Here is a 45,449-nt window from a genome sequence, read left to right on the forward strand (position 1 = left end):
CACCTGCGTGCCTGAAGCGATGGGGTTCGGTGCACCGAATGCCTCTTCGAAGAAGTCAAGCTGGTGTGCAACCGTGCTCTTGGAGATGGTTCCCCACGGGTGAGTCTGAGCCGGCGTGTAGACAACGCGCAGAGCCTGCTCGCCGTCAACGGTGTCGGTGTAGTACTCGCTGTCTTCACGCGTGTCGGAGATCGTATCCGGAGCGGCCCCAAAGTGCAGGAACGACTGAGCGTTCGGAGTGCCGATGTAGTCGCGCGGCGGGGTCAGAACTGCACCCTCTGGGCTGTAGCTGCGGAAGAAGAACTCGTCGTACTGGTCAGCGACGATTCCCACATCGCGGGCACCGTACAGGTTGAAGTGCGCGTTCTCGTTCTCTGCATCGGTGTAGACAGCGTCATTGTCGACCAGCAGCACTGCCGCGATGAGTTGCTTATCAGCAGCGTTATCGATAAACATCGAGAAGTTTGCTGCTCGAGCACCATTCGAGTGACCGCTGACACCAATCTGGTCGGTGTCGACGTAGGGGAAGTCGGCGACGAGCTTTACAGCGTCGTACATTCCGGTTCCACCCAGCGTCACGTTGTCGGTGAGCAGTGGTGATGAGTTGCCGTGACCGTACATGTCGATCGAAACAACAACATAGCCACGACGAGCAAGCTCAACATAGTTGGCGTCTTGCATCTCGCGGTTGTTCCACCAGCCGTGGCTAACCACGATCGCGGGAACCTTGTTGTCCGCTGTTGCCGTGTCTGGTTTGAAGAGCAGTGCGCTCATCATCTGGCCAGACGAGGTTTCCCAGCGCATGTCCTTGACGGTGATGGAGCCTGCTCCGGTTTGAACTATGGACGCACCAATTGACGCGACCAACATCATGACTAATGAGAGAACGAGCCAAAAGCTGTTCCTCTTTACTAACGAGGTTTTCATTGATTCCCTACCCCTTCGTGGGTATCGATTGCTGTGTACTGCTGGGCGAGACTGACAGCGCGCCCGTCATGGGTTTTGTCAGGCAGATTAGGTCTCCACGTCCTCATCAACCCAGCCCATGGTCTTGGTTACCGCTTTTTTCCAGTTGCGGTAAAGCTGATCTCTTTCGAGGCGAGCCATCTGCGGCGTCCACCTCTTGTCTTCATTCCAGGTCGCAATGACATCGTGTTCGCTCTCCCAGTACCCGATCGCAATCCCGGCGGCGAATGCTGCGCCGAGTGCGGTGGTTTCGGTGATGCGGGGGCGGATGACATCCACACCCAACTGGTCGGCCTGAAATTGCATGAGAAGTTCGTTTGCCACCATGCCGCCGTCAACGCGCAGTTCGGCGAGATCGACGCCGGCATCCGCGTTCATCGCGTCCATGACCTCACGCGTTTGGTATGCGGTGGCTTCGAGCGCGGCGCGAGCGATGTGGTTCTTGGTGACGTAGCGGGTGAGCCCGAGAAGGGCTCCCCGAGCATCCGGTCGCCAGTATGGAGCGAAGAGTCCGGAGAAGGCAGGCACAAAGTAGGCGCCACCGTTGTCTTCTACTTCGAGGGCAAGGCGTTCGATGTCGGGTGCGTCAGCGAACATGCCGAGGTTGTCGCGCAACCACTGAACGAGAGAACCGGTTACCGCGATGGATCCTTCGAGTGCGTAGATGGGGGCCGCATCGCCGATCTTGTAGCAGACCGTCGTAATGAGACCGTTGTTGCTGTGCACGCGCTTGGACCCGGTGTTCAGCAGCAAGAAGTTGCCGGTGCCGTAGGTGTTCTTGGCCATGCCCTCGTTGAAGCAGGCCTGCCCAAAGGTGGCCGCCTGCTGGTCGCCGAGGATTCCCGCAATCGGCACCCCCGGCAGCGAACCGTGATCGCGGCAGTGGCCGAAGATCTCGCTGGATGAACGAATCTCGGGCAGCATCGATATCGGGATGCCCATGTCGGCAGCAATATCTTCGCGCCACTGCAGAGTGTCGAGATCCATCAACATGGTGCGGGATGCGTTGGTCACGTCGGTCGCATGGATTCCCCCGTCGATACCGCCGGTGAGGTTCCACAGCAGCCAGGTGTCGATGGTTCCGAATAGCAGTTCTCCGCGGTCGGCAGCCTCTTGGGCGCCGTCAATGTAGCGGAGAATCCAGGTGACCTTTGGCCCGGCAAAGTAGGGAGCGAGAGGCAGGCCCGTGATGGCCTTGTACTTTTCGAGCCCTTCAGCGCCAGCAAGTTCGTTGACGATGTGCTGGGTGCGGGTGTCTTGCCAGACGATCGCATTCGTCACGGGTTTGCCGGTGAGTTTGTTCCACACCACCGTGGTTTCACGCTGGTTGGTGATCCCCACTGCGGCGATATCTTGGTAGGTGAGGTTGGCGCGAGCAAGCGAGAGGCCAACCGTCTCGCGAACGTTGTTCCAGATCTCCATGGGGTCGTGCTCGACCCAGCCTGCGCGCGGAAAAATCTGCTCGTGCTCGAGCTGCCCGTTCGAGATGATGCGCGCGTCATGGTCAAAGATGATCGAGCGTGAGCTCGTCGTTCCTTGGTCAATTGACAAAATGTACTGTGTCATCTGCGGCGTATCTCCATTGATAATCAACGTGCGTTCGGGTGCGCGGTTGGTTCGTTCTGGTGCGGTTGCGGGTGCTGTTACGGGTGCTGTGGTTGTTGGGGTTCGTGCGCGGCAGGCGTTACGAGCGGCACGATCTGAGGTGCTGCTTCGCGAACGTCAGACGCGCTTTCGTCGTCGCGAGTTTGCGACGCTGCTGCTACGGCATCCGCCATCTGGTGGTACACCGCAACCTCATGGGCCGTGATCTGCTCGTTCCAGCCGAGCAATGTTGCGGCGATTTCGGCGACCTCAGGGACTGCGGCCATCCCTTCGTTGAGGTACTCGTAGTTCATGCGGGTGCGGCGAACCATGAGGTCTTCGAGGTGCAGCGCTCCTTCATGCGTGATCGCGTAGGCGATCTCGGCACGGAGGTAGGCGGATGCTTCGGCGAGCGGCTGCGACAGTGTCGGGTCAGCGTCGGAGATTGCTGCGATCTCTGAGATCTTGGCGCCATAGCGATGCAGCAGGTGATCGATCATCTGCTCGCTCCAACCAAAGCGCTGGCTCAGAGCCCGCGTGTTGTCGCGTGCCTCGTCGAGGCCCTCGGCGCCGAGCAGCGCGACGGATGCCGTGGTCGACGGATTCGCCTTAGCTGCCTCCTTGCCGAGGGCAAAGTCGACGGCATCCTTGGCCATGACGCGGTAGGTGGTGAACTTGCCACCGGCGATGACGGTCAAGCCGGGGATGGGCGAGGCGACGGTGTGCTCCCGCGATACCTTCGCGGAGTTGGTGCCCTCCATCGTGCCGGGCTGCAGCAGCGGGCGAAGTCCAGCCCAGGTGCCGATCACATCGGAGCGATCGATGGGGTTAGCGAGCACGGCGTTTGCTTCGGAGATGACGTAGTCAATGTCATCCGCCGTCGCTGCGGGGTTGAGCAGGTTCTCTTTCCACGGAGTATCGGTGGTGCCGATAACCCAGTAGCGTGACCACGGAATAACGAACAGCACGCTCTTGGAGGTCTGCAGGATGAGCCCGGCTTCACCCTTGATGCGTTCACGCGGAACAACAATGTGGATGCCCTTAGATGCGAGAACTTTCAGCCCGCCACTTTCGTGTGCGAGCGCCTGAGTCTCGCCCGTCCAGACGCCGGTAGAGTTGATCACTGCTTTGGCTCGCACCGGGAAAGTCGTGCCCGTTTCGAGGTCGACGAGCACTGCGCCATTGACGACACCGTTCTCATCCTTGGTGATTTCGACAACCTGTGTGCGGCTAGCGGCATGTGCTCCATGAGCGTGTGCCGTGCGGACAACGCTCACGACGTAGCGTGCATCGTCAACGTTGGCGTCCCAGTACTCGATCGCGCCGACGGCTGCATCGTGTGCGAGACCGGGGAAGCGCACAGCGAGTTGTTTGCGCGACAGGTGGCGGTGCCACGGAACGCTGCGCTTGCCCTTGACGCTCTTCGTGGTGACCGTGGCGAGGAAGTCGTAGAGCGCGATTCCGGCACCGACAAAGGCGCGTTCCCACACGTGGCGACGAAGCGGGTAGAGGAAGGGAAGCGGGCGTACGAGGTGCGGCGCGACATTGTTCAGCAGCAGGTCACGCTCGGTGAGCGCCTCGTGCACGAGCTTGAAGTCGAGCATCTGCAGGTAGCGCAGTCCACCGTGGATCAACTTGCTTGCACGGCTGGATGAGCCAGCTGCCCAGTCTTGGGCCTCAACAACGACCGTGTCGAGACCGCGTGTGACGGCATCTAGGGCGATTCCGGCACCGGTAATTCCGCCACCGATGACAAGAACGTCAAGCTCACGACCCGGCTGCGTGCTGTCGACGAGATGCTGAATAGCGCTGTCGCGGGTTTCTCGTGTGAGGGACTGATCAATCATGAAAGCTGTGTTTCTTTCTGATGGTGGCTTCCGCCAGCGGCGGCTGTGAATCTTCTGAGACGATCCACTGCTGAGCAGCGTATTACGCTAGAAGGGGCCAATGACAAACTGAGCAGCACATCTGCACGAACGTGCAAGGATGGACTACATGGAACGCGAAGAAGCAATGCTGTCTGCATCGTCGATGTACTACCTGCAGGACATCAAGATGGAGACCATTGCCAACCACCTCCACATGTCGCGATCGAGCGTCTCTCGCTTGCTTCGCGACGCCCGCGAAAGTGGTCTCGTTGAGATCACCCTGCGGCCCACTCCAACGCGAGGCCCAGGGCTCGCCAAGAAAATAGAGGCGTGCTTCGGCATCGAGACCCATGTTGTACCGGTTGCAGACCTTGCCGACGAGGCAGAACGCCTCGATCACGTAGCCAGAGCAACCGCCAAAATCGTGACCGGATGGTTCGATTCCGACATGATTATGGGTGTCGCTTGGGGTACCACTTTGGCTGCAATCGCGCGCCACTTAGGCAAGAAGCCCACCCGCGGGAGTGCCATCGTCCAGCTCAACGGTGCCGCCAATGTGCGCACCTCAGGAGTCGAGTACGCGGGCAATCTCATCGCCCGATTCGGGGAAGCATTCGATGCCCAAGTGCACCTTTTCCCTGTTCCCGCATTCTTCGACTTCGCCGAAACCCGCAACGCAATGTGGTCAGAAAGGTCAATTGTGCGTGTGCTCGAGTACCAGCGCCGAGCAGATATCGCCCTGTTTTCAATCGGTGCGATCGCGGGCGAAGTGCCCAGCCACGTCTACTCGGCGGGCTATTTGGAAACCAGCGACATCCAAACCCTCGACAAGGAGGGAATCGTCGGCGACGTGTGCACCATCTTCTTGCGCGAAGACGGCACGTACGAAGACCTCTCCATGAACGCACGTGCAACGGGGCCAACCCCGGAAGAATTGCGTTCAATCCCCCGCCGCATCTGCGGAGTTGCAGGCGATAACAAGGTTGTACCTCTGTTAGCAGCACTGCGCGCCGGGGCCATTACCGACCTCGTCGTCGACGAGCAGACCGCGACGAAGCTTGTTGAGCACGTAATGCAGCTCAAGGATGGCGCTGCCTCAGCCGAGGAGATCGCCCTCCAAACAGACCACAGCGAACCGCTCGTGAGCAGCAGCTAACAGTTCGAGCCGGCTGCTAGTTCACAATGTGCATAGCGCGAGCGGCATCCGTAATACTGCCCGTCAGTGACGGATAAACGGAGAAGGCGCGAGCGAGCTGGTCGACCGTGAGCCGGTGCTCCACCGCGAGCGTGACAGACATAACAAGCTCTGAGGCATTGGGAGCCACGATGACTCCACCGATCACTGTGCCAGAGCCGGTGCGAGCGAACAGTTTCACGAAACCGTCCTTGATGCCCATCATCTTGGCGCGAGGGTTCGAGGCGAGCGGCAGCTTGTAGATGTTGCCCTGCGCGAGCCCATCTTCGATCTGCTTTTGAGACCAGCCGACCGTAGCGATTTGAGGCTGGGTGAAGATGTTGGATGCCACGTTGCGCAGTTCGATCGGCGTGACGCCATCGCCCATCGCGTGGAACACCGCAGTGCGGCCCTGCATGGCGGCGACAGATGCCAGCGGGAAAAAGTCTGAACAGTCACCGGCCGCGTAGATCGACGGCATCGAGGTGCGTGCGACACGGTTGACGCGGATGTGACCAGAATCGGTCAGCTGCACGCCGGCCTCTTCGAGTCCCAGATTTTCAGTGTTCGGGAGCGAGCCGACGGCCATGAGACAGTGGGAGCCTTCGACGGTGGTGCCATCCTGCAGCGTCGCAACGACACCGTCTTTCGTGGTCTCTACGGATTCAGCCCGTGACTTGGAAAGCACGGTCATACCGTTGCGCTTGAAAACATCTTCAATCACGCGGGCGGCGTCTTCGTCTTCACCAGGAAGCACGCGGTCTCGCGAGGAGATCAGGGTAACTTTGGCGCCAAGCGCGGAATACGCGGAGGCGAACTCGGCACCAGTGACACCAGAACCAACCACAATGAGGTGCTCGGGGGTTTCTTTGAGCGTGTAGAGCTGAGTCCACGTGAGGATGCGCTTGCCGTCGGGCATCGCTGAGTCGAGCAAGCGCGGTCGCGCACCAACCGAAACGATCACAGTGTCGGCATCGACCTCGTCGAAGTCGGTGCTGGTTTTGCCATTGCCCGTGGAGACGACGAGGCGCTGGGGTCCGTCGAGACGCCCTTCGCCCTCGATAACGCGCACGCCAGCCTTGATGAGCTGCGACTTCATGTCGTCGGATTGCTGCTGCGCCAACCGCATGAGACGCGCATTGACGGCGGCAAGGTTCACCGTGATCTCGGGGCGCACCACGCGACCAGAATCGCCACGCGAGTAGAACTGCACGCCCAGATCGGCCGCATCCCGAATCGCATTCGTCGCCTCGGCCGTCGCGATAAGTGTCTTTGACGGAACCACATCGGTGAGAACGGCCGCACCGCCAACGCCAGCGCGTTCAACGAGCGTCACGTCCGCGCCCAGTTGCGCTCCCGCAAGGGCTGCTTCGTAGCCGCCAGGGCCACCGCCGAGTATTGCAATTCGTTGGGTGCGCTCGAACTCATAGGCCATGCGCCAATTCTCTCGCGCTTCTGCCCCAGCGACAAACCGCCGCATCACACGGGCGCTCTGCTCAGATTCGCGCCGAACGCAAAGGCGTGTTGCAAGCCCCACGGTTTAGAGTGGATGCCATGTCACAGTCGCCTATCTCAAACCCCCTCGACGACCCCAACGCAGACCCATTCGCGGTCGCGCACGAAGCTGCTGCAGCAATCGCAGCAGCGACAGGAGTCGAGAAGCACGACATTGCCCTGACCCTCGGTAGTGGGTGGGGAAAGGCCGCCGACCTGATCGGTGAAACCACCGCAACAATTCCGGCATCCGACATCCCCGGATTCTCCAAGCCAGCGCTCGAAGGCCACGTGGGTACCCTCCGTTCTGTGCTGCTGCCAAGCGGCAAACGCGCTCTCGTCATTGGCGCGCGCACCCACTATTACGAGAACCACGGCGTTCGTCGGGTAGTTCACTCAGTGCGCACCGCCGCCGCCACCGGCGCAAAGACCATGATCCTCACTAACGGTGCCGGTGGCATCAAAGAGACCTGGAAGCCCGGCACCCCCGTGTTGATCAGCGACCACCTCAACCTCACCGCCGATTCTCCTCTCGAGGGCGCGACTTTCATTGATCTCACCGATCTCTACAGCAAGCGGCTGCGGGAGATCGCTAGGTCAATCGACCCGAGCCTCGATGAGGGCGTGTACACGCAGTTCCGTGGGCCCCACTACGAAACCCCAGCCGAAGTGCAGATGGCCAAGACCATGGGTGGCCACATCGTGGGAATGTCCACCGCCCTCGAAGCGATCGCCGCGCGCCAGGCAGGAATGGAAATCTTGGGAATGTCTCTTATCACCAACCTTGCTGCCGGCATCCAGTCCACTCCCCTCAGCCACGAAGAAGTTATTCAGGCCGGCAAAGACGCTGAAGTTCAGATCAGTGGCCTCCTCGCACAGATTGTGACCGCACTATGAGCACCGACGCACTCATTGCCGCCGCCAACGCGTGGCTCGAACAGGACCCAGATGCTGTCACGCACACCGAACTTGAAGCGCTGATTGCGGATGCCAGCAAGGGCGACGAGACAGCAATCGCCGGTCTTCATCACCGCTTTGATACGCGGCTCGCGTTCGGCACTGCCGGGTTGCGCGGCGAGTTGGGTGCCGGCCCCAACCGCATGAACCGGGTTTTGGTCACTCAGGCAGCTGCGGGGCTTGCTGCTTACTTGTTGACGCACGAGATTAGCCCGAGCATTGTGATTGGCTACGACGGCCGCATCAACTCTGAGGTTTTTGCCCGCGACACCGCCACGATCATGGCCGGGGCTGGTGTTCGTGCGATTCTGTTGCCTCGCCTGCTGCCAACACCCGTGCTCGCTTTCGCGGTGCGTCACCTCAACGTCAGCGCTGGCGTGATGGTGACCGCCAGCCACAATCCGGCCAACGACAACGGCTATAAGGTATACCTCGGCGGGGACAACCACGGCTCGCAGATTGTGCCGCCCGTTGACGGTGAGATTGCGCACGCAATCGATGTTGTCGCTAAGGGTTCTATCACTGAGTTGCCGCGCTCCACCGACTTTGTCACGACCGATGACGGCGTTGTTGACGAGTACATTGCGCGCACCGCTGCTCTCGGCAAGCCAGTAGCTGATGTCATCTACACGTACACGGCAATGCATGGCGTCGGTTGGGAAACCAGCAAGGCCGTGTTCGCTACGGCCGGACTCACTGCCCCCGTTCTCATCGAAGAGCAGGCTCACCCCGACGCTGCATTTCCCACGGTTGCCTTCCCTAACCCCGAAGAGCCTGGCGCGATGGATCTCAGCTATGCCAAAGCTCGCGAAGTGGGAGCCGATGTGGCGATCGCCCACGATCCAGATGCCGACCGCCTCGCTGTCGCTATTGTCGGGCGTGACGGTGAATGGCGTCGACTGAGCGGAAACGAGGTGGGAATTCTGCTCGGCTGGCGCGCAGCAGAACGCGCCAACGGAGTGGGGGTGCTTGCGGCATCCATCGTCTCAGCTCCCGCACTGCGCGCCATCGCGGCCGACTACGGCATGACCTATCGGGACACACTCACGGGCTTCAAGTGGATTTCACGCATCGATGGCCTCACGTTCGGCTATGAAGAAGCCCTCGGCTACCTCGTTGACCCTGACAAAGTTCGAGACAAGGACGGCATTTCCGCTTCGGTAGATTTCTTGTCGCTTGTTGCCGAGCTGAAGACTCAGGGCAAGACAGTTCTCGACCGACTCGATGAGTTCACGGCACGTTTCGGAGCCTTCGCCTCACGGCAAGTGTCGTTGCGGTTCGACAAGGTCTCTGAGATCGGCGAGATGATGGCTAAGGTGCGCGCCAATGCTCCCACCGAGGTTGGCGGTTACCGTGTGAGCGCGTTCACTGACTTCTCGTCTGGGGTCGACGGCTTTATCCCGAGCGACATCCTGCGTATGGACTTCGACGGCGGTGCCCGTGTCATAGTTCGCCCCAGCGGCACAGAGCCCAAGCTCAAGTTCTATGTGGATGCCTCAAGCACGACAGGCGAAGGCGCCGAGCGGCAGGCTGCCGCAGAGGCCGTCGCCACTCAGCTTGAGACTGGCATGCGGGAGCTCTTGGTCTAAGCCTGTAGCGCGCTGAGGGCGTCCGAGGGTTCTACCTGAGGGCGTCCTCTAGTTTTCGCTTGAGTTCTGACGTGTCAAAGAGGTTCACGATCACGATTACGTCGGCGTTCGTCTTGCCGATTGCTTCCACGAACTCTTGGGTAGTGAGAATGATTTGCGCGTCGGCAGCTACGGTGCGCACTGAGCTCACATCGGCGGCGACAACGGATGCTTCGAGGTCGAGTGCTCGCAGTGCGCGTTCCGCGTTGACTTTGAGCACTCCGGAGCTGCCGATTCCGGCACCGCAAATGGTCACAATCTTCATGACGGAATGACTCCCATAATTTGCTGAACTTCTGCTGCCGAGGTTGCTTCGGCAAGTTGGTCGATTGCCGAAGAGTCGTTGAAAATGTTTGCTACTGCGGCAACGGCAGCCAGATGCGCCCCCGCTTCAGAAATCGCGAGTCCCAGCACGACCCGGACGGGGTCGTTGTGGGCGTGACCGAAGCGAACTGGTTCTTTGAGGGTCACGATTGAGAGCCCGTCAGCGATGACTTGCGGGCCTGGTCGAGCGTGCGCCAGGGCGAGCCCTGGGGCGATCACTACGTAGGGCCCGTGGTCTTCGATCATCCGAATCATCTCAGCGGCGTAGCCGGGTTTGGCGGCGCCGGAGCGGGCGAGAGCTGCGCCGGAGAGCGCAACGGCGGCACGCCAATCGGCCGCAAAAGCGTCAATGTCGATCGCGGATTCGGGAAGGGGAGGTAGCGACATCGCTATGCTCTTTCGAAACCGGTGCTGATGGCCTCGGACAGGTCTTCGCGCTCTTCGATCGGCAAAAAGGCAGCCGCGGCAGCGTTGATCTGGAATACCTCGAGATCGGTGAGGTCGTAGCCGAACGCTTCACTGAGTAAGAAGAGTTCGCGGCTGAGAGTCGTGGCACTCATGAGACGGTTGTCGGTGTTAACGGTGACGCGGAATCCGAGCTGGTACAGCAGGTCGAAGGGATGGTCGACTAGCTCGTCACCCCACTGCTCGATCGCACCAGTCTGCAAGTTGGATGACGGGCTCAGCTCGAGGGCAATCTCGCGGTCCTTGACCCACTGGGCAAGGTCACCGAGCGAAACGTAAGTGTTTTCGTCGTCTTCGCGCGCGATCGTGATGTCTTCGGCAAGGCGCACGCCGTGCCCCAGTCGCAGTGCACGACCGTCAAAGAGCGCGCTGCGGATGCTGTCGAGGCCGTCCGCTTCGCCGGCGTGAACTGTGGTGGGCAGAAAACTGTGGGCGAGCAGATCGAACGCACCGCGCATGCGGCTGGCGGGGAATCCTGCCTCGGGTCCGGCGATGTCGAAGCCGAGCACTCCGCGATCGCGGTGGCGAAGCGCCAGCTCGGCGATTTCAGTGCCACGATCAGTCTGACGCATCGAGCTCAAGAGTTGACCGACGCGGATACTGCGGCCGCTCGAGCGAACCGTATCGACGCCTTCTTCGAGGCCTTCTTGCACCGCGGCGACAGCCTGATCAAGGTCAAGCCCCTGCTGAAGGTGCTGCTCGGGCGCCCACCGGATCTCGCCATAGATGACACCGTCATCGGCAAGGTCGTGCACGAATTCGCGAGCGACTCGCTGCAGGTTTTCTTTTGACTGCATCACAGCAATGGTGACGTCGAAAGTCTTGAGATAGTCGACGAGCGAACCAGAGTCGGCCTGATCAGCGAACCAGCTGGTGAGTTTCGCGGCGTCGGTTTCGGGAAGTTCATAACCGATCTCGTCGGCGAGCTCCACGATAGTTTGGGGCCGCAATCCGCCGTCGAGGTGATCGTGCAGGGAGACTTTGGGTAGCGCGGTAATGCTTGCGCCGCCTCCGGGCATCAGAAACTTCTCAACAGCGGCGTTCATACCCACAAATCTACCGTGCCAATCTCTGAAAGCCCCCTGTGGTATTGCTGGATGACGTTAAGATTCTGTAAATGCTCCGCCGTGAAGCAGATTAGAGATTTCTTTCGCGGCAGCGGTGGCAAGTTCTTGCACCCGTTCGACATCCACTTCGCTGAACGTGCTCGCCACATACGGCACCGTCAACGCTGCGACCACCGCGCCGTCTGCACTCAGCACAGGAGCGACAATGTCAGTGATTCCCGGGTGCAAGGTTTCCACACCTACGACGGAGCGATCTAGGCCTTGACCTCGCCCCGCGAGCACTGCGCCCGTCGCCGTTGTCGCGATGTCGAAGGCAGCACCGACTCGCACCCGAAACCCGAAGTCTGCGGGCGACTCAACCTGAGCAAGCACCCGCACCTCTGTGCCATCAAGAGCGGCCAGATTGCACGACTGGAGCGCTTGTTCGGCAAGCCTCTGCATGATCGGCAGCGCGAGACTCACGAGGCCACGAAGCGGTGGATGCCGGTGCGCGAGCTCGAATAATTTCATCGCAAGCCCATACAACCCTGATTGCTTATCGCGGAGCACATAGCCGCGTCGCTCCAGCGTCGACAGGACTCGAAAGATCTGACCGATGCTGCGCCCCGTGGCCCCTGCGATCTCCGACTGGCTCAGCGGGCCGGAGCTCTCGGCGAGCAGTTCAAGTATGTCGAGCCCCTTATCGAGGGCAGGCGCGGTGTACTCGGTAGTCGCTGTCATTAGCGGTCAGCCTTCATAGCGGCGAGCATCCGGCGAGCAGCGTCACGGTTAATGCTGTCGGGAACGGGCTGCGCGCCTGGCTCGAGCGTGGCAGCCGACGTTGCAATGCGCTCAAGGGAGAGCGCCTGGAGCAAGAATCCAAGATCCATCGACTCGATCGAGTTACCTTTGGGCTCGCGACCGGCGAGATTGACCATGCGGCCATCTGCCAAGAGCGTAACGTGGCGATTTCCCGGAAGGTCGATACGCTCGATGGCAGTGTCGATCACGGTGCTATCAATCGCGAGGTCGCGCAGTGCAAGCACATCGATTTCCCAGTCAAAGTGACCGCAGTTAACGAGCATGGCGCCGTCTGCCACAACGTCAAAGAATTCGGTGCCCAGGATCTGCGGATGCCCGGTGGCGGTGATGAAGACTTCGCCCCACTCGGCCAAGTCGAACATATTCGCCACGCGGTAGCCGTCAAGCGCAGCCTCAAGAGCCTTGATCTCATCCACCTCTACCACGGCCACTTTGCCGCCGAGCGCGCGAAGGTAGTGGGCGACACCGCGGCCGCACCAGCCGTAGCCAGCGACAACAAATCGTCGTCCCGACACCATGAGATTGGTGATGCGCATGAAGCTTTCGACAACAGACTGACCCGCGGCATGCTTGTTTTCGTTAATCACCGTCAGCGGGTTCTCGTCAATAACGATCACGGGGAACGTCACGTGATCCGCTAATTCTGCTCGCAGTCGGTAACTGCCCGAGCTTGTTTCTTCGGTTCCGCCGACGATGTGATCCACTGGGCCGAGCTCTGCGAGCCTGGCCACTAGGCCTGCTCCGTTGTCGAGCAGGATGTCTGGCTTGGCCTCGACCACGCCCCACACGTGTGCATCGTGTTGTCCCTCATTGTCATCGCGGGCGCCGAAGATTGTCATGCCCTGATCGCGCAGGTACGCAGCAATGTCGTCTTGTGTTGAACCGTGATTGCCGGTCGCGACGATCTCTGCTCCACCGGCTACAAGAGTTTCGAGCAGCACGGCTGTCTTGGGTTCAATGTGCATCGACATGCCGATGCGATGCCCCGCGAAGGGTTGTGTCACCGCGAACTGTTCGCGCACTCCAGCCAAGAGCGTCATTCGGGATCGAACCCAGGCGAGGCGGGTTGCGGCACTGGATACTAGTTCACTGCTCATGACGCCACTCTACATATATGAATGTGATTTTCATATATGGTTCTGACTATGGCTGAGAAAATTATCCTCGACTGCGACCCCGGGCACGATGACGCAATTGCCCTTCTCCTCGCACACGGCAATCCCGACATCGAACTGCTCGGTGTTACCACCGTGATGGGCAACCAAACCATCGAGAAGGTGACCCGCAACGCTCTGGCCATCGCCCGTGTCGCCGGCATCACCGATGTTCCCTTCGCCCGCGGAGCACACCGACCCCTCGTTCGCCAGATCGAAGTCGCCGAGTCTATTCACGGCGAATCCGGCCTCGACGGACCAGTGCTTCCCGAGCCCACTATCGAGTTGGATGCTCGGCACGCTGTCGACTTCATTATCGACACCGTCATGGCGCACGAGCCCGGCACCGTAACCCTCGTACCGACCGGCGCCCTGACGAACATCGCCCTCGCTGTGCGCAAAGAGCCCCGCATCACCGAACGCGTCAAGCAAGTCGTGCTCATGGGCGGCGGCGTCAACGTCGGCAACTGGAGCGCCACGAGCGAGTTCAATATCGTGATCGACCCCGAAGCCGCTCATATTGTCTTCAACGAGTGCTGGCCGCTGACGATGGTCGGTCTCGACCTCACCCATGAGGCTCTTGCTACTGACGAAGTTGCGGCATCAATCGCGGCCGTTGGCACAGGCCCGGCGCGCTTCGTCGGTGAGCTGCTCGAGTTCTTCGGCGAGACCTACCGCGAGGCTCAGGGCTTCGATCATCCCCCCGTGCACGACCCCTGTGCTGTGGCATTCGTCATCGATCCGAGCGTCATGCAGGTCGTGAAGGTGCCGTTGGATGTCGAACTAACCGGAACACTCACTCTCGGAATGACCGTGGCTGATTTTCGCGCGCCAGCCCCCGCTGACTGCACAACTCAAGTTGCTCGCAACCTCGACCACCCCAAGTTTTGGGGAATGGTCGTCGACGCGCTTGAGCGCATCGGAGATCCGCAGCTCTAAGCGCGCGATCCGCAGCTCGTGGGCCGCAGGTTCGGTCGCACGGGCTAAGCGCTGGTGAGCTGGCGGGCGCGACGCTTTCGCGCCCCCAGATCGACGACGCCTATCAGCATAGCGATCGAGAAGAACAGGGTTGTCGCGAGCATTCCGGTGCCGTACGCGTGGTGGTAGAGATCGATGTTGCTTTCGCTACTGTTTCGCTCGTTGTACAGGGCGGAGTAGAACAGTGAGAGAGCTACAGCGGTTCCGATCGCTGTGCCAATCCGTTGGCCGAGCTGACCGACTGAGCCGGCCAGACCGCCCTCCATCGGCGGGATGTCGTGCAACGTGAGCGTCTGGTTGGGCGAGATAACGAGTCCTCCGCCGGTGCCGCCGATCAGCAACGCTGCAGCCATGACGAACGGAGTGATCTCGGGCGGCGTGAGGATCGCTGCGGCCATGAGCACGCCAAGTCCAAGCAACAGAATCGCGAGGCCTACGACCACGAGCGAACGCCCGTAGTGTTCAACCAAGATTCCTCCACGCCACGAGCCGAGAGCGCTCGTCAGCGCGAAGCCAATTGTCACCATTCCGGCGAAGACCGGTTCGAGCCCCAGCCCGAGCTGAAGGTAGAGGGTTGTCATTAGGAACATGGCTGGCATCGCCGCAAAGTAGGCGGTAGCGAGCATTGTTCCATTGCGGAATGAGCTGATACGGAAGAGTTTCAGCGGCACGAGCGGCGCGCGACCGCCTGCGGCGTAGCGGCGCTCCCAGGAAACGAAAGCCGCGGCAGCGAGCACAAAAAGCACCAGCAACCACCAGCGGTTGGAATCATCCGTTGGCGCGCCGGTGGTGAAGAGGAACGGCCACATAAGTGCGAGCACGGTGACACCAAAAATTGCGATGCCGACCGGGTCGAGATCTAGGCGCGCATAGGACGACTTGGAAGTTGCCGGCAAAATGCGCCACGCCAAAATTAGGGCGATGATGCCGAGGGGAACGTTCATCCAGAAGATGTAGCGCCACCCGTCTTCAGCGCCGCCGACGGCGATCATGAGCCCGCCGAGTGTTGGTCCGAATGCGGTAGCGATACCAATCATCGCCCCGAACAAACCAAAGGCGCGGCCGCGCTCAGGGCCACGGAAGAGCTGCTGAATCAAGCCAATGACCTGAGGCATCTGGATGCCAGCGGCCACGCCCTGCAACAGACGAAACACCAACAGCATTTCTGCATTCGGCGCAAGAGCACACGCGATGCTCGCGAGCGTGAAGAGGGTCAGACCGACCAAGAAGAGAGCTTTGCGAGAACGTTGATCGCCGAGTCTGCCCGCAGGAACCAAGACCAGCCCGAAGGTCAGAACATAACCAGAGACGATGAGTTGCAGCTGCGTTGAGCTTGCGCCGAGCGCATCCTCAATAGACGGCAGTGCAACGTTGATCTTCGAGAGGTCGAGAATCGTGATCGCTGCGACCACAACGCACACCCAAAAGGCACGCCATTTTGTCGCGTGGTCAATCTCCGCGTCACCGGGGGAAGTCTGTGAAGTTCTTGCGTCGCTCCGTGCCGCATCGGCACTGGCGGCGGTCTCATCCGCTGTCGTCATTTGGTCAACTGTACGTCAGCGAATGACCCCCTCGGTTCAGCTATGACCCCGTCGGCTTCAGCCTCAGTGCAGTCACCGCTAGTCGATGCGCCCGGCAATCAGCGGGCCGCCATCGTTCACCGCGTCGCCATCATCACCGATGCGATATGCGCCCTCAAGCGATTCAAGTGCGCGTTCGAAACGTGCCGGTTCGTCGGCGTGCATCGTGAATAGCGGCTCCCCCTTGCGAACCGTGTCACCGGGCTTCGCGTGCAGGTCGATACCTGCTGCGTGCTGAACGGGATCCTGTTTGCGAGCACGACCAGCACCCAAACGCCAGGCGGCAACACCGAACGGTAGAGCTGCTTGTTCGACGAGAACACCATCGCGGTCTGCCGTGACGACGTGACTTTCTTTGGGCTGCAGCAGTGCGGCATCCGGGTCTCCACCCTGAGCCTGAATCATGCCGCGCCAGGCATCCATTGCCTGACCGTTGTCGAGAGCTGCCTCTACATCGGCATCTTCGCGGCCAACCTGTGCGAGCATTTCACGAGCGAGAGCGATCGTGAGCTCACGAACATCAGCGGGGCCGCCGCCGGCAAGCACCTCGACGGATTCGCGCACTTCGTTGGCGTTTCCAATGGTGAGGCCCAAGGGAACGTTCATGTTCGTCAGCAGCGCGACAGTCTTAACCCCCGCGTCCTTGCCCAGACGAACCATCGTTTCCGCGAGCTCTCGGCTGCGAGCAGCATCCTTCATGAATGCGCCAGAACCGAACTTCACATCGAGCACGAGAGCCGACGTTCCTTCAGCGATCTTTTTGCTCATGATCGAGGATGCGATCAGCGGAATAGCTTCGACGGTTCCGGTGATGTCGCGCAGGGCATACAACTTCTTGTCGGCCGGAGCGAGACCAGAACCGGCAGCACAAATCACTCCGCCGACGCCGCGCAGTTGTGCGTAAAATTCTTCGTTGGTGAGATCGGCACGCCAGCCAGGGATGCTCTCGAGCTTGTCGAGAGTACCGCCAGTGTGGCCGAGGCCACGGCCAGAAAGCTGCGGCACAGCAACGCCGAAAGAGGCAACTAGGGGTGCGAGCGGAAGGGTGATCTTGTCGCCGACGCCTCCAGTCGAGTGCTTGTCGGTGGTCGGCTTTCCGAGGCCCTCAAAGCTGAGAGTTTCACCGCTGGCGATCATTGCCAGAGTGAGGTCACGAATCTCTTCGCGCTCCATGCCATTGATGAAGATGGCCATTGTCATGGCAGCCATCTGCTCGTCGCCGACGTACCCGCGAGTGTAAGCATCCACGAGCCAGTTGATCTGGTCAGTACTCAGAACACCTTTGTCACGCTTGGTGTGGATGAGGTCGACGGCATCGAACTGCTCGATGCCTGTTGCTGCTGCACTGTTATTCACTGCGGTACTCCTCAAGGGTGCGTGGCCCGAACGCGTCGGGAATCACTTCGTCAATCGTTTTGATGCCAGACACCGTTTCGAGCAGCATGCCTTCGGCTGAGTGCTCGAACAGCAGTTGGCGGCAGCGGCCGCACGGCATGAGGGCGTTGCCCCTGCCGTCGACACACGTGAACGCAACAAGCTTGCCGCCACCGGTCATGTGCAGCGCAGACACCATGGTGCACTCTGCGCAGAGGGTGAGGCCGTAGGAAGCATTCTCGACATTCGCGCCCGAAATTATCCGGCCGTCGTCCACAATCGCGGCGACTCCAACCGGAAACTTCGAATAGGGAACGTAGGCGTGACTCAGGGCATCCGTGGCGACGAGCCTCAGCGCATCCCAGTCAATTGATTGCGGCTCGATCGTCATAGCGTTACCCCTTTATGTACGGTGTTCCGGATGCTGCTGGCGGCCTCGACTTTCCGACCAGACCGGCTACGGCAATGATCGTCACGACGTAAGGCAGCATGAGCATGAACTCGCTCGGCACCGGTGAACCAACAACGCTCAACGCGTTCTGCAGGTTGCTGGCGAACCCGAACAGGAGCGCCGCAAGCGTTGCCTTGATCGGATCCCAGCGGCCGAAGATCACGGCGGCGAGAGCGATAAAGCCGGCACCAGCGGTGACGTCTTTACCAAACTGCCCCGTCTGACTCAGCGTGATGAATGCTCCACCGAGTCCGGCGATCGCACCGGCAAGAGCGACGTTCCAGAAACGCGTGAGCTTCACGTTGATGCCGACGGTGTCAGCAGCCTTGGGGTGCTCGCCTACGGCACGCAGGCGGAGCCCCCAGCGGGTGCGGTAGAGCGCAAACGCAACGGCGGCCACGATGATGTACAGCAGGTAGACGATGACGGTCTGCTTGAAGAACACCGGTCCGATGATCGGGATGCCGCTCAAGATCGGAATCGACACCGCCGAGAAGCCCTCAGGGTTGTTCAGCCGCTCGGGGCTCTCGACGAGCCACTGTGAGTAGAGGAACCCGGTTAGCCCCGACACCAACACGTTAATAACAACACCAACGATGATCTGGTTCACGAGGTATCTGATTGAAAACACAGACAGCAAGAACGACACGAGCATTCCGGCTACGGCCGCAGCAAACAGTCCGGCGAATGGTGATGCCGTGATTGTGCCCACGACTGCCGCGACGAAAGCACCGGCGAGCAACTGGGCTTCGATCGCGATGTTCACGACACCAGCGCGCTCAGAGATCACCCCACCGAGCGCACCGAAGATAAGCGGCACGGCCAAGACGAGTGAGCCTGCGAGGAGTTCAGGAACTCGCAACGTTTCGTCAGCAGCGGCCCAGGTGAGGAAACCAGTCAGAGCAAAGAGCGCGCCAAAAGCCGGAACCCAGGTCGGCACCTTGCGGTCTTGCGAAATCATGAACGCAGATCCCACAGCGATGAGCGCCATCAGAATCGTGACGATGACACCAGTCGCCAGTGCAGGCAGCTGAATTATTGGCAAGCGGAAAAGATCAGTGCCCGTCGACAGGTCGAACCCGGTCGGTGCGTCCTCAGCAAAGCCGATGAACAGCACGCCCGAAATGAGCGATACAATCGCGAAGGCGACCGGCATCTTCCAACTGCGGCGGTCAATTTTGGACCCCGAATGGCCCTTACTTTCAGAAGTTTTGATGAAAGTCATTAGCTGACCACCTTCTTTGCGCGAGCGCCGGGTTGCGGCAAACGGAATACAGCGCGCACGAGCGGCGGAGCTGCTATAAACAGAACGATGAGTGACTGAACAACCAGAACGATGTCGATCGGAATGCTCTGCGAGGCCTGCATGGTGAATCCACCGGCCTTGAACGCTCCGAACAGGATGCCTGCAGCAAACGTGCCCCACGGGGTCGAACGGCCCAAGAGCGCAACGGTAATGGCGTCGAAGCCGATACCGGCATCCACACCAGAGGTGAATCCGCTAGTGGTAGTTCCGAGAACTTCGGTGCTCGCAGCAAGACCTGCGTAGCCGCCGGCGATCAGCATGACGTAGACGTAGAGACGCTCTACCTTGATGCCGGCTACGCGAGCAGCGTGCGGGTTGAGGCCCACAGCCCGGAACTTGAAACCGAGGCTCGAGCGCTCAATCAACCACCAGGCCAACACCGTTCCTGCAATCACAACGATGAAGCCCCAGTGCAGCTTGAAGGCGTCGCCGAAAAGAGGAGGCAACACGGCGCTGTCTGCTGCCGGCGGGGTCTTCGGGTTGTTGGAACCAGGGTTCTTCAGCAGATCCGTGCGCAGCAGGAAGCTGATCAGGTAGTAGGCGACGTAGTTGAGCATGATCGTCACGATCACCTCGTGCGCGCCAGTGCGAGCCTTCAATAGACCCGCGATCGCGCCCCACAGGGCACCACCGATGATTCCCATGATGACGGCAACGACAACGTGGATGACGATGGGCAGGTCCCAAGCGAAACTGGCGTAGCCCGCAAATGCGGCACCGACGATGATCTGACCACGGCCACCGATGTTGAACAGGCCAACGCGGAAGGCTATAGCCACTCCCAGCCCAGCAGCAATCAGCGGCGTCGCGAAGACGAGCGTTTGCGTCAGCGGCTTGATCGCCGACAGGAAGTCGTCACGTCGGAAGTCATAGACCGAACCCTGGAACAGGGCTAGGTAAGCGCCACCAACTGCGCTGCCGATGGCCGCGAACAGGTCCCAGGGGCGAGCGAAGAAGTATCCGGCCGCATCCTGCACATCAGAGTCGGTCAGCGCAATGAGCACACCACCGATCAGAATCGCCAGAACAACAGCGAGTACCGAGAGCAGCGCGTTGCCAGAGGTAATCTCGCGGAACGCATTCGTCCACCGCACGGTGTCCTGGTTTGTCTCCGAGTTCTCAGCGCTTTCCGTCAACGCCGCCTCTTCGGGCTTCTGGTCTTCGGGCTTTTGGTCTTCAGGCTTCTGGGGTGTTGGCTCGCTCATGCTGCCTCCTCCGTAATACGTTCGCCGGCCATCATGAGACCGAGCTGTTCGCGCGGGGTATCCGCAGGAACGATTCCAACAATCTGACCCTTGTACATAACCGCGATGCGGTCAGCAAGGGATACAACTTCATCGAGCTCGGTTGAGACCACGATCACGGGAACACCGCGATCACGCACGCCAACAATCTGCTCGTGAACAAACTCAATCGAGCCGACATCGAGACCTCGCGTGGGCTGCGAGGCAACCAGTAACGACAATTCGCGGCTCAGCTCGCGCGCAAGCACAACCTTCTGCTGGTTGCCACCAGACAACTGTGAGACACTCTCCTGAATACTTTGGGCCCGGATGTCGAATGACTCAAGCTTCTCGGTCGCAAACTCATTGAGAACAGTGGTCTGCAGTGTGCCGCGCCTAACGAAAGGAGCCCCATCGCTGCGGTCAAGCATGAGGTTTTCGGCGATACTGAAACCGCCAACAAGACCATCTAGCGTGCGGTCTTCCGGCACGTAGCCGACGCCCTCATCAAGGATCTGACGGGCGTTGAGCCCGAGCAATTCTTTGCCGTTCAACGTTATCGAACCGGATGCTCGATCCTGCATCCCCAACAACGCCTCGGCGAGCTCGGTCTGCCCGTTGCCCTGCACCCCGGCAATAGCGAGAATCTCTCCACCTTGCACTGTGACGCTCAGTTCTCTCACGGCACGGTGACCGAATTCATCTGCAATCGACAGATTGTCGATGATGAGAGCGTTGTCAGTGAGCTTGGCTGGGGCCTTGTCAATCGTGAGGTCAACCGCGCGACCGACCATGAGCGAAGCAAGTTCTTCTTTATCTGCGTTGGGATCGGCCTCACCAACAACCTTGCCTAGGCGGATGACCGTGATGCGGTCTGCAACTTCGCGCACCTCACGCAGCTTGTGCGTGATGAAAACAATGGACGTGCCCTCCGACTTGAGTTGGCGCATGATGGCCATGAACTCGTTAGTCTCTTGGGGCGTCAGTACAGCAGTGGGCTCATCGAAAACGAGCACCTTTGCTTCACGCGAGAGCGCCTTTACGATCTCCACACGCTGCTGAACACCGACGGGCAGGTCTTCGACACGCGCATCGGGGTCGAGGTCGAAACCAAAGCGAGCCGAGATGTCTCGCACGAGCGTGCGTGCTGCTTCCAGATTCAGCAGCCCCGGGCCGTAGACCTCTTCGTGGCCGAGGGCAACGTTCTCAGCCACGGTAAACACAGGAATCAACATGAAGTGTTGGTGAACCATGCCAATACCGGAGCGCATCGCGTCGCCCGGGCCCGCGAAGTGACGGACCTCGTCGTCGATGAGAATCTCGCCCTCTTCCGCCTGATACAGGCCGTAGAGCACGTTCATCAAGGTTGACTTGCCCGCGCCGTTCTCGCCGAGGAGGCTGTGAATCTCGCCCTCTTCGATTATGAGATCAATATGATCATTCGCGACTAGGTCACCAAAGCGCTTCGTAATACCTCGCAGCTCAAGTTTCACAATCTCTCCTCAGTGCTGTTTCGGCGCCATCGCCGTCGTCGGGTTTCACAAGAATAGCCTCAGAAGACTAGTCCAAAACGAAGGGGGCTGACCCTCAGGTCAACCCCCTCAGTTCTCTCTAACTAGTTCAGGTACGACTTCACGGCGATGTCGCCGGAGATGATGCCGTCCTTTACAGCGACGAGCTCTGCCTCGAGGCCGCCATCAACCTTCGACTCGAAGTCGTGGAACGGCGCAATGCCGACTCCACCGTTTTCGAGCGTTCCCACGTAAGGCGTGGTGTCGAGCGATCCGCCCGATGCTTCAGTCACAACTTCCGAAACAGCAACCTTGATCTGCTTGAGGATCGAGGTGAGGAACAAGTCCGCTGCTGCGGTCTCGGTCTCGGTAAGGTCAGCGTCTACACCGATCAAGGCGATGTCCTTGCCGGAATCGCGGATTGCCTCAACCGCGCTCTGGAAGATCGGGCCACCGACGGGAAGCAGTACGTCTGCACCCTGGTCGATCAGGTTCTGAGCTGCTGAACGCGAGTCGGTTCCGGGAGCGAAGCTACCGATGAACGTTCCGTCCTGTGCTGCAACATCCCAACCGCGGACCGTGACATCTGCACCCTTTTCGGAGTTGTAGTAGTCAACACCCTGAGCCGCGCCATCCATGAAGATTGAAACGGTGGGGAAGTTCATTCCGCCATAGGTTCCAACAACACCTGTCGAGGAGTAGCTTGCTGCGGCGTAACCTGCGAGGAACGCAGCACCGGCGGTGTCGAACAGAATCGGCTTGATGTTGTCGGCATCGGTGGTGCCGTCGAAGTCGTTGTCGGCCGCGTCGTCAACGATTGCGAAGTTGACGTCGGGGTTTGCCAGAGCGAACTCAACGGTAGCTGCAGAAAGGTTGAATCCGACCGTAACGATCAGGTCGCAACCTTCAGCAATAAGGCTCTCGATGTTGGGTGCGTAGTCTGCATCGCTGGTTGACTCAACGGTGAGGAACTCGACGCCGAGGTCATTCGCTGCAGTCTCAATACCTTCGTAGCCCAGCTGGTTGAACGACTTATCGTCGAACCCGCCCGAGTCGGAAACCATGCAGGGAAGGAAGTCGAGTGTTTCGCCCGAGCCTGCGTCGGTCTCTTCGGGTGCAGCTGCGCAACCGGCGAGTACGAGTGCGCTCGTTGCAACGAGCGCCATGCCGCTGAGTGCGCGGCCGTGAGTGCTGATTCTCAAGGTGTCCTCCAAGATGCTGTTCGACAGAAATTGTCGAAAGATAGTGCCCCTACGCTACCCAATAATCAAGAAAATGATTGTGCGAATATGAGCGCTGAAGCCGAATGGTTACAAACGCGAAATCTCGCCGTCACAAGACGTCGTTCCGGCCAGATATTTTTAGAGCATCCACCACAGATTTGACGCGCTGAGCGTTCGCCGTTGTCGTAACCAGCAAAGCGTCGGGAGTATCCACTACGACAATGTCGTTTACCCCAATTAGGGAAATAAGCCGGTCAGTCTGGCTAATCACCACTCCGGTCGACTTATCGGCCAGCACTCGGGCATTTTCACCGAGGATCGCGAGGTCAGATTTGCGCCCACCAGAGTGCAACTTGGCAATCGACGCAAAGTCGCCAACGTCATCCCAATCAAAGTCACCGGGAACGACAACAAGGCGACCCTCTGCGGCAGCGGGTTCGGCAACGGTGTAGTCAATCGCGATCTTCGCGAGGTGGGGCCAGACACGATCGACGACGGCGCCGCGCTCTGGGGTGTCCCACACTTCGGCAAGTTCAGTCAGGCCTGCGAGCAATTCAGGCTCGGCTTTGCCTAGCTGTTCAAGAAGTACGTCGGCACGGGAGATGAACATCCCACCATTCCAGAGATAGCCGCCACTGGCTACGTAGGACTGAGCGGTCTCGAAGTCGGGCTTCTCAACGAAGGAGTTAACTGAGACAGCGCTCGGAGCACCCTCAACCTCAATCGCACCACCACAGTGGATGTAACCAAACCCGATTGCAGGCTCTGACGGCGTAATGCCGATGGCCGCAATGTAACCGGCGTTGGCCACGGCGATCGACTCCCGCACACTGCGGTGGAATCCGCGGATGTCGCGAATCACATGGTCAGCAGCAAACGACCCGATGACGACGTTGGGGTCGCGCTTGAGCAGAATCGCGGCGGCAAGCCCAATCGCGGCAGACGAGTCTTTCGGCTCGCTTTCGAGCACAACATTGGGGTCGCTCAGTTCGGGAAGCTGCTTTTCGACGGCAGCACGATGAGCACGCCCGGTGACAACCATGATGCGGTCGGGGCCAGACAGCGGGGCGAGACGATCCCAGGTGTCTCGAAGCAGGGTTTGGCCTGACCCGGTGAGGTCGTGCAAAAACTTGGGGGCATCTGCCCGCGATAGCGGCCACAGGCGCGATCCAATTCCACCGGCAGGAATCACGCTGTAGAAGTTGTCGAACGGGGCCTGAAGTTGGCTCATGCCTCCACCTTAGACTTCAGCACCCGTTAACTCCCCCGTTATCCGCACCTCCTAACGTGAGCCTCACGACAACCGATTGAGGTGCTGAATTTGCGGGTCGCCATTGTTAGCGAAAGCTTTCTCCCCACTGTCAATGGCGTCACCAATAGTGTGCGCAAGGTGCTCGATTATTTGAGCACCGAAGGCCACGAAGCAATCGTGATCTGCCCCTCCGCTGGTGCGCCCACGACGTATGCGGGCTTCACCGTCCACTCCGTGCCTGCGCTGGCGTATCGCCAATTTCCGGTGGGGCTACCCAACCCTCAAGTGCACAAACTGATTTCTGATTTTCGACCGGACGTCGTTCATGCCGCCGCACCCTTCCTACTTGGGGCGCAAGCCATCGCATCCGCCAACCGGCTTGGCATTGCCACCGTTGCGATCTTTCAGACGGATGTCGCCGGCTACGCCCGCCGCAATCACCTAGGCCCGGCAACAAAACTGGCGTGGCGCATCGTGCGCTGGATCCACGACGGAGCAGAACTCACTCTCGCTCCCTCAAGCACGGCGATGGCCGATCTGCGCGCCATTGGAATCACCAGGTTGGAGCGCTGGGGTCGTGGTGTTGACCTCACTATGTATCACCCGGGAAAGAAACTGAGCCCGGCTGCGGCAAAGTTGCGCAAGCGACTTGCCCCCACCGGTGAAGTGGTGATCGGTTACGTCGGCCGCATCGCCCCCGAAAAACAGGTGGAGCGCTTGCGAGCGCTTCACGGCCTGAACGGAGTGCGCGTGGCCATCGTGGGTGACGGCCCATCTGTTTCTTCCGTTAAGAGGGAGCTTGCCGGCATCCCCGTCACGTGGTTGGGCAAATTGGGTGGCGAAGAGCTGGCTGCTGCCTATGCGGCGTTCGATGTCTTTGTGCACACCGGAACCGAAGAAACCTTTGGCCAGACGCTTCAGGAAGCTCACGCGGCGGGGCTGCCCGTCGTAGCTCCTCGCGCCGGCGGACCAATTGATCTCGTTGATCACGGCACGAACGGTTTTCTCTTTGAGGCAAACAACGAGAGTCAGCTTCGCGCGTTTGTTGAGGCTCTCACGATTGATCCTGAGCTTCGCGCGCGCATGGGTGAGGCCGGGCGCCGCACCGTTCTCGGCAAATCGTGGGAAGGCATCTGTGCGCAGCTAGTCGAGCACTATCAGTCGACAATTGCGGCCGGAGCGGTAGATACCAGTGGTGTCAGCGCACAAGTGTCGAAAGAAGCTGCATACGAGCCGACACCGGCTCGTTAACTTTAGCGAAAATCGCGAAAAGGTCTCGGAATTCTTGCTGTTAAGGGTGCAGTGGGAAGCGGGGGCCTCCTAGCGGGAATAGACTGGGTGGGTCCGCTATGCGGACAATCATCGGTCGCGGTGGACGCGACCCCACACCGCAAGGAGGGTCCTCGTGCCAGAGAAGTCGGCGAGCAACCTAGTGGCGGAGCCGAAGTCTCCGTCTAAGATTCGCTCCCCCAGGAGACCTGCTGGCACCCTGTATCGGGGCAACGAGGGCATGTGGTCGTGGGTGCTGCACCGTATTACTGGTGTCGCCATCTACTTCTTCCTACTTGTGCACATTCTTGACACCGCACTCGTGAGGGTGAGCCCTGAGGCGTACAACGTGGTCATTGAGACCTACAAGACGCCGTTGATGGGCCTTGGCGAGATCGCCCTGGTTGCGGCAATCGCATTCCATGCCTTCAATGGCCTGCGGATCATCCTGATCGACTTCTGGGCATTCGGTGCCAAGCACCAGCGCGCCATGTTCTGGGTTGTCATCGGTCTCTGGGTGGTTCTGCTCGCCGGATTCATCCCCCGCCAGCTAATGCACGTCTTCGGAGGTTGAGCATGAGTGTCATCGAAGCCCCCCGCACTCCTACCCGTGGCCGCCGTACCGGCGGAATCAACTGGGAAAAATGGGGATGGATCTACATGCGCGCCTCTGGCGTTGTACTCATCGTTCTCATCTTCGGTCACCTCTTCGTCAATCTTGTTGCCGGTGAAGGCGTCAAGGCCATCGACTTCGCGTTCGTCGGCGGAAAGCTTTCGGACCCGTTCTGGATGATCTGGGACGGCCTCATGCTGTGGCTCGCGCTGATCCACGGCGGCAACGGAATGCGCACGCTCGTCAACGACTACGCAACCAACCCGAAGGTGCGCAAAGTTCTACTGATCGGTATCGCCGCATCCACGGCAATTCTGATCCTTTTGGGAACCCTGGTGATCACCACCTTCGATCCCTGCCCAGCCGGAGCTGACCCAGCTCTGCTCGCCAGCATCTGTGAGGGACGCTAATTGTCTACGATTAACACCGGCGATATCGCCGACGGAACCATCATCGATGGAGTCCACTACCACCAGTTCGACATCGTGATCGTTGGCGCCGGAGGCGCTGGCATGCGTGCCGCTATTGAAGCCGGCCCGCACGCCAAGACCGCAGTGATCTCCAAGCTGTACCCCACGCGCTCGCACACCGGTGCGGCACAGGGCGGCATGGCTGCGGCGCTCGCCAACGTCGAGGACGACAACTGGGAATGGCACACTTACGACACCGTCAAGGGCGGCGACTACCTGGTTGATCAGGATGCGGCGGAGATCCTCGCCAAAGAGGCCATCGACGCCGTGGTTGACCTGGAAAACATGGGCCTTCCGTTCAACCGAACCGAAGACGGCAAGATCGACCAGCGTCGCTTCGGCGGTCACACTCGCGAGCACGGCAAAGCTCCTGTTCGCCGCGCCTGCTACGCCGCTGACCGCACCGGTCACATGATTCTTCAGACCCTGTACCAAAACTGCGTGCGACTCGGAATCAATTTCTTCAACGAGTTCTACGTGCTCGACCTCATCATGACCGAGGTCGACGGCGTTGAAGAGCCCGCAGGCGTTGTGGCCTACGAACTCTCCACCGGTGACCTTCACGTGTTCCAGTCGAAGGCGACCATCTTCGCTACCGGTGGATTCGGAAAGATCTTCAAGACGACATCCAACGCCCACACCCTCACCGGTGACGGCGTTGGAATCATCTGGCGCAAAGGCTTGCCGCTCGAAGACATGGAGTTCTTCCAGTTCCACCCCACCGGGTTGGCTGGCCTCGGCATCCTGCTCTCTGAAGCGGCTCGAGGCGAAGGTGCGATCCTGCGCAACGCCGAGGGCGAGCGCTTCATGGAGCGTTACACGCCAACGCTCAAGGACCTCGCGCCGCGTGACATCGTTGCGCGTTCGATGGCCACCGAGATTCGTGAAGGCCGCGGAGCTGGTCCTGACAAGGATTACCTGTTCCTCGACATCACCCACCTTGAGCCTGCCGTGATCGACGAGAAGCTGCCAGATATCACCGAGTTCGCTCGAACCTACCTCGGCGTTGAGCCGTACACCGAACCCGTTCCTGTGCTGCCCACCGCGCACTACGCCATGGGCGGCATCCCCACCAACGTGCAAGCCGAAGTGTTGCGCAACAACACGGATGTCGTCAAAGGCCTCTACGCGGCCGGCGAGTGCGCGTGCGTGTCTGTTCACGGCTCCAACCGTTTGGGCACCAACTCGCTTCTCGACATCAACGTCTTCGGAAAGCGCGCCGGAAAGGCCGCCATCGAATACGTGAAGACGGCCGAATTCGTGCCGCTGCCCGAGAACCCTGCTGGCGGCGTCAAGAACATCCTCGACATGGTTCGTGCCGGCGATGGCACCGAACGTATTGCCGCTATCCGTAAAGAGCTGCAGGTCTCGATGGACCGCAACGCACAAATCTTCCGCACTGATGAGAGCCTCGAAGAGGTCACCAACCTCATCCAGAGCCTGCGCGGTCGCTACCGGAACATTCAGCTCCACGACAAGGGTAAGCGGTTCAACACCGACCTCCTTGAAGCCGTCGAGCTGGGCTTTTTGCTCGACCTAGCCGAAGTACTCGTATTCTCGGCACGGTCACGCAAAGAGAGCCGTGGCGGGCACATGCGTGAGGACTACCCCGATCGTGACGACGAGAACTTCCTAGTACACACGATGGCGTACCTCACAGGTGACCCAGAATCAGAAGAGGCGGGTGACCACATCCGACTCGACTGGAAGCCGGTTGTGATCACGAATTACCCGCCGATGGAGAGAAAGTACTAATGAACACTGCCGTCGCTGACCACAAGCCTGCCGCACCCGAGGTCGTCCCGACCTTCACGGCCACACTCATCATCCGTCGTTTCGACCCGGATGTTGACGAAGAGCCACGCTGGGAAGACTTTGACGTCGAGCTTTACGAGACCGACCGCGTGCTCGACGCCCTGCACAAGATCAAGTGGGAGATGGATGGATCTCTGACCTTCCGTCGCTCGTGCGCACACGGTGTTTGTGGTTCGGATGCCATGCGGATCAATGGCCGCAACCGCCTCGCCTGCAAGACCCTGATCAAGGATCTCGACATCTCGAAGCCGATCTACGTTGAAGCCATCAAGGGCCTCCCCTTAGAAAAAGACTTGATCGTCGACATGGAGCCGTTCTTCGACTCCTACAAGGAGATCAACCCCTTCCTGATGGCTGGCGCCACCAAGGGCGGCAAGGAACGCAAGCAGAGCCCCGTAGAGCGAGCACGCTTCGATGACACCACCAAGTGCATCCTGTGCGCCGCGTGCACGTCGGCATGCCCCGTGTTCTGGACCGACGGACAGTACTTCGGCCCGGCCGCGATTGTGAACGCTCATCGCTTCATCTTCGATTCGCGCGATGAGGGCGCGGGCGTTCGTCTCGACATCCTCAACGACAAAGAGGGCGTGTGGCGCTGCCGCACCACCTTCAACTGCACCGATGCCTGCCCCCGCGGCATCCAAGTCACTCAGGCAATTGCCGAAGTGAAGCAGGCAATTATCAAGGGGAAGCCGTAACGGGGCGCACTCAGCAACTATGTGTTTGTAGTCAGGCGAGCGGCGTACGCTGCAACGCATGACGACATTGAAAGCACTCTATATCAACACAACGCTCAAGCGTTCGCCCGAACTCAGCCACACGGAAGGCCTCATCGAACGAAGCCGACTCGTGTTCGAAAAATCCGGGGTTTCCACGGAAGTCGTTCGCGCGGTCGACCGCACAATCGCGCCGGGCGTGTATCCAGATATGCGCGAGCATGGCTGGGATGAGGATGCCTGGCCTGAGCTCTGGCAGAAGGTCAAAGCCGCAGACATCCTCATACTGGCTGGCCCAATTTGGCTTGGCGATCAGTCGTCAGAGTCGCGAAAGATCATCGAACGGCTCTACGCCCACAGCGGCGAAACCAACGACAAAGGCCAATACGTGTTCTACGGCAAGGTTGGCGGCGCACTCGTGACCGGCAACGAAGATGGCGTCAAGCACGTCTCATCCAACATTTTGTACAGCTTGCAGCACATCGGGTACACGATTCCGCCGCAGGCTGATGCTGGCTGGATTGGCGAAGTCGGTCCAGGCCCCAGCTACCTCGACGACGGCTCAGGCGGTCCAGAGAACGACTTCACGAACCGCAACACCACCTTCATGGCACACAACCTCATCCACTTGGCGACGATGCTCAACGCCAACGGCGGCATCCCTGCCGAGGGCAACGTGCCAGCCGAGTGGAACGACGGCAAGCGATTCGGCTTCGACGCGAACCCTGAGTATCGCTAACTAGCGTTTGCGGCAGCCTCACGAGCTGTTGGGCCGGTGGTCGCGTTGATCGCTGCTTCGGCGCGCACTGTGGCCTGCTCAAGCGTTACCGTCTTGAGTTCAGCACGCACATCGGCGAGTGCCTGAGGCGTCATCGACAGGCTCGTTACACCCAAGCCGACGAGCACAACCGCGAGCTGGGGGTCAGCGGCGGCTTCTCCACAGACACCTACGGGCTTACCTGCAGCGGCGCCGGCGGCACCGATCATCTTCACGAGGCGAAGCACGGCTGGATGCCACGGGTCTTGGAACTTGGCCAAGGTGCCGAGCATCCGGTCCGCTGCCAGTGTGTACTGGGTGAGGTCGTTAGAGCCGATGGAGACGAAGTCACTGCGTTCGGCCACCTGGTCGGCGAGCACTGCAAGTGACGGAACCTCTGCCATGACACCGACAGTGTTGAGGCCGAGTTCGCGACCGAGGGAAACGAAGTAGTCGGTCTCTTCGGCATCCGACACCATCGGCGCCATCACCCAGAGGTCGGCGTCGGTAGCGTTCTGGGCGTTGACAAGAGCGGTGAGTTGATCGCGCAGAATGTTTTCGTTGACGCGCAGCGAGCGCAGTCCGCGCTGGCCGAGGGCAGGGTTTGCCTCTTCGCCCATATCCATGAAGCTGAGTGGCTTGTCTGCGCCAGCATCGAGGGCACGCACGACAACCTTTTTGCCGGGGAAGTGCTTCAGCATCTCCGTGTATTCGGCGGTCTGCTCTTCTACGGTCGGCGCGGTCGTCGCGTCGAGGAACATCAGCTCGGTGCGGAACAGCCCAACACCTTCAGCGCCCAGCTCTACCGCTTGTGCGGCCTCGGAGGGAGTGCCGAGGTTGGCCAGCAACGGAACAAGAGTTCCATCAGCGAGCGCGCCATCAGTGATCGGTGCGTTGGCGGCTGCGGCAAGCTCCGCGATGCGGGCCTCTGCGGCGGATCGCTGCTCAGCGGTGGGGTCTGTCGTGATGGTGCCGGCGCCGGCATCCACAATAACCAGAGTGTCGTCAGCAAGGTCAAGCGCTTCAGCAACACCCATGATCGCGGGGATCGCCTTGGAGCGCGCAAGGATCGCGGTGTGGCTAGTTGGGCCACCCTGACGGGTGACGAGCGCAAGCACCTTGTCGAGTTCGAGAAGGGCAGTGTCTGCGGGGGCTAGGTCGTCGGCGACCAAAACGAAGGGCTCATCGCGCTGCGGGACACCCGGTGCTGGTACGCCACGAAGACGCGCGACCACACGCTGGCTGACATCGCCGAGGTCGGTGGCACGCTCGGCCATCATTCCGCCAAGCGAGATCAACATGTCGCGGAATTTGCCAAACGCTTCAAACACGGCACGCTCAGCAGTCTTGCCACCGTCAATGATCTCGTTGACGCTCTCAAGAATGGAGGGGTCTTCGGCCATGAGCGCTGTTGCTGTCAGCACCTCGTTTGCTTCGGCATCCGCTTTCTCTGCGCGTTCGCGAAGATCGGCAGCCACAAACGTCAGAGCTGAAGCCGCGGCTTCTTTCTCTGCTGCGACGTCACCTGAGTGGCGTGCATCTTTCGGTTCCGGAAGCGGGTCGGGCATGCGCACGACTTTTCCGATGGCAACCGATCGTCCAACTCCGACACCCTGAAGTTCCATGTGATCTGACCCTCTCCCCTGAGTTCTGCAAAGACAGCCTAGCTATTCTTGAGGGATGAAGCTTACGCAACGACTGAAACCGGCGATTGACTGGGTGATGGGGCGACGCCCGGTGAGGGTATTCCTTCACTACGCCGACAAACTTGGTCCGCTCTTAGCTTTTGGGCTCTCGTATCAGGCAATCTTTGCCGTCTTCGCCGCACTCTGGGTCGCCTTCGCCGTAGCCGGGCTCGTCGTTCAGGGCGATCCTGCATTGCTGGATGCCGTCTACAACTTCATTTCAACGAACGTTCCTGGGTTGATCGGCGACGGCAGCGGCAGCGGCAACGGTGCAATCACTCGCGAAACCCTCGCAGACTCACAGGTGTTGGGCATCACCGGTATTATTGCCGCCGGCGGTCTGGCTTTCACCGCACTTGGCTGGATCGCTTCGGGGCGCAACGCTATCCGATCGATGTTCGGACTTGATAGTTCAGAAGCCAATTTTTTGGTGCTGAAGCTGAAAGATTCCGGTCTCGCCATCGGCTTCGGAATCGCGGTCATCGCCTCAGCCGCACTGTCGGTGGCAAGCACCGCCGCTCTCAACTGGCTGCTCGACTTAGTCTCCATCAACGAAGATTCATTGGCCGCGCGCGCGGCAACTCAAATTATCGCTGTCGTTATCGTGTTCATTCTCGACGCAGCAACGCTCGGTGTGTTCTATCGAATTATTTCGAGAATCAAGATTCCGTTCCGATTGCTTGCACAGGGAACCATTATTGCGGCGATCGCGCTCGGCGCTCTCAAGTTCGGGGGAAGCTTCTTGCTCGAAGGCGCAACCCGCAACCCACTACTCGCGTCGTTCGCAGTGATTATTGGTCTGCTGATCTGGTTCAACCTGATTTGCCAAATCATTCTCATTGGTTCGGCCTGGATTGCGGTCGGTGCAGACGACGCGGACCTCGACATCAGTGGAGACAAGCGTGCCCCGGATGCGCCCCGTGCCGTTAAGCCGACGAAGGCCTCTGAGGCGGCAAATACTGGTGACACAACCGACGAACGCTCGGTGGAGAGCCAACGCGCGAGCGATAAAGCCAACGAGAACAGGTTCAAACGAACTTTCAAGCGCCTGATGAAGCGGAACAAGAAGCGATAGGCCGAGCGACCGTAGCGTCACCACACGGTCAGTGGCCCTCGGTAGTCTTGAGGCATGGCAACACGTCTTCGCATCGCATCCGTCAACGTCAATGGCGTTCGCGCCGCTTACCGCAAGGGCATGGGCGAGTGGCTGGATGCCCGTGACGTCGACATTCTCGCGCTGCAAGAAGTTCGCGCCGCCGATGCCGACATTGAAGGGCTGCTCGGCGATGGCTGGAACATCCTGCACGACGCCGCGACCGCAAAGGGTCGCGCTGGAGTAGCGCTGGCTTCACGTAAGGGGTCTGCGGCATCCGCCCCTCTTGCGCACCGGGTAGCTCTCGGTGCCGACGACTTTGATAGCGCCGGGCGTTGGCTTGAAGCCGACTTCGAGGTCGATGGCAAAACCGTCACCGTCGTGAGCACTTACGTGCACTCGGGCGTTGTTGATACCCCCAAGCAGGTTGAGAAGTACAAGTTCTTGGAGGCCATGCTCGTGCGTCTGCCCGAGCTTGCCGCCCACAGCGACCATGCCCTCATCGTCGGCGATCTCAATGTTGGTCACCGCGAACTCGACATCAAGAACTGGCGCGGCAATCGCAAGAAGGCCGGGTTCCTGCTCGAAGAGCGCGCCTACTTTGACCGCATCTTCGGCGAGCACGGAACCACCATCGAGTGCGTCGACAGCACGACCGGCCCCGGCCTCGGCTGGGTGGATGTTGGTCGCCAGTTCGCCGGCGAAGTTGACGGCCCGTACACCTGGTGGTCGCAGCGCGGCCAAGCTTTTGACACCGACACCGGTTGGCGCATCGACTACCACGTCGCCACCCCTGCCTTGGCTGCCTCGGTTGCGGAGTACCGCATCGACAAGGCTGACGCGTGGGATGAGCGTTGGAGCGATCACGCTCCCGTCGTCGTTGACTATTCCATCTGAAAGAATTAGCCCATGAACCGCACACCTCGCCTGTTTTCCGGTATGCAGCCGTCTGCCGATTCGCTCCATGTGGGCAACTACATTGGCGCACTCATGCAGTGGCGCGAGATGCAGCAAAACTACGACGCCGTCTTCTGCGTTGTCGATATGCACGCCATCACTGTGCCACAAGAACCCGAACTGCTGCGCGCGCAGACCCGTCGCACCGCCGCCCAGTACATCGCCGGTGGCATCGACCCCGAAAACTCCGTGCTGTTTGTGCAGTCGCAGGTGTCCGCCCACGCCGAGCTTGCTTGGGTGCTGAACACCATCACCGGTTTCGGTGAGGCCTCGCGCATGACCCAGTACAAAGACAAGTCAGCTAAGCAGGGATCGGATACCACCTCCGTTGGCCTCTTCACCTACCCCGTGCTCATGGCTGCAGACATCCTGCTCTACGACACCACTATTGTGCCGGTGGGTGAAGATCAGCGTCAGCACATCGAGCTCACGCGTGACCTCGCCGCTCGCTTCAATTCGCGCTTTGGCGACACCTTTGTGATTCCCGAACCACAGATTCAGAAAGCCACCGCCAAGATCTATGACCTGCAGAACCCGGAGTCGAAGATGAGCAAATCAGCGACAACGGATGCTGGGGTGCTGTGGTTGCTCGACGAGCCATCCAAGACGGCCAAGAAGATCAAGTCGGCCGTGACCGATGCGGACCGCGAGATTCGTTTCGACCGCGGCGCAAAGCCGGGCGTCTCGAATCTGCTCACGCTGCACTCCACGTTTAGTGGCACATCCATTGCTGATCTCGAAGCGCAGTTTGAAGGCAAAGGCTACGGCGACCTCAAGAAGGACGTTGCCGACGTCGTGACCGCCGAGTTCACCCCCGTGCGCGAACGCACCCTTGAGCTACTGGATGACCCTGCCGAACTCGACCGCATGCTCAGCAAGAACGCTGAACGTGCCAACGAAATGGCCCAAAAGACGCTCGACCGCGTCTACGACCGGATCGGCTTCTTGCCGCGGGTGCGCTAATGCAGACTTTTACCCTCACGAGCGAACTCCTCACCCTCGACGCCCTCACCGGTGACGATGTTGAGCTGATGACCACCTACTGCCAAGACCCGATCTTTGAGCACACGCTCACAATCCCGTGGCCGTACGCTGCGTCAGATGCCGAGTTCTTCATCAACAACCTTGTGGTGCAGTGGTGGGACGACGACGACGAATACACGTGGGCGATCCGCGAAACCGGCAAGACAGAACTGCTCGGCGTGATCAGCTTCCGCCTCTACAACGACACCATCGGGTACTGGATGGGCGAACCACACCGCGGCAAAGGCTTCATGAAAGAAGCTGTTGCCGAGGTGTGCCGCTGGATCTTCTCCACTGGCCGCCCCGAAGTGCGCTGGGAAGCGCTCGTGGGCAACAAAGCCTCCGCAGCCATAGCCAAGAGCCTCGGCTTCGTCTACACCGGCATCGAGCCCGCCTCAAGCGAATACCGCGGTGGCACCCACCCGCCGTCGTGGTGGGCGACTCTCACCGCGCCCGACGAGAACCCCAGCTATGCCGTCGAATCCGGTCAGCCGTGGCCCTTCTAACTCTTACCAAAGTGGCTGCATGAGCATCACCGTCGCACTGTTTGACCTCGACGACACCCTGTTTGCGCACCGCGCAGCCGTCGACTTGGCAATCCGCAACTACCGGCACACGCTCGGGCCCACCCTCGCGGCCGGCCCGGATGATTTCACCGAAAGCGCACGCTGGACAGTTCTCGAAGAACTGCACTACCACCGCTATTTGAGCGGCGAGCTCAACTTCGAAGGGCAACGACAGGCCCGCGCCCGCGGCTTCGTCGATCCCTACGGCGTGACCTTCACGGATGCGGAAGCCACCCACTGGTTCGACGCCTACTTCGAGGCCTACCGCGCCGCCTGGCACCTCCACGACGACGCTCTCGCCTGCCTCGACGCACTCGAAGCCCGCTCCCCCGCCGTGCGCATCGGCGTCATCACCAACGGCGAACTCGACTTTCAAACCTCCAAAGTCAGCACCGTCGACCTCGCCAACCGTGTCGAACACCTCGTCGCCAGTGGCCAATTCGGTCACACCAAGCCCGACGCCCGCATCTTCCACCACGCCTGCGAACTCTTCGGAGTCGCGCCCGCCGAGGCGCTCTACGTCGGCGACCGCCTGGTGACGGATGCGCTGGGAGCCGCCAATGCCAGCCTCACCGGAGTGTGGCTCGACCGGGAGCGCAGCGCAACCGAAGCGCAACTAGAGGAAGCTCGCGCGGCCGGGGTACCGGTCATCCACTCGCTTAGCGAACTCGACGCCCTGCTCACCTGACACGGCAGCAAAGACAGCCATCATCACATTTCGCGGGAATACTTCGCGCACAGCCACGTTGAGTAGACTAAGCGCAGTACAACGTGCTCCGGGGTCGGTGAAAGTCCGAACCGGCGGTGATAGTCCGCGAACCGCGATGAAGTGAGAACTTCTGACCGGTTGACCTGGTGAAACTCCGGGACCGACGGTAATGAGATCGCAAGATCTCTCAGTCCGGATGAGAGGAAGCACGGCTTTAGTATCTTGGTGAGCCGAAATATCTTGGTGATCCACAATGCTGAAGCGGGTTTTTTCGAACCCATTTTCCCGGAGCCCGTCCCACGAGACGAGAGACCGGATGAGCACCCCAGAACAGCAGACACAGCACGAGAAGCTGATGCTTCATGCGCTGTCGCTTGCCAGTCGCGGCCCCATCACCGGCGGAAACCCTCAAGTTGGTTGTGTGCTCGTAGATGCCGCTGGCGAGATCGTTGCCGAAGGCTGGCATCGCGGTGCGGGCACTCCCCACGCCGAAGTGGATGCTCTGACCAAACTCACGGCCAGCAAACTCGGTGGCGCTGCGACAGGCCAAAGCGCCGCGGGCCTCACCGCCATCGTCACTCTCGAACCGTGCAACCATCAGGGTCGCACCGGTCCGTGCTCTGAAGCGCTCATCGCTGCTGGCGTGACTCGCGTTGTGTACGCAGTGTCAGACCCGGGCAAGCGTTCGGGCGGCGGAAGCGAACGACTTCGCGATGCTGGAGTCGAGGTTATTGGCGGCATCGCTGCCGCTGAAGCAGAAGAGTTTTTGCACTCGTGGCTCTCGGCCACTCGCCTGCAGCGCCCTCACGTCACCGTGAAGTGGGCGTCGAGTCTTGACGGTCGCTCTGCGGCCGCCGACGGCACGAGCCAATGGATTACCGGCACCGCCGCGCGTCAGCACGTGCACGAGCAACGAGCGCGCGCCGATGCGATCGTCGTGGGCACGGGCACTGTGCTCGCCGATGACCCGAGCCTGACCGCGCGGGGAGACGGCGGCGAGTTGCTCGAGCGGCAACCGCAGCCGGTGGTGCTGGGGCGGCGCGAGATTCCGGTGGGGGCGCAACTGCGCCACCACCCCGCACAACTGCGTCAGTTCGACGGCAGCGACCTCAACGCCGCACTCGCCGAACTGTTTGAAGCTGGCATCCGGCGCATCTTTGTCGAAGGTGGCCCCACTATTGCGAGCGCCTTCATCACTGCCGGTCTCGCGGATGAACTGCTCATCTACCTCGCCCCGAAACTGCTGGGCGGCCCGAAGGTGGCGCTCAGCGAGCTCGGGGTTTCTACCATTGCTGAGGCGAAAGACCTCAGCATCACCGAACTTCGCCCGCTGGGCAACGATGTGCTGATTGTCGCCCGCCCGGCGACCGGCGCACCGTTTGCGCAGTCGGCAACGGGCACAGTGGTCGCTACCCCAGCGACAGAAACGGGAGCGTAACCGTGTTTACCGGAATCATTGAAGAGCTTGGCGAGGTCGTCGAATTCGCCGCGACCGCTGACGGCGCCCGACTCACTGTCCGCGCCCCCGGCGCAGTATCGGATGCCGGCCACGGCGACTCCATCAGCGTCAGCGGCGTGTGCCTCACCGTTGTTGATCAGGGCCCCGACTGGTTCACGGCCGACGTGATGGGAGTCACGATCGCTATGAGCACGCTCGGCACAGTTGCTGCCGGTGACCACGTCAACATCGAACGCGCCATGCAGGTGGGCGATCGTCTCGGCGGTCACATCGTGCAGGGGCACATCGATGGCACGAGCACCGTACTGAGCATTGAGGACGAGGGCAGCTGGCGCGTTTTGCGCTTCAGCCTCACTCCGGAGCTCGCCCCGCTCGTCGCGCGCAAGGGCTCCATTGCCGTGCACGGTGTCTCGCTCACGGTGAGTGCTGTGGGCCTCGACTGGTTTGAGGTCTCGCTGATCCCCGAGACCCTCACTGCAACAACGTTGGGAGCGCTCGTTGTGGGCGACTCCGTAAACATCGAGACTGACATTCTGGCGCGTCATGTTGCCCGGATGGCGGAGTTCACCGACGCAGATCAGCGTCACGAAAGGACCGAGTCATGAGCCTGGCCACTATCCCTGAAGCCATCGAAGCACTGCGCGATGGTCGCCCCGTTATCGTCGCTGACGATGAGGGCCGCGAGAACGAGGGCGATGTCATCATCTCCGCCGAACTCGCCAGCCAAGAGTGGATTGCCTGGATGGTGCGCCACTCCTCTGGATTCATCTGCGCACCTATGACCAACGAGATCGCTGATGCTTTGGCGCTGCCACCCATGGTCTCCGTCAATGAAGATCCCCGTGGTACCGCCTACACGGTGTCAGTGGATGCCGCTTCGCGTCTTAGCACCGGCATCAGCGCCTCTGACCGGGCCCACACTCTCCGCGTCCTCGCCGACCCGCTCTCAATGCCGTCGAGCCTGCACCGTCCAGGACACATCCTGCCGCTGCGTGCGGTTGATGGTGGCGTCCGCGAGCGCGACGGCCACACCGAGGCATCCGTCGATCTGATGAAACTTGCGGGCCTGCGCCCGGTGGCGGCAATCTCGGAGATCGTGCACGACTCTGGCGAGATGATGCGGTTGCCTGAGTTGATCGAATTTGGTGCGCGCGAGAACGTGCTCGTCATCACGATTGAGGCGCTCATGCACTGGCTCGAAGAGAACCGTTGCGACACCATTCCGGCACCGATCGCACCGATCCCTGAAATGGCTCGGGTGTCGTTTGAGGTGGAGACCACGATCCCCACCGCGCACGGCTCCTTCACGGTGCGTGCCTACCGCGACCACTCCACCGGCGCGGATCACGTCGCCTTCATCGCTCCCGGAACGCTCGACCGCATCGGCACCGAACCCATCCTCGTGAGGGTGCATTCGGAGTGCCTCACGGGTGAAGCGTTCGGTTCCCTCAAGTGCGAGTGCGGTCCCCAGCTTGATGTCTCCCTCGAGACTGTGCAGCGTGAGGGTGGCGCTGTGATCTACCTTCGTGGTCACGAAGGACGAGGTATCGGGCTCATCAACAAGCTGCGCGCCTACCGCCTGCAAGAAGACGGACTCGACACCCTCGACGCGAATCTGGCCCTAGGCCTGCCCGCTGATTCCCGCGATTATGGTGCGGCTGTTGGCATCCTCAAAGATCTGGGGATGTCGTCGGTGCGGTTGCTTAGCAACAACCCGGAGAAGCAACGCCAGCTTGAAGAGCGCGGTGTGACCGTGACCGAACTTGTTCCTCTCGTGGTTGGCGTCAGCGCCAGCAATGAGGGTTACCTCGAAACTAAGCGTGACCGCATGGGCCACGCACTTCCCTCCTCGGCCGTGCTCAATGAAGCACGCCTGACCCCGAAAGGCCTCTAATGAGCGGCGCAGGATCCCCCGAATTCGTTACCGATGCAACCGGCCTCAAGGTAACGATCGTTGCCGGGCAGTGGCATGAGGTCATCACCAACGGCTTGCTCGCTGGAGCCCACCGCGCGCTCGCTGCGGCGAATGCCGAGGTGACCGAGGTGCGGGTTCCCGGCAGCTTCGAGTTGCCCGTCGCGAGCAAGGCAGCCCTAGATGCTGGGGCGGATGCCGTAGTCGCGCTCGGCGTGATCATCCGTGGTGGTACGCCCCACTTTGAATACGTGTCGGATGCTGCAACCAGCGGCCTCACGCAGGTGTCGATCCTTACCGGCAAGCCTGTTGGCTTTGGCGTGCTCACGCTTGACGACGAGCAGCAGGGACTCGACCGAGCCGGGCTTGAGGGTTCGAAAGAGGACAAGGGTAAAGAGGCCGCCAACGCCGCTATCGCGACTGCTGTGCTGTTGCGTCAGATTCGCGGGGCATAGCTAGCATTTAACCTCGACTCAGCACCTCCAGCATCTCCCAACACTCGGCTGGTCGATGGGGAAGGGATGTGAGTCACTTGCTTTCGCTAGCCGACGTCAACGGATCATCGAGACCGAATTCATGCCGAAGGGCCGATCGGGCAGCATGCCATCCCGCCATCCCGTGTACGCCCGGTCCTGGCGACGTTGAAGCTGAGCAGAGGTAGATGCCACGAGCGGGAGTGCGCCAAGGATCGGCAGACACGACGGGACGAGCCACCAACTGCTGCAGAGTCATCGCGCCTCCCGTGATGTCCCCGCCCACGAGGTTGGCGTTGGATGAGTTGAGATCCATGGCGCTGCGGCCACTGGATTGTAGAATCCGATCACGGAATCCCGGGGCCAACCGTTCGATCGCGGCAGTAATCTTTTCGGTCGGATTGCGCCGTGACCCTGCGGGAACGTGCGTATAGGCCCACACTATGTGCCGGCCGGCCGGTGCCCTGCTGGAGTCGTGGACCGTGGGTTGCGAAAGCAAAACATAGGGGTTCTCGGGATGTTTTCCGCGACTAACCTCCCGTTCGCTGTTCCGGATCTGATTCCAGGTTCCACCCAAGTGAAGGGCCGCCGGATTTCTGAGCTGCGGTTCTGTCCAGGGCACTGGTCCATCGAGCGCGTAGTCCACCCGGGCCGCAGCATTGCCATGTCGAAACCGGGCTAGGTCTCTTCTGTACTGGGCGGGCAAACGGTCACCAGCAATCTGGAGTAGTGCCCCAGGCGTCACATCGAGAAGCACCACCCGCGCGTCAGCGAGTTCATTGAGACTGGTTACGTTATGGCCCAGCTCAATTGATCCTCCGTGCGCGATGATGTCTGTGACGAGCGCTTCGGCAATCTGCTGGGAACCGCCGACAGGAATGCCCCAGCCGCGCGCGTGTGCGTGGGACGCCAGCACGGTACCCGCCCCCACAACCGCGAGTGACGGCATCCTCCCGACCGCATGCGCCGACACTCCTGCGAGAAGCGCCCTTGCCCGGGGATCCCTCAACGTGTTGCGCCAGAAAGTCTCTGCCAAGTTCATCGTTGTATAGCCGAGCCGGGCGGCGAGTCCGGGGTCGGATGGGAGGCGCCACAACGGCCCGAGGGTCAGCTCCGCTAAGTCATCGATCCTCTCAATGAGGGGCCCGAAGAGCTCCCGCCAGGTGCGACCGCTGCCCCTGTTGTCCCCTAGGCCCGCTACCGTAGCTTCGAGATCCCGATGGGCGTAGACCGCTCCACCGGGCAACGGATGTCCGTATGACGTCTCCGGCACCACGAAGTCGACCCGCTCGCTCAATTTCCAAGCTTGGAAGAACGGTGACGCCAGCGCCATCGGATGGACGGCGGCGAATTCGTCGTGGAGGAAGCCAGGCAGCGTCAGCTCGCTGCTGCGCAACCCTCCGCCCCACTGGTCGTTCGCTTCGACGACGCTCACGCTTAAACCGGCTCGGGCAAGAGTGACCGCCGCCGCCAGCCCATTGGGTCCGCTGCCGACAACGTAAGCATCAGGGACGCTCACTTGTCAGTCACCAGCTCCGGCGCGACCAGGCTAGGCATTCTGCCCGGTCGGCTCGCCCCAAATCGGGCTAGGTAACCGGTCACATATACCTTTGCTAGCCGCACATCCCTATCCGTAAGTAAGAAGAGGTCAGTCACCACCATGTACAGCGAGAAGAACGGCAGACCCATGAGTATTCCAATCGCGACATGCATGCCAAGCACGAGAGGCAACAGAACGGCTTTCGCCCACCGGTTGACGAGTGCGAACGGTAGGCACAATTGCACAAATACGGCCGCATAGGTGGCGCCGACAACCACAATCGGCCATTGATACACGAAGGCCGCTACCTCTGGCCAGTTGTTGTAGTCCGCTGTGCGGAGTATGTAGTAGAGCGCAGTGCCGTTTTGCCACATCTCGCCTTGCACCTTGAACAGGCTTGAAGTCGCATAGAGCACGCAGACCTGTGCAACGCAGGCTATGAGAGCCGCGTTGTGAGCGACAGTGCCAATGACCCGCTCTCGTCGCCTCGGTCTCCCGGATGCAAGGCGACGACGGGTGCGGAGGGAATCTAGCGACCAGTGTGCCCCCACTTGAGCAAACACCAAGTAGACAAGAATTATCCGAGCTAGGTTGTCGCCCCCGTTCGTCGCGAGGGGATTCCGAGCATGCAATGACCAGAGCAATACGAAAAAAATCACCGTAATAGTGCGGGTGTGCCATCCAAGGGTGAAGAGAATGGCCGCTGTCAAGAGCGCGAAATAGAGGATGTCGGCGTACACGGCGCTGGAGGACAGAACGTAGAGTGACGGTTGCCCACCTGCCAGAGATGTCTGCATAAACAGATCCCAGGTATACGCTGCTTCGGCACCCCAGATCTGCTGCCGAACGGGCAGGTTGATGAGGAGCAGGAATATTGTTGTCACCCCGTAGCCGATGCGCACTAGCGAAATAACCCTGGTGCCGTGTCGACGCTGCGAAAGCCAATCCAGCCCGGCCATTCCCAGAGCACGACGATCGAGTCTGCGTGTGTTCGAAAACGTCATAAGGGTAGTTCCTCTCCGGTGGCGGTCAGCCAGGGCGTGTCGGAGTAGAAAACTTCGCCCACTCCGGCATCGTCCCGCTTCGACCAGCGCGGAAATTCATGAGTGACAATCCGTACTTGCACAGCATCCGGCGTCACTCCGGTTTCGTCACGCACACCTTTGATAGCCAGCTGCACGACAGCATCCACCGTGCGCTTGTAAGCGGTGCGTAGCGGTTCCGGACCGGCATCGAGCAGGTCCTCGCTGAGGAATAGCCCCGAGTCAGCCGCGTTAGGGAACTCCGCGAGAACAGCCTCATTGCGAATGAGGTCCTGTCGCGCCGATAACAGGTTGTGCGTGGCGCTGCTCACCGTGTAATGCAAATTGTCAGGAACCAGGTTGTGTAGCTTGCGTTCCAGCATCGCGGTGGAAAGGTCGACGAACCCGCCGAGTTCGTCACCGCCCGCCGTGCCCCGGACCAGCAATCCGGTATCTCGTGACACCGGATCTGGAGCAAAGAGTTCCCAGTTTTGATCAAATAGTGGGCTCATCCACAGTCCAGTCGCGAGCGCGAGCTGCTGGCTAAGGGGATTAGCTGGAGCAACATGGAGGAATGTGAGCCCGAAGTGCAGCGAGAGAACACAAACTGCACCTACGGCCGCTATTCGAGACCCAGTCCTTGAACTGTTGGCCTTTTGACTGGGCTGAGACATTGCCACTCCGATTCCGGTGCCGGGGAAACGGGTCCTCCCGCACAGTGCGGGAGGACCCTCCTAGATTAATCGAACGCAGTTATAGCGACTGGGGTTTCACCCGCGACACTCCAGATGCCTATGATCTTGCCTGCGACCCATGCGCCGACGGCCGCTCCCGCTGCGCTGGCAGCACCAACGACGAACGCGGTGGCGACCACAGCAGGGACCGCCTGCGGTGATACTGAGCCGTCCTGGCCATCAGGATCCGCGACTGCGGCCGCCGCAAAAGCTTGACCAGCGACAATCGAACTACTAGAAGCGACCGGTGTGGCCGTCGGCGCAGCGCTCGCCACAAAGGACGTACTCGCCAACCCAAGCGTCAGCGCAGCGCCCAAGGCGATTTTCGGAAGGAACTTCGTCATTCTCTCTCCTCTTTCTCGAATAAGTGATGCCAGAGAACGGAACGCGCCCACTCAGTAAGTACGATATTCCGTTGTACTGAGATTTATAATGCAGACCGGCATGCCATGTCAAGACTTTAAAGTATTTCTCAATTAAAGCACGACTCACCTGAAGATAAAGGGGAACGGAGGTGTGGTGAAGCTCGTCAAGTTCGGAAGGGTTGGAAAAAATCAACATGTCGGTGCCTATTTAGTTCGAATTATCGTAGTATCTAAACCATGGAGAGCGACACGAAACGCATCGAGGGAAAGCTCGACCGAATTGTCGATCTGCTCGAGAGCAACGCCGGAGCCCGCGAGCTCGTCGCTAGGTCACAAGAAAAGTTCTGGGCGCTCGAGGGGCTGCGGGAACGGATTGAGGACAACGCGGGCAACGTTATGATCGTCGGTGCAGTAGGCCTACCCACTGGCGAGACCTACGATTGGCAACAGGCCGAATCCGTGACCACCGCTCTGCAACTGGAGTGGTCCGATCTATCCGACGTGCTTGGCGCGTTGGGACACCCCATACGCTTGCTTATCCTTCAGAACATCGTCTCCGGAACTCGCTCTACACCGCAACTTGCAGCCATTCCCGAGCTGGGCACGACGGGCCAGCTTCACCATCATCTCCGCTTGCTGATAGCTGCCGGTTGGCTGACCAGCACCGGTCGAGGCCACTACGCTATCCCCGCACCTCGAGTCGTCCCGCTGTTAGCGATTCTCCTGGCGGCTAACCGATGAGGCGGGCCGCGAAGGTGGGCATCCTGCAACCTTTGGGTGGTGCGCTTGCTGGCCTTCACTCGCCGGGCCGAAAGACGAGGTTTCTTGCCCTACTTCGGGCACCGCTGTTCGCAACCACACTTGTCGTCGCGATCAGCGTGACCGCGTGGCGGCTCTTCCCTGTATCGGGCGCGAGCGAGCAAATGTTGCGCGACGTGGGGTCTCTGTTCGTCCTTCTGCTGGCGATACTGCTATTGGTGCTCGCCCGCTTCGGCATCACGCGAAAAGTCAGCACCATCGAGATCATGACTCCGGTGCGTGGGCGCTGGCGAGCGCTGAGTTCGCCGGCCACGAAAGTACCCAGTCATGGCACCCATGAGTACGGACAAACGTGGGCGCTTGACATCGTGGCTGTCCCGCCCGGGTCGGTGGCGGCTCCGTTCGGCGGGCTTCGCGGCTCGCTACCACCGGAGTCCTTTCCTTCTTTCGGGCAACCAGTTTTTGCCGGCGGCAACGGCACCGTCGTACTCTCCCGCGACGGTGCTCCAGACCGCAGGAGCCGAAACAGCTGGCTGCTGTTGCCGCTGTTCGTAGTGGAGTCAGCGCTACGCGGGATCGGCGGAGAACGCTTTGTTTTCGGCAACCTCCTGGTGATTAACCTTGACCACGGCGGGTATCAGGCACTCGCACACTTGCAGAACGGCTCAATCGGGCCGGCCGTGGGCGACCGGGTCACGACCGGCGAGCAGGTCGCCCGGTGCGGCAATTCAGGCAACAGCACGGAACCGCACCTGCACCTGCAGCTGATGAACCGGCCCACACCCACGGCGGCCGTAGGCTTCCCATTTATGTTGCGGGGCATCCAAACCGAAGGCACAGATGAGTTGAACGAGCACGATGTCGTGCCTGCGCGCAATGAGTATTTCAACGCCGGGCCAACAGATGTACTCCCGCCGATTAACAACAGCGCTTATTAGCACTCCCGCTCCTCCAACTGCTGATTCTTCTCGGCATTCTCGCACCACTGCAAGCGTGGTTCGGCTGGATTATGGCCGAGCAGTCGCTGCGTCTAGGTGTACTGCCCAGGGACGTTGGTTGAATCGGTGTGACGACTCGCTGTAGTTGTTGAGGGCTGGGTGAGGGCCTCCGGTTGAAAGTGGAGTTGTTGACA

At 60.4% G+C, this 45,449-nt stretch carries 43 protein-coding genes and 1 riboswitch (1 of these 44 only partly in view); of the genes, 21 read left to right on the top strand and 22 right to left on the bottom strand.

What is annotated here, in order from left to right:
• From ABD112_RS11285 to ABD112_RS11295, 3 genes are all read right to left on the bottom strand, one after another.
• Positions 1-927: the 5' portion of an alpha/beta hydrolase family protein gene (locus ABD112_RS11285; protein WP_343925923.1), read on the bottom strand. It extends 924 nt beyond the left edge of the window; 927 of the gene's 1,851 nt are visible here — the first part of the coding sequence; it begins with the start codon at positions 925-927; the stop codon falls past the left edge of the window.
• An 87-nt stretch (positions 928-1,014) separates the two neighbouring features.
• Entirely contained in the window at positions 1,015-2,532 is a 1,518-nt protein-coding gene (gene glpK, locus ABD112_RS11290; RefSeq protein WP_343925925.1) for a glycerol kinase GlpK, read from the bottom strand.
• Positions 2,533-2,609: 77 nt separating this feature from the next.
• Complete coding sequence (locus tag ABD112_RS11295) at positions 2,610-4,397, bottom strand: glycerol-3-phosphate dehydrogenase/oxidase (protein ID WP_343925927.1); 1,788 nt, start codon at positions 4,395-4,397, stop codon at positions 2,610-2,612.
• A 148-nt stretch (positions 4,398-4,545) separates the two neighbouring features.
• On the opposite strand from ABD112_RS11295, the gene ABD112_RS11300 reads away from it, so the two are divergent.
• Complete coding sequence (locus ABD112_RS11300) at positions 4,546-5,574, top strand: sugar-binding transcriptional regulator (RefSeq protein ID WP_425563832.1); 1,029 nt, start codon at positions 4,546-4,548, stop codon at positions 5,572-5,574.
• Between the two features lie 16 nt (positions 5,575-5,590).
• Here the strand turns inward: ABD112_RS11300 and ABD112_RS11305 are convergent, their stop codons facing one another.
• Positions 5,591-7,027 carry an NAD(P)H-quinone dehydrogenase gene (locus tag ABD112_RS11305; protein ID WP_343925931.1) on the bottom strand — a complete coding sequence of 479 codons (1,437 nt, stop codon included), beginning with the start codon at positions 7,025-7,027 and terminating at the stop codon, positions 5,591-5,593.
• A 119-nt stretch (positions 7,028-7,146) separates the two neighbouring features.
• Between ABD112_RS11305 and ABD112_RS11310 the strand changes: the two genes are divergently transcribed.
• Positions 7,147-7,983 carry a purine-nucleoside phosphorylase gene (locus ABD112_RS11310; RefSeq protein WP_343925933.1) on the top strand — a complete coding sequence of 279 codons (837 nt, stop codon included), beginning with the start codon at positions 7,147-7,149 and terminating at the stop codon, positions 7,981-7,983.
• Positions 7,980-9,632, top strand: a complete 1,653-nt coding sequence (locus ABD112_RS11315; RefSeq protein ID WP_343925935.1) for a phospho-sugar mutase — start codon at positions 7,980-7,982, stop codon at positions 9,630-9,632. Before ABD112_RS11310 ends, ABD112_RS11315 begins: the two co-directional genes overlap by 4 nt.
• A 31-nt stretch (positions 9,633-9,663) precedes the next feature.
• Here the strand turns inward: ABD112_RS11315 and ABD112_RS11320 are convergent, their stop codons facing one another.
• From ABD112_RS11320 to ABD112_RS11340, 5 genes are read right to left on the bottom strand one after another with little or no spacing between them, the layout of a single operon-like run.
• Positions 9,664-9,936 (bottom strand): PTS sugar transporter subunit IIB, encoded by a 273-nt coding sequence (locus ABD112_RS11320; RefSeq protein ID WP_343925937.1) that lies wholly within the window; start codon positions 9,934-9,936, stop codon positions 9,664-9,666.
• Positions 9,933-10,382, bottom strand: a complete 450-nt coding sequence (locus tag ABD112_RS11325) for a PTS sugar transporter subunit IIA (protein ID WP_343925939.1) — start codon at positions 10,380-10,382, stop codon at positions 9,933-9,935. Before ABD112_RS11325 ends, ABD112_RS11320 begins: the two co-directional genes overlap by 4 nt.
• A 2-nt stretch (positions 10,383-10,384) precedes the next feature.
• A complete protein-coding gene (locus ABD112_RS11330) occupies positions 10,385-11,506 on the bottom strand; it encodes an adenosine deaminase (protein WP_343925941.1) in 1,122 nt (373 codons plus the stop codon).
• Between the two features lie 57 nt (positions 11,507-11,563).
• Positions 11,564-12,247, bottom strand: coding sequence for an IclR family transcriptional regulator (locus ABD112_RS11335; protein ID WP_343925943.1), 684 nt, complete (start codon positions 12,245-12,247; stop codon positions 11,564-11,566).
• Positions 12,247-13,425, bottom strand: coding sequence for an adenosylhomocysteinase (locus ABD112_RS11340; protein WP_343925945.1), 1,179 nt, complete (start codon positions 13,423-13,425; stop codon positions 12,247-12,249). The genes ABD112_RS11335 and ABD112_RS11340 overlap by 1 nt, the downstream gene beginning before the upstream one ends.
• A gap of 48 nt (positions 13,426-13,473) precedes the next feature.
• Here ABD112_RS11340 and uriH point away from each other — a divergent pair, with 48 nt between their 5' ends.
• Positions 13,474-14,421, top strand: coding sequence for a uridine-preferring nucleoside hydrolase UriH (gene uriH, locus ABD112_RS11345; RefSeq protein ID WP_343925947.1), 948 nt, complete (start codon positions 13,474-13,476; stop codon positions 14,419-14,421).
• A gap of 44 nt (positions 14,422-14,465) precedes the next feature.
• On the opposite strand, the gene ABD112_RS11350 is transcribed toward uriH, so the two are convergent.
• The 8 genes from ABD112_RS11350 to ABD112_RS11385 form a co-directional block, all read right to left on the bottom strand.
• Positions 14,466-16,001, bottom strand: coding sequence for an MFS transporter (locus ABD112_RS11350; RefSeq protein ID WP_343925949.1), 1,536 nt, complete (start codon positions 15,999-16,001; stop codon positions 14,466-14,468).
• A gap of 78 nt (positions 16,002-16,079) precedes the next feature.
• Positions 16,080-17,396, bottom strand: coding sequence for a thymidine phosphorylase (locus ABD112_RS11355; protein WP_343925951.1), 1,317 nt, complete (start codon positions 17,394-17,396; stop codon positions 16,080-16,082).
• On the bottom strand, positions 17,389-17,805 hold the full coding sequence (locus tag ABD112_RS11360; RefSeq protein ID WP_343925953.1) for a cytidine deaminase: 417 nt from the start codon (positions 17,803-17,805) through the stop codon (positions 17,389-17,391). Before ABD112_RS11360 ends, ABD112_RS11355 begins: the two co-directional genes overlap by 8 nt.
• A gap of 4 nt (positions 17,806-17,809) precedes the next feature.
• Complete coding sequence (locus ABD112_RS11365) at positions 17,810-19,090, bottom strand: ABC transporter permease (RefSeq protein WP_343925955.1); 1,281 nt, start codon at positions 19,088-19,090, stop codon at positions 17,810-17,812.
• On the bottom strand, positions 19,090-20,376 hold the full coding sequence (locus tag ABD112_RS11370; protein ID WP_343925957.1) for an ABC transporter permease: 1,287 nt from the start codon (positions 20,374-20,376) through the stop codon (positions 19,090-19,092). The genes ABD112_RS11365 and ABD112_RS11370 overlap by 1 nt, the downstream gene beginning before the upstream one ends.
• On the bottom strand, positions 20,373-21,887 hold the full coding sequence (locus tag ABD112_RS11375; protein WP_343925959.1) for an ABC transporter ATP-binding protein: 1,515 nt from the start codon (positions 21,885-21,887) through the stop codon (positions 20,373-20,375). The genes ABD112_RS11370 and ABD112_RS11375 overlap by 4 nt, the downstream gene beginning before the upstream one ends.
• 122 nt (positions 21,888-22,009) lie before the next feature.
• On the bottom strand, positions 22,010-23,107 hold the full coding sequence (locus ABD112_RS11380; RefSeq protein ID WP_343925961.1) for a BMP family lipoprotein: 1,098 nt from the start codon (positions 23,105-23,107) through the stop codon (positions 22,010-22,012).
• 130 nt (positions 23,108-23,237) lie between these two features.
• On the bottom strand, positions 23,238-24,359 hold the full coding sequence (locus tag ABD112_RS11385) for a mannose-1-phosphate guanylyltransferase (protein WP_343925963.1): 1,122 nt from the start codon (positions 24,357-24,359) through the stop codon (positions 23,238-23,240).
• Positions 24,360-24,449: 90 nt separating this feature from the next.
• Here ABD112_RS11385 and ABD112_RS11390 point away from each other — a divergent pair, with 90 nt between their 5' ends.
• The 6 genes from ABD112_RS11390 (at position 24,450) to ABD112_RS11415 (ending at position 30,002) form a co-directional block, all read left to right on the top strand.
• Positions 24,450-25,631 carry a glycosyltransferase family 4 protein gene (locus ABD112_RS11390; RefSeq protein ID WP_343925964.1) on the top strand — a complete coding sequence of 394 codons (1,182 nt, stop codon included), beginning with the start codon at positions 24,450-24,452 and terminating at the stop codon, positions 25,629-25,631.
• A gap of 181 nt (positions 25,632-25,812) precedes the next feature.
• On the top strand, positions 25,813-26,223 hold the full coding sequence (sdhC, locus tag ABD112_RS11395) for a succinate dehydrogenase, cytochrome b556 subunit (protein WP_425563834.1): 411 nt from the start codon (positions 25,813-25,815) through the stop codon (positions 26,221-26,223).
• Between the two features lie 2 nt (positions 26,224-26,225).
• Entirely contained in the window at positions 26,226-26,672 is a 447-nt protein-coding gene (locus tag ABD112_RS11400) for a succinate dehydrogenase hydrophobic membrane anchor subunit (RefSeq protein ID WP_343925967.1), read from the top strand.
• Complete coding sequence (sdhA, locus tag ABD112_RS11405; RefSeq protein ID WP_343925969.1) at positions 26,673-28,487, top strand: succinate dehydrogenase flavoprotein subunit; 1,815 nt, start codon at positions 26,673-26,675, stop codon at positions 28,485-28,487. It begins immediately after the preceding gene.
• A complete protein-coding gene (locus ABD112_RS11410; protein ID WP_343925971.1) occupies positions 28,487-29,245 on the top strand; it encodes a succinate dehydrogenase iron-sulfur subunit in 759 nt (252 codons plus the stop codon). The genes sdhA and ABD112_RS11410 overlap by 1 nt, the downstream gene beginning before the upstream one ends.
• A gap of 58 nt (positions 29,246-29,303) precedes the next feature.
• A complete protein-coding gene (locus ABD112_RS11415) occupies positions 29,304-30,002 on the top strand; it encodes a flavodoxin family protein (RefSeq protein ID WP_343925973.1) in 699 nt (232 codons plus the stop codon).
• On the opposite strand, the gene ptsP is transcribed toward ABD112_RS11415, so the two are convergent.
• On the bottom strand, positions 29,999-31,645 hold the full coding sequence (gene ptsP, locus ABD112_RS11420; protein WP_343925975.1) for a phosphoenolpyruvate--protein phosphotransferase: 1,647 nt from the start codon (positions 31,643-31,645) through the stop codon (positions 29,999-30,001). The two genes, ABD112_RS11415 and ptsP, sit on opposite strands and share 4 nt — an antisense overlap.
• 55 nt (positions 31,646-31,700) lie before the next feature.
• On the opposite strand from ptsP, the gene ABD112_RS11425 reads away from it, so the two are divergent.
• From ABD112_RS11425 to ribH, 9 genes are all read left to right on the top strand, one after another.
• Positions 31,701-32,780: a YihY/virulence factor BrkB family protein gene (locus ABD112_RS11425; protein ID WP_343925976.1), complete on the top strand. Its 1,080-nt coding sequence runs from the start codon at positions 31,701-31,703 to the stop codon at positions 32,778-32,780.
• Positions 32,781-32,834: 54 nt separating this feature from the next.
• Complete coding sequence (locus ABD112_RS11430) at positions 32,835-33,695, top strand: exodeoxyribonuclease III (protein WP_343925978.1); 861 nt, start codon at positions 32,835-32,837, stop codon at positions 33,693-33,695.
• A gap of 12 nt (positions 33,696-33,707) precedes the next feature.
• Positions 33,708-34,718, top strand: coding sequence for a tryptophan--tRNA ligase (trpS, locus tag ABD112_RS11435; RefSeq protein WP_343925980.1), 1,011 nt, complete (start codon positions 33,708-33,710; stop codon positions 34,716-34,718).
• Positions 34,718-35,284, top strand: coding sequence for a GNAT family N-acetyltransferase (locus tag ABD112_RS11440; RefSeq protein ID WP_343925982.1), 567 nt, complete (start codon positions 34,718-34,720; stop codon positions 35,282-35,284). Before trpS ends, ABD112_RS11440 begins: the two co-directional genes overlap by 1 nt.
• 19 nt (positions 35,285-35,303) lie before the next feature.
• Positions 35,304-36,032 (top strand): HAD family hydrolase, encoded by a 729-nt coding sequence (locus ABD112_RS11445; RefSeq protein WP_343925984.1) that lies wholly within the window; start codon positions 35,304-35,306, stop codon positions 36,030-36,032.
• Positions 36,033-36,112: 80 nt separating this feature from the next.
• Positions 36,113-36,266, top strand: a riboswitch (FMN riboswitch).
• 103 nt (positions 36,267-36,369) lie between these two features.
• Positions 36,370-37,491 (top strand): bifunctional diaminohydroxyphosphoribosylaminopyrimidine deaminase/5-amino-6-(5-phosphoribosylamino)uracil reductase RibD, encoded by a 1,122-nt coding sequence (gene ribD, locus ABD112_RS11450; protein ID WP_343925986.1) that lies wholly within the window; start codon positions 36,370-36,372, stop codon positions 37,489-37,491.
• Between the two features lie 2 nt (positions 37,492-37,493).
• On the top strand, positions 37,494-38,117 hold the full coding sequence (locus tag ABD112_RS11455; protein WP_343925988.1) for a riboflavin synthase: 624 nt from the start codon (positions 37,494-37,496) through the stop codon (positions 38,115-38,117).
• A complete protein-coding gene (gene ribB / locus ABD112_RS11460; RefSeq protein ID WP_343925990.1) occupies positions 38,114-39,406 on the top strand; it encodes a 3,4-dihydroxy-2-butanone-4-phosphate synthase in 1,293 nt (430 codons plus the stop codon). Before ABD112_RS11455 ends, ribB begins: the two co-directional genes overlap by 4 nt.
• The gene (ribH, locus tag ABD112_RS11465) at positions 39,406-39,879 is read left to right on the top strand and encodes a 6,7-dimethyl-8-ribityllumazine synthase (RefSeq protein ID WP_343925992.1); all 474 of its coding nucleotides are present in this window, start codon (positions 39,406-39,408) and stop codon (positions 39,877-39,879) included. The genes ribB and ribH overlap by 1 nt, the downstream gene beginning before the upstream one ends.
• Before the next feature lie 73 nt (positions 39,880-39,952).
• Here the strand turns inward: ribH and ABD112_RS11470 are convergent, their stop codons facing one another.
• From ABD112_RS11470 to ABD112_RS11485, 4 genes are all read right to left on the bottom strand, one after another.
• Complete coding sequence (locus ABD112_RS11470; protein WP_343925994.1) at positions 39,953-41,416, bottom strand: phytoene desaturase family protein; 1,464 nt, start codon at positions 41,414-41,416, stop codon at positions 39,953-39,955.
• Entirely contained in the window at positions 41,413-42,441 is a 1,029-nt protein-coding gene (locus ABD112_RS11475) for an HTTM domain-containing protein (protein WP_343925996.1), read from the bottom strand. The genes ABD112_RS11470 and ABD112_RS11475 overlap by 4 nt, the downstream gene beginning before the upstream one ends.
• On the bottom strand, positions 42,438-43,133 hold the full coding sequence (locus ABD112_RS11480; RefSeq protein WP_343925998.1) for a DUF5819 family protein: 696 nt from the start codon (positions 43,131-43,133) through the stop codon (positions 42,438-42,440). Before ABD112_RS11480 ends, ABD112_RS11475 begins: the two co-directional genes overlap by 4 nt.
• A 65-nt stretch (positions 43,134-43,198) precedes the next feature.
• A complete protein-coding gene (locus ABD112_RS11485) occupies positions 43,199-43,537 on the bottom strand; it encodes a hypothetical protein (protein ID WP_343926000.1) in 339 nt (112 codons plus the stop codon).
• Between the two features lie 258 nt (positions 43,538-43,795).
• On the opposite strand from ABD112_RS11485, the gene ABD112_RS11490 reads away from it, so the two are divergent.
• Together ABD112_RS11490 and ABD112_RS11495 are read left to right on the top strand one after the other, a co-directional pair.
• Positions 43,796-44,299: an ArsR/SmtB family transcription factor gene (locus tag ABD112_RS11490; protein WP_343926002.1), complete on the top strand. Its 504-nt coding sequence runs from the start codon at positions 43,796-43,798 to the stop codon at positions 44,297-44,299.
• A complete protein-coding gene (locus ABD112_RS11495; RefSeq protein WP_343926004.1) occupies positions 44,296-45,255 on the top strand; it encodes a M23 family metallopeptidase in 960 nt (319 codons plus the stop codon). Before ABD112_RS11490 ends, ABD112_RS11495 begins: the two co-directional genes overlap by 4 nt.
• Positions 45,256-45,449: the final 194 nt, after the last annotated feature.

Origin of the sequence: Rhodoglobus aureus, from assembly GCF_039527955.1 — a bacterium.
GTDB lineage: Bacteria > Actinomycetota > Actinomycetes > Actinomycetales > Microbacteriaceae > Rhodoglobus > Rhodoglobus aureus.

Excerpts from the sequence above, each read along its gene's own strand:
- ABD112_RS11295 (WP_343925927.1), bottom strand. The coding sequence starts at position 4,397 with ATGATTGATCAGTCCCTCACACGAGAAACCCGCGACAGCGCTATTCAG.
- ABD112_RS11385 (WP_343925963.1), bottom strand. The coding sequence starts at position 24,359 with ATGAGCCAACTTCAGGCCCCGTTCGACAACTTCTACAGCGTGATTCCT.
- ABD112_RS11365 (WP_343925955.1), bottom strand. The coding sequence starts at position 19,090 with ATGACTTTCATCAAAACTTCTGAAAGTAAGGGCCATTCGGGGTCCAAA.
- ABD112_RS11430 (WP_343925978.1), top strand. The coding sequence starts at position 32,835 with ATGGCAACACGTCTTCGCATCGCATCCGTCAACGTCAATGGCGTTCGC.
- ABD112_RS11410 (WP_343925971.1), top strand. The coding sequence starts at position 28,487 with ATGAACACTGCCGTCGCTGACCACAAGCCTGCCGCACCCGAGGTCGTC.
- ABD112_RS11400 (WP_343925967.1), top strand. The coding sequence starts at position 26,226 with ATGAGTGTCATCGAAGCCCCCCGCACTCCTACCCGTGGCCGCCGTACC.
- ABD112_RS11360 (WP_343925953.1), bottom strand. The coding sequence starts at position 17,805 with ATGACGATCGAGCCGCAATCAATTGACTGGGATGCGCTGAGGCTCGTC.
- ABD112_RS11320 (WP_343925937.1), bottom strand. The coding sequence starts at position 9,936 with ATGAAGATTGTGACCATTTGCGGTGCCGGAATCGGCAGCTCCGGAGTG.
- ABD112_RS11350 (WP_343925949.1), bottom strand. The coding sequence starts at position 16,001 with ATGACGACAGCGGATGAGACCGCCGCCAGTGCCGATGCGGCACGGAGC.
- ABD112_RS11440 (WP_343925982.1), top strand. The coding sequence starts at position 34,718 with ATGCAGACTTTTACCCTCACGAGCGAACTCCTCACCCTCGACGCCCTC.
- uriH (WP_343925947.1), top strand. The coding sequence starts at position 13,474 with ATGGCTGAGAAAATTATCCTCGACTGCGACCCCGGGCACGATGACGCA.
- ptsP (WP_343925975.1), bottom strand. The coding sequence starts at position 31,645 with ATGGAACTTCAGGGTGTCGGAGTTGGACGATCGGTTGCCATCGGAAAA.
- ABD112_RS11445 (WP_343925984.1), top strand. The coding sequence starts at position 35,304 with ATGAGCATCACCGTCGCACTGTTTGACCTCGACGACACCCTGTTTGCG.
- ABD112_RS11425 (WP_343925976.1), top strand. The coding sequence starts at position 31,701 with ATGAAGCTTACGCAACGACTGAAACCGGCGATTGACTGGGTGATGGGG.
- ribH (WP_343925992.1), top strand. The coding sequence starts at position 39,406 with ATGAGCGGCGCAGGATCCCCCGAATTCGTTACCGATGCAACCGGCCTC.
- ABD112_RS11315 (WP_343925935.1), top strand. The coding sequence starts at position 7,980 with ATGAGCACCGACGCACTCATTGCCGCCGCCAACGCGTGGCTCGAACAG.
- ABD112_RS11415 (WP_343925973.1), top strand. The coding sequence starts at position 29,304 with ATGACGACATTGAAAGCACTCTATATCAACACAACGCTCAAGCGTTCG.
- trpS (WP_343925980.1), top strand. The coding sequence starts at position 33,708 with ATGAACCGCACACCTCGCCTGTTTTCCGGTATGCAGCCGTCTGCCGAT.
- ABD112_RS11475 (WP_343925996.1), bottom strand. The coding sequence starts at position 42,441 with ATGACGTTTTCGAACACACGCAGACTCGATCGTCGTGCTCTGGGAATG.
- ABD112_RS11495 (WP_343926004.1), top strand. The coding sequence starts at position 44,296 with ATGAGGCGGGCCGCGAAGGTGGGCATCCTGCAACCTTTGGGTGGTGCG.
- ABD112_RS11310 (WP_343925933.1), top strand. The coding sequence starts at position 7,147 with ATGTCACAGTCGCCTATCTCAAACCCCCTCGACGACCCCAACGCAGAC.
- ABD112_RS11490 (WP_343926002.1), top strand. The coding sequence starts at position 43,796 with ATGGAGAGCGACACGAAACGCATCGAGGGAAAGCTCGACCGAATTGTC.
- ribB (WP_343925990.1), top strand. The coding sequence starts at position 38,114 with ATGAGCCTGGCCACTATCCCTGAAGCCATCGAAGCACTGCGCGATGGT.
- ABD112_RS11485 (WP_343926000.1), bottom strand. The coding sequence starts at position 43,537 with ATGACGAAGTTCCTTCCGAAAATCGCCTTGGGCGCTGCGCTGACGCTT.
- ribD (WP_343925986.1), top strand. The coding sequence starts at position 36,370 with ATGAGCACCCCAGAACAGCAGACACAGCACGAGAAGCTGATGCTTCAT.
- ABD112_RS11325 (WP_343925939.1), bottom strand. The coding sequence starts at position 10,382 with ATGTCGCTACCTCCCCTTCCCGAATCCGCGATCGACATTGACGCTTTT.
- ABD112_RS11300 (WP_425563832.1), top strand. The coding sequence starts at position 4,546 with ATGGAACGCGAAGAAGCAATGCTGTCTGCATCGTCGATGTACTACCTG.
- ABD112_RS11480 (WP_343925998.1), bottom strand. The coding sequence starts at position 43,133 with ATGTCTCAGCCCAGTCAAAAGGCCAACAGTTCAAGGACTGGGTCTCGA.
- ABD112_RS11330 (WP_343925941.1), bottom strand. The coding sequence starts at position 11,506 with ATGAACGCCGCTGTTGAGAAGTTTCTGATGCCCGGAGGCGGCGCAAGC.
- ABD112_RS11335 (WP_343925943.1), bottom strand. The coding sequence starts at position 12,247 with ATGACAGCGACTACCGAGTACACCGCGCCTGCCCTCGATAAGGGGCTC.
- ABD112_RS11305 (WP_343925931.1), bottom strand. The coding sequence starts at position 7,027 with ATGGCCTATGAGTTCGAGCGCACCCAACGAATTGCAATACTCGGCGGT.
- ABD112_RS11370 (WP_343925957.1), bottom strand. The coding sequence starts at position 20,376 with ATGAGCGAGCCAACACCCCAGAAGCCTGAAGACCAAAAGCCCGAAGAC.
- glpK (WP_343925925.1), bottom strand. The coding sequence starts at position 2,532 with ATGACACAGTACATTTTGTCAATTGACCAAGGAACGACGAGCTCACGC.
- ABD112_RS11340 (WP_343925945.1), bottom strand. The coding sequence starts at position 13,425 with ATGAGCAGTGAACTAGTATCCAGTGCCGCAACCCGCCTCGCCTGGGTT.